The 53678-nt window shown below is 49.7% G+C and carries 49 protein-coding genes and 2 tRNA genes (1 of these 51 only partly in view); 46 read left to right on the top strand and 5 right to left on the bottom strand.

The genetic code is table 11. The features are described from left to right. The 23 genes from HMPREF3142_RS00570 to HMPREF3142_RS00460 form a co-directional block, all read left to right on the top strand. On the top strand, positions 1-947 hold a 947-nt coding region (locus HMPREF3142_RS00570), incomplete at its 5' end, for a terminase (RefSeq protein ID WP_070611366.1). Positions 948-979: 32 nt separating this feature from the next. Beyond that, positions 980-2554: a phage portal protein gene (locus tag HMPREF3142_RS00565; RefSeq protein WP_070611365.1), complete on the top strand. Its 1575-nt coding sequence runs from the start codon at positions 980-982 to the stop codon at positions 2552-2554. 22 nt (positions 2555-2576) lie between these two features. After that, positions 2577-3476, top strand: a complete 900-nt coding sequence (locus HMPREF3142_RS00560; protein ID WP_023279435.1) for a DUF6651 domain-containing protein — start codon at positions 2577-2579, stop codon at positions 3474-3476. 26 nt (positions 3477-3502) lie between these two features. Next, complete coding sequence (locus HMPREF3142_RS00555; RefSeq protein WP_004109857.1) at positions 3503-4381, top strand: major capsid protein; 879 nt, start codon at positions 3503-3505, stop codon at positions 4379-4381. 78 nt (positions 4382-4459) lie between these two features. Continuing rightward, a complete protein-coding gene (locus HMPREF3142_RS00550) occupies positions 4460-4888 on the top strand; it encodes an Ig-like domain-containing protein (RefSeq protein ID WP_070611363.1) in 429 nt (142 codons plus the stop codon). A 47-nt stretch (positions 4889-4935) separates the two neighbouring features. Beyond that, the gene (locus tag HMPREF3142_RS00545) at positions 4936-5370 is read left to right on the top strand and encodes a hypothetical protein (protein ID WP_021313129.1); all 435 of its coding nucleotides are present in this window, start codon (positions 4936-4938) and stop codon (positions 5368-5370) included. Beyond that, positions 5370-6203 (top strand): hypothetical protein, encoded by an 834-nt coding sequence (locus HMPREF3142_RS00540; protein ID WP_021313128.1) that lies wholly within the window; start codon positions 5370-5372, stop codon positions 6201-6203. Before HMPREF3142_RS00545 ends, HMPREF3142_RS00540 begins: the two co-directional genes overlap by 1 nt. 97 nt (positions 6204-6300) lie before the next feature. Continuing rightward, on the top strand, positions 6301-6645 hold the full coding sequence (locus HMPREF3142_RS00535) for a hypothetical protein (RefSeq protein WP_004109848.1): 345 nt from the start codon (positions 6301-6303) through the stop codon (positions 6643-6645). Further along, on the top strand, positions 6636-7109 hold the full coding sequence (locus HMPREF3142_RS00530) for a hypothetical protein (RefSeq protein WP_021313126.1): 474 nt from the start codon (positions 6636-6638) through the stop codon (positions 7107-7109). The genes HMPREF3142_RS00535 and HMPREF3142_RS00530 overlap by 10 nt, the downstream gene beginning before the upstream one ends. A 1-nt stretch (position 7110) precedes the next feature. Continuing rightward, a complete protein-coding gene (locus HMPREF3142_RS00525) occupies positions 7111-7503 on the top strand; it encodes a minor capsid protein (protein WP_047066294.1) in 393 nt (130 codons plus the stop codon). A 67-nt stretch (positions 7504-7570) separates the two neighbouring features. Further along, positions 7571-8317 (top strand): Ig-like domain-containing protein, encoded by a 747-nt coding sequence (locus tag HMPREF3142_RS00520; RefSeq protein WP_070611361.1) that lies wholly within the window; start codon positions 7571-7573, stop codon positions 8315-8317. A 61-nt stretch (positions 8318-8378) separates the two neighbouring features. Beyond that, the gene (locus HMPREF3142_RS00515) at positions 8379-8696 is read left to right on the top strand and encodes a hypothetical protein (RefSeq protein WP_004109835.1); all 318 of its coding nucleotides are present in this window, start codon (positions 8379-8381) and stop codon (positions 8694-8696) included. Positions 8697-8821: 125 nt separating this feature from the next. Continuing rightward, on the top strand, positions 8822-9046 hold the full coding sequence (locus HMPREF3142_RS00510; protein ID WP_014342129.1) for a hypothetical protein: 225 nt from the start codon (positions 8822-8824) through the stop codon (positions 9044-9046). A 7-nt stretch (positions 9047-9053) separates the two neighbouring features. Further along, a complete protein-coding gene (locus tag HMPREF3142_RS00505; RefSeq protein WP_070611359.1) occupies positions 9054-13583 on the top strand; it encodes a tape measure protein in 4530 nt (1509 codons plus the stop codon). A gap of 43 nt (positions 13584-13626) precedes the next feature. Then, positions 13627-13962: a phage tail protein gene (locus HMPREF3142_RS00500; RefSeq protein WP_040203230.1), complete on the top strand. Its 336-nt coding sequence runs from the start codon at positions 13627-13629 to the stop codon at positions 13960-13962. Between the two features lie 86 nt (positions 13963-14048). Continuing rightward, on the top strand, positions 14049-14747 hold the full coding sequence (locus HMPREF3142_RS00495; RefSeq protein WP_004109820.1) for a phage minor tail protein L: 699 nt from the start codon (positions 14049-14051) through the stop codon (positions 14745-14747). Next, positions 14740-15537, top strand: coding sequence for a C40 family peptidase (locus tag HMPREF3142_RS00490; protein ID WP_004109817.1), 798 nt, complete (start codon positions 14740-14742; stop codon positions 15535-15537). The genes HMPREF3142_RS00495 and HMPREF3142_RS00490 overlap by 8 nt, the downstream gene beginning before the upstream one ends. Then, entirely contained in the window at positions 15525-16136 is a 612-nt protein-coding gene (locus HMPREF3142_RS00485) for a tail assembly protein (RefSeq protein ID WP_019704527.1), read from the top strand. Before HMPREF3142_RS00490 ends, HMPREF3142_RS00485 begins: the two co-directional genes overlap by 13 nt. 16 nt (positions 16137-16152) lie before the next feature. Then, the gene (locus HMPREF3142_RS00480; protein WP_070611357.1) at positions 16153-28287 is read left to right on the top strand and encodes a phage tail tip fiber protein; all 12135 of its coding nucleotides are present in this window, start codon (positions 16153-16155) and stop codon (positions 28285-28287) included. Between the two features lie 122 nt (positions 28288-28409). After that, positions 28410-29855 (top strand): tail fiber domain-containing protein, encoded by a 1446-nt coding sequence (locus HMPREF3142_RS00475; protein ID WP_070611355.1) that lies wholly within the window; start codon positions 28410-28412, stop codon positions 29853-29855. A 90-nt stretch (positions 29856-29945) separates the two neighbouring features. Beyond that, a complete protein-coding gene (locus HMPREF3142_RS00470; protein WP_004109805.1) occupies positions 29946-30269 on the top strand; it encodes a hypothetical protein in 324 nt (107 codons plus the stop codon). Positions 30270-30282: 13 nt separating this feature from the next. Then, on the top strand, positions 30283-30975 hold the full coding sequence (locus tag HMPREF3142_RS00465) for a hypothetical protein (protein WP_070611350.1): 693 nt from the start codon (positions 30283-30285) through the stop codon (positions 30973-30975). A gap of 2 nt (positions 30976-30977) precedes the next feature. Then, positions 30978-31229, top strand: coding sequence for a hypothetical protein (locus tag HMPREF3142_RS00460; RefSeq protein ID WP_040203611.1), 252 nt, complete (start codon positions 30978-30980; stop codon positions 31227-31229). Positions 31230-31431: 202 nt separating this feature from the next. Here the strand turns inward: HMPREF3142_RS00460 and HMPREF3142_RS00455 are convergent, their stop codons facing one another. Continuing rightward, positions 31432-31953, bottom strand: coding sequence for a helix-hairpin-helix domain-containing protein (locus HMPREF3142_RS00455; protein ID WP_077270004.1), 522 nt, complete (start codon positions 31951-31953; stop codon positions 31432-31434). Positions 31954-32193: 240 nt separating this feature from the next. Between HMPREF3142_RS00455 and HMPREF3142_RS00450 the strand changes: the two genes are divergently transcribed. From HMPREF3142_RS00450 to HMPREF3142_RS00420, 7 genes are all read left to right on the top strand, one after another. Continuing rightward, the gene (locus tag HMPREF3142_RS00450; RefSeq protein ID WP_021313115.1) at positions 32194-32859 is read left to right on the top strand and encodes an AAA family ATPase; all 666 of its coding nucleotides are present in this window, start codon (positions 32194-32196) and stop codon (positions 32857-32859) included. Between the two features lie 5 nt (positions 32860-32864). Next, on the top strand, positions 32865-33221 hold the full coding sequence (locus HMPREF3142_RS00445) for a hypothetical protein (RefSeq protein ID WP_014342115.1): 357 nt from the start codon (positions 32865-32867) through the stop codon (positions 33219-33221). A gap of 1 nt (position 33222) precedes the next feature. Then, a complete protein-coding gene (locus tag HMPREF3142_RS00440; RefSeq protein ID WP_060527959.1) occupies positions 33223-33867 on the top strand; it encodes a hypothetical protein in 645 nt (214 codons plus the stop codon). Further along, positions 33857-34267: a hypothetical protein gene (locus tag HMPREF3142_RS00435; protein WP_070611348.1), complete on the top strand. Its 411-nt coding sequence runs from the start codon at positions 33857-33859 to the stop codon at positions 34265-34267. The genes HMPREF3142_RS00440 and HMPREF3142_RS00435 overlap by 11 nt, the downstream gene beginning before the upstream one ends. Positions 34268-34453: 186 nt before the next feature. After that, positions 34454-35179 carry a hypothetical protein gene (locus HMPREF3142_RS00430; protein ID WP_070611346.1) on the top strand — a complete coding sequence of 242 codons (726 nt, stop codon included), beginning with the start codon at positions 34454-34456 and terminating at the stop codon, positions 35177-35179. 64 nt (positions 35180-35243) lie between these two features. Then, positions 35244-36584, top strand: coding sequence for a DnaB-like helicase C-terminal domain-containing protein (locus HMPREF3142_RS00425; RefSeq protein WP_070611344.1), 1341 nt, complete (start codon positions 35244-35246; stop codon positions 36582-36584). Positions 36585-36730: 146 nt separating this feature from the next. Continuing rightward, a complete protein-coding gene (locus HMPREF3142_RS00420) occupies positions 36731-37855 on the top strand; it encodes a DNA primase (RefSeq protein ID WP_172579089.1) in 1125 nt (374 codons plus the stop codon). A gap of 42 nt (positions 37856-37897) precedes the next feature. On the opposite strand, the gene HMPREF3142_RS00415 is transcribed toward HMPREF3142_RS00420, so the two are convergent. Then, positions 37898-39064: a hypothetical protein gene (locus HMPREF3142_RS00415; protein WP_064164509.1), complete on the bottom strand. Its 1167-nt coding sequence runs from the start codon at positions 39062-39064 to the stop codon at positions 37898-37900. 288 nt (positions 39065-39352) lie between these two features. On the opposite strand from HMPREF3142_RS00415, the gene HMPREF3142_RS00410 reads away from it, so the two are divergent. From HMPREF3142_RS00410 to HMPREF3142_RS29220, 8 genes are all read left to right on the top strand, one after another. Beyond that, a complete protein-coding gene (locus tag HMPREF3142_RS00410; RefSeq protein ID WP_070611341.1) occupies positions 39353-40141 on the top strand; it encodes a hypothetical protein in 789 nt (262 codons plus the stop codon). A 75-nt stretch (positions 40142-40216) separates the two neighbouring features. Continuing rightward, positions 40217-40684, top strand: coding sequence for a hypothetical protein (locus HMPREF3142_RS27115; RefSeq protein ID WP_050484095.1), 468 nt, complete (start codon positions 40217-40219; stop codon positions 40682-40684). Further along, positions 40684-42006 (top strand): ATP-dependent DNA ligase, encoded by a 1323-nt coding sequence (locus tag HMPREF3142_RS00400; RefSeq protein ID WP_070611339.1) that lies wholly within the window; start codon positions 40684-40686, stop codon positions 42004-42006. Before HMPREF3142_RS27115 ends, HMPREF3142_RS00400 begins: the two co-directional genes overlap by 1 nt. An 11-nt stretch (positions 42007-42017) precedes the next feature. Beyond that, the gene (locus HMPREF3142_RS00395; RefSeq protein ID WP_165395558.1) at positions 42018-42182 is read left to right on the top strand and encodes a hypothetical protein; all 165 of its coding nucleotides are present in this window, start codon (positions 42018-42020) and stop codon (positions 42180-42182) included. After that, entirely contained in the window at positions 42166-42381 is a 216-nt protein-coding gene (locus HMPREF3142_RS00390) for a hypothetical protein (protein WP_023279477.1), read from the top strand. Before HMPREF3142_RS00395 ends, HMPREF3142_RS00390 begins: the two co-directional genes overlap by 17 nt. Positions 42382-42526: 145 nt before the next feature. Then, the gene (locus tag HMPREF3142_RS00385) at positions 42527-42826 is read left to right on the top strand and encodes a hypothetical protein (RefSeq protein WP_047066207.1); all 300 of its coding nucleotides are present in this window, start codon (positions 42527-42529) and stop codon (positions 42824-42826) included. A gap of 756 nt (positions 42827-43582) precedes the next feature. Beyond that, positions 43583-43657 (top strand) — tRNA-Asn (locus HMPREF3142_RS00380). Between the two features lie 147 nt (positions 43658-43804). Further along, positions 43805-43891, top strand: a tRNA-Ser gene (locus HMPREF3142_RS29220). Between the two features lie 200 nt (positions 43892-44091). Here the strand turns inward: HMPREF3142_RS29220 and HMPREF3142_RS00375 are convergent. After that, positions 44092-44904 (bottom strand): abortive infection system antitoxin AbiGi family protein, encoded by an 813-nt coding sequence (locus HMPREF3142_RS00375; RefSeq protein WP_064164506.1) that lies wholly within the window; start codon positions 44902-44904, stop codon positions 44092-44094. A 150-nt stretch (positions 44905-45054) separates the two neighbouring features. On the opposite strand from HMPREF3142_RS00375, the gene phoH reads away from it, so the two are divergent. The 5 genes from phoH (at position 45055) to HMPREF3142_RS00350 (ending at position 47601) form a co-directional block, all read left to right on the top strand. Further along, positions 45055-45831: a phosphate starvation-inducible protein PhoH gene (gene phoH, locus HMPREF3142_RS00370; protein ID WP_070611338.1), complete on the top strand. Its 777-nt coding sequence runs from the start codon at positions 45055-45057 to the stop codon at positions 45829-45831. A 9-nt stretch (positions 45832-45840) separates the two neighbouring features. Further along, positions 45841-46227, top strand: a complete 387-nt coding sequence (locus HMPREF3142_RS00365) for a Gp49 family protein (protein ID WP_070611336.1) — start codon at positions 45841-45843, stop codon at positions 46225-46227. Next, positions 46224-46469, top strand: coding sequence for a GrxA family glutaredoxin (locus HMPREF3142_RS00360; protein WP_032440523.1), 246 nt, complete (start codon positions 46224-46226; stop codon positions 46467-46469). Before HMPREF3142_RS00365 ends, HMPREF3142_RS00360 begins: the two co-directional genes overlap by 4 nt. Before the next feature lie 94 nt (positions 46470-46563). Continuing rightward, a complete protein-coding gene (locus HMPREF3142_RS00355) occupies positions 46564-47181 on the top strand; it encodes a hypothetical protein (RefSeq protein ID WP_070611331.1) in 618 nt (205 codons plus the stop codon). Positions 47182-47190: 9 nt separating this feature from the next. Then, complete coding sequence (locus HMPREF3142_RS00350; protein WP_070611330.1) at positions 47191-47601, top strand: type II toxin-antitoxin system YafO family toxin; 411 nt, start codon at positions 47191-47193, stop codon at positions 47599-47601. A 64-nt stretch (positions 47602-47665) separates the two neighbouring features. Here HMPREF3142_RS00350 and HMPREF3142_RS00345 read toward each other — a convergent pair whose 3' ends face one another. Next, on the bottom strand, positions 47666-48025 hold the full coding sequence (locus tag HMPREF3142_RS00345; RefSeq protein WP_021313793.1) for a colicin E1 family microcin immunity protein: 360 nt from the start codon (positions 48023-48025) through the stop codon (positions 47666-47668). Positions 48026-48373: 348 nt separating this feature from the next. Here HMPREF3142_RS00345 and HMPREF3142_RS00340 point away from each other — a divergent pair, with 348 nt between their 5' ends. Continuing rightward, complete coding sequence (locus tag HMPREF3142_RS00340; RefSeq protein WP_032439777.1) at positions 48374-49474, top strand: tyrosine-type recombinase/integrase; 1101 nt, start codon at positions 48374-48376, stop codon at positions 49472-49474. Here the strand turns inward: HMPREF3142_RS00340 and HMPREF3142_RS00335 are convergent. Next, positions 49469-49849 carry a transcriptional regulator gene (locus HMPREF3142_RS00335; RefSeq protein WP_014342091.1) on the bottom strand — a complete coding sequence of 127 codons (381 nt, stop codon included), beginning with the start codon at positions 49847-49849 and terminating at the stop codon, positions 49469-49471. The genes HMPREF3142_RS00340 and HMPREF3142_RS00335 overlap by 6 nt on opposite strands. Before the next feature lie 602 nt (positions 49850-50451). On the opposite strand from HMPREF3142_RS00335, the gene HMPREF3142_RS00330 reads away from it, so the two are divergent. Further along, positions 50452-52737 (top strand): cobaltochelatase CobT-related protein, encoded by a 2286-nt coding sequence (locus tag HMPREF3142_RS00330; RefSeq protein ID WP_014342089.1) that lies wholly within the window; start codon positions 50452-50454, stop codon positions 52735-52737. Between the two features lie 96 nt (positions 52738-52833). Further along, a protein-coding gene (locus tag HMPREF3142_RS00325) for an AAA family ATPase (RefSeq protein WP_049594364.1) crosses the window boundary here: on the top strand, positions 52834-53678 show its 5' portion. 388 nt of this gene lie beyond the right edge of the window; the window shows 845 of its 1233 coding nt (coding positions 1-845); the start codon lies at positions 52834-52836; its stop codon lies beyond the right edge, outside the window.

The following is a 53678-nucleotide window of genomic DNA, read 5'->3' as shown; positions in this document are numbered from 1 at the left end:
TTAAAGGCGCGGATAAACCGGATACGCTTCGTGGTGTTGCGCTGCATTTCGTTGTGCTCGACGAGTTTCAGGATATGAAGCCAGACACCTGGTACAAGGTTCTCCGTCCGACATTGTCATCCACCCGCGGCGGCGCGCTGATCATCGGTACACCGAAAGGGTTCTCCGAATTCCATAAACTATGGACTATCGGGCAGAACAAAGAGCTGCAGCGCAAAGGTCAGTGGAAAAGCTGGCAGTTTGTAACCGCTGATTCACCATTCGTTCCGACGGCAGAAATCGAGGCAGCCAAGAACGATATGGACCCTAAGTCGTTCGCTCAGGAGTACCTCGCCAGCTTCGAAAACATGTCAGGGCGCGTGTATTACCCGTTCGATCGTAGCGTTCACGTTAAGCCGCTGCAGTTCAATCCTAAATTACCGGTGTGGGTAGGCCAGGACTTCAACATTGACCCAATGTCGTCGGTCATCCTGCAGCCACAACCGAATGGGGAGCTGTGGGCTGTGGATGAGCTTGTCTTGTTTTCGTCGAATACGGCAGAAGTGTGCGATGAGCTGGAGCGTCGCTTCTGGCGGTGGAAATCGCAGGTCACAATTTTCCCAGACCCGGCCGGCGCCTATCGTCAGCACGCTCGTGGGGAATCGGACATCGACATCTTCAAGGAGAAGGGCTTTCTGCGTGTTGATTATCCGAAAAAGCACCCACAGATTGCTGATCGTGTGAACTCAGTGAACCGCATGTTGATGAGCGCCTCTGGCGAAACTCGTTTGTATATCGACCCTAAGTGCAAACATCTCATCGATTCACTGGAGAAAGTTATCTACAAACCAGGCTCTCGCGATATGGATAAGAGCGGGGGGATTGAGCACAGCGCGGATGCCTTGGGCTACCCGGTTCATCGTAGGTATCCCGTAAAAAATCGTGTTATTCTTGGTGGTTCAAGATAAGTAAGTACTTACCTATCATGGAAGAGAAGCAAATGGAATTGACTGATAAGCAAATTAAGGATCTTGTGGCAAGACGCCACCCCGAATACATAAAGAAAAAAGAGCACTGGGATTTCCTCGCCAGCACATACGCTGGCGGGCGTGCCTGGTTCGATGACAACATTTTCCGATACTTCAAAGAAGGTGATCAGGAGTTCAAGGAGCGTCTGGAACGCGCCTACCGCTTCAATCACACCAGGGAAGTGGTGAACCTGATTAATAAATATCTCTTCAAAGAGGACATCCATCGAAATGTAGAAGAAGCGCCTGAGCCAATTCAGAAATTCTGGAAACGCGCGACACGACAGAATGTTTCCATCGATGGCTTTATGTCCGCGCTTGACCTCCAGTCCTCCATCTATGGCCGTGTCTGGGTGGTGGTCGATAGCACGATGGATAGTGACGCAGAATCCGTCGCTGACGAGAAGAAGAAGGATGTTCGCGCCTATGCCTACTGGATTTCTCCGCAGCAGATGTTGGATATGGCGTGGGACGATGACGGCAATTTGATCTGGGCGCTGATTGTCGAAGTGGCGCGCGATGATCAAGATCCTTTTACCTCATCTGGCCAGGAATATCAGCGTTATCGTCTATGGACACGTAACGAGTGGTATCTATTCCGGGAAGAGGTTAAGAAAGGCGCCGGGAATGCCGGTCGTCGGACCGCAAAAGTTGTGCTTGAAGATAAAGGCGAACACAAACTTGGCGTTGTACCTGTGTTTCCTGTTGATTGCATAGGGGAGAGCGAATCGCCGTATTTTAGCCCGTCGCTTATTGATGATATCGCCTACCTTGACCGTGCAGTAGCCAACTATCTGTCGAACCTTGACGCCATTATTCAGGATCAGACGTTCAGCCAACTGGCCATTCCCGTTCAGTCGCTCCTGCCAGGCGATGAGAATCACGCAAAGGTAATGGAAATGGGGACAAAACGCGTCTTCACCTATGACTCGGAAAGTGGCAACCAGCCTTTTTATTTGTCGCCAGACCCTAAGCAAGCTCAGATGATCATCACCACTATCCAGACCGTGATTAATGAGATCTACCACTCCGTTGGGGTCGCTGGCGAGCGAACAAAGCAGGATAACGCTAAGGGGATCGATAATTCATCCGGGGCCGCCAAGTTATATGACTTTCAGCGGGTTAATAGTCTGCTTATTACTAAAGCCGAGCGTCTTGAGCGGGCTGAACGCCAGATGATGTTTTTGGCGGCGAAGTGGATGGGGGTCGATCTCGATGAGGAGCATTCGCTGATTGCCTATCCAGAGAGCTTTGATATCCGCGGTCTGACGGATGAATTTGCCGTTGCCGAGAAACTTGGGCTGCTGGAAGCACCGGATTCTGTGCGTCGATATCAGATGGAAATGCTCATTGAGAAAATCTTCCCGAATATTTCGGCCGCGATGCAGAAAGAATTTGAGAAAGATCTCTTGAATTTTCCGCCAAAAAATGCTCTTAACACCCTTGAAAATAAGTCAGTACTTACTTATCATTGTGATACAGTCCAAGAGAGCGGACAAGATCTATCCCAAGGGAATGGGAACTCATCAACTCAAGCAACCGAGTGATAAGTAATTAAAAGGAATTTTTATGAATCTGTGGCAAATGCTAATGGCCCGTCGTGGCCTCATGGATGTCGCCGAATCACATGAACGTGGTGGCGCAGGTGCTGGAGCTCCCGCTGGTGCAGAAGAGCAGGGCACCCAGGAATCTGGTAAGCAGAACGGCGAGCAGAAAGATCAGCCGAAAATCGAAGACGATGAATTCGGAGGGATGACTCAGGAAGAGTTGCTCGCTGAATTGCGTAAATCCAAGAAAGCCGGCGCTGACCTGCTGAAAGAGAACATGAAACGCAAGGAAAAAGAGCGTGCCATGGCCGATCAGCTGGCTCAGTACGGTGATATCGATCCGGCACGAGCACGCCAGCTTCTTGAAGCTGAGCAAGCCGCAGAAAACGCACGCCGTGAGGCGGAGCAAGCTGAACTGGAACGCCGCGGTGAATTCGATGCTGTGAAAAAGCAAATGATCGAAGCTCACCAGGCTGAGATAGCTCAACGTGATGAACGTTTTTCCGCTCTGGAGAGCGAAAACGCCGCACTTAAAGCCCAGCTGGTTGAAATGACCGTCGGTGCGTCCTTTTCTGGCTCCAATTTCCTGCGTGAAAAAGTTCTGATGACTCCGGCTAAGGCCCGCGTTATCTACGGCTCTCATTTCGAAGTGGGTGAAGACGGTAACGTCGTTGGCTATGACAAGCCGGCAGGTCAGAAAGAGCGTGCTGTTCTGGTTGACGGCGAAGGTAAGCCGTTACCGTTCGAATCCGCGATTGAGCGTATTTTACGTGCAGATCCGGAAGCTGACGCTTTATTGCGCAGCGAAGCTAAGCAGGGTGCTGGTTCAATTAGTAAACCGACCCACAAAGTAACCCAGCCGAAGAACAAGTCGACAATGGATAAGTTGACTGCCGGTTTAGGGAAAATCGGAATCAAGTAACATCTTAAATCATAGGGAAATGAAAGATGCCATTACTGCGTGAAGAAGCTGAAAAGCTGTCTAATAACGAGCTTGAACAGGGCGTGATCGAGACCATTATCGATCGTGACGACCTGTTTGCCGTCCTGCCTTTCATGAAGATCAATTCGAAGGCATATCTGTATAACCGCGAAAAAACCCTGAGCGAAGCTACTTTCATTGATGTGAACGACACCATCACCGAAGGTGCTGCAACCTTCGAAGAGAAAGTTGCGAAGCTGCGCATTCTGGCTGGCGACGTTGACGTCGACAAATTCCTGGCTACCACTATGGCTGATACTAACAACCAGCTGGCTATCCAGGTTCGTCAGAAAGTCAAAGGTCTGGCTCGTGCCTTCCGTCGCAATCTGATTGTTGGCGACTCCACCACTAACAACAAAGCCTTCGACGGTATTCCGAAGCTGATGCATGACGATCAGAAGATCGACATCTCCGGCGCCTCCATGACTTTCTCCATGTTCGACGAACTGGTCGACGCAGTTAAAGATCTGGGCGCAGACTGCATCATGATGCGTTCTGAGCATCTTCGCGCATATCGTGCGCTGCTGCGAACTGTAAACGTAGGCCCGTCCGAAATCATGATGGAAAACTTCGGTCGACCAATGCTGTGCCATAACGGCGTTCCGTTTATCGTAAACGACTTCATTCCGGTTGCGGACTCCACCAAAGCGGATATCTACTGTCTGCACCTTTCTGAAGAAAACGGTGTAACTGGTCTGTACGGCGGCGAAAACGCCGGTATCGTTGTGGAAAACATTGGCACCGTTCAGAACAAAGACGCAGTACGTACTCGTGTGAAGTGGTACTGCTCTCTGGCCAATAAGCACGACAAAGCTATCGCGGCGCTGACTAACGTCAAAATTTAATCCTAATAATAGGTAAGTACTTACCTATTATTTTTAAATGGGTGGGCTATACGCCCGCCCTTTTTATAGGAGCGATATATGTCAGAAAAAAAAGTGAAGATCACTGAAAAGGCCTTCACCGACTTTACGGGGGTTATGTTCCGTACTTCTTTCACTAAATCGGTGTCCGATCATCCAGTAAACGAGCGCATGCAGAACCGTATCACCGCAGCTATGCGAGCGGTTCCGATGGAGCCCACTGTCGCTGTTACTGGTGTGTCGGTAAGTCCTAAGTCGGCATCGGTGGAGGTGAAAAAAACGGTTCAACTCACGGCTACCGTGGCGCCTGCTGGTGCTACCAACAAGAAAGTTACCTGGGCGTCGAAAAATGCTGAATTTGCAACGGTTGACGCGGCTACTGGTCTCGTGACCGGCGTTGCAGAAGGGACTGCAACAATTGAAGTCACGACCGCAGACGGCAGCTATAAAGCAACCGCAACTGTTCAAGTTACAGCAGCTGCAGCCTGATTCAGCAACAAGGGGTGGCTCTGGCCACCCTGTTCAGAGGAAAACTCATGAAACCAGCAAAAATTCATCTTCTGGAACCTCAGTTCCTTGGATACACGGGCATCCTGTGCGGCGTTTACTTTAAAGACGGCATTTCTGTAGCAGAGCTGCCATTCCTCGATCAACAGCGGATCTGCGCCTCAATGCGTGCCGAAACGATTGATGGGCAAAATGTCTCTCCATCAGCTGCCTTCAGCAATCGTAACGAGCTGGTGGCCGATCAGATTGTGGAGCCTACGGCCCCTGATATTGTCCCTATGAAACGTGGCGTCGCGAATGAGGAGACAAAACATGTGCAGCGCTTCACCCGAGAAGAACTGGAGTCCATTGCTGACTGTGAAGGTATCGCCGGCCTGCGCCAGATCGGTAACACGCTTGGCGTGAAAGCGAAGGGCATTGTTGAAATGATTGAGGGCATCCTGAAAGCACAAGGCGGTGAGTGATGGCTCTGATCGACACGTTTCGTAGCGGAGACATCGTGTCTCTGACCTTCGCCTTTAACGTACTGGATATCGATTCCGCCTCTTACACCGTGCGAGATAGTGCAGGTACCACACTTGTGGATGAAGAGCCTCTCGATATTGCAGAAGGCCAAATGTCTATACCGGTTGTGATCTCAGCAGAGCATAACCAGCTGGTCGAAAAAGAGCGTGATCTGCGCTACGTCATCGTGAAGGCCACAGCGGGTGGGCTAACCCACGAAGAGCGGCAGATGTATGTGCTGCTTAATAGCTTTGAACTATCCGTCCCGGGTCAGTCGTTTGCCACCGTAGCCGATGCTCAAATGCAGGCCATTGATATGATCAATGGAGATACATTGCTGGCTGATGGAGAGGGGTTGATGCGCAAGCGGCTAATCGAAGCGACACGGCGAATCAAAACCTTACCTTTCTCTATCCGGAGGATCATGCGCATCGATTTCGACCGGTATGACCGTCCCCAAAACATGCTGAATGTCTATGACATTCCCTGGGGGGCTGACGGTGTGTATCGGCAGGATTTGGTGGACTGGGAGCGGATCACTTCGGAGCAGTTTGCGGATTTGCCAGACTACTTCAAAGAGGCGCTGCTTCTGGCCACCGTTAATGAGGCATGCGAGATCGCCAATGGCAACGATATTGCGAGTGCGCGTGAAGACGGCATTTTGTCTGAATCTATCGGTGAAACAACCAACATGTACCGCACAAGCAAAGTGGCGAATGTCCGTGTGGCCCGCAGCACCTGGCGATTGCTTATTAGTTACATCAACAATCGGATGATTGTTCGTCGTGCGTAACACACGTCGTGCTCTTTACTTCTGGTCGACAGGCCAAAGACGGGAAACCGCGCCTCCGCCTGGTAATGAGTGCGACGACTTCACACAAGGAGAGTGGATGAATATTTCGTGGCAAGCCGAATTGTCGATCTACCGGTTTGGTTCCAAAAACGTCTACGGTGAAGCGCAATTGCAGTTCGTCAGGAAGACGAAAGTAGGCGTCGTTAAATTTGAACAGAGCAATGAAAAATCGTCCGTCAGGGCAGATAGCTCTGGAAGCCGCGGAAAGGCAGCGCTGGAGTTGTTTGACGCAGTACTTATTGTTCCACTTGAAGCCGCTGTTCAACTCGATGACGTTCTTGTGCTGGAGGGACAGAAACTGAAGGTCTCAAGCGTACATCGGCGATGGGGACTACGTGGCCGCCCTGGGCATCTTGAGCTGGGGGCGAATATATGGGTTTGAAATATGACGCACACCAGTTTAAGCGTGCCGGCGCCAGACTTAATAACAGCCAGAAAGCGTTCAAGCGATACCTAATCAGGGACATGGAAAAGCTGGCGCGTCTGGTTGAACGACTGGCACGAGCCATGGCCCCGCTTGAAACCGGATCGCTGGAGAGCGCCATTTTTGCGCGGGTTGTAAAAGAAGGATACGCGGGACTTCGTATTGAGCTTTCCGTATCAGGCGCAAAGCAGCGCGAAGGGCATCCAGGCGTTGAGGTGGGGGACTATGCCAAATACATGGAGCTTGGTAAGTACCGTCTTGGTTATTTGTCTCGTATGAAGAATGTTACCAACCCTCCTGTCGCCGGCGTGAAGCCTAAAGTGGGCCCATATTTCCTTGAGCGAGCGACTCAGATCAGCGAAAAGCAATTTTCGCAGACGATCTTGGAAGCTGCCAGAAAAGCAGGATTTACGCGAGGTTGACGTGTTTGTAGAAGCATTCGCAAAATTGATACAAAAAAAGGGGCTTGGAAAAGTAGGGACGGACATTTTCTGTCACTATATGCCAGCAAAAGTTAAGTCTGGCATCTTGCTGATTAATCCCAATACAGGCATAGCCATCGACCCGGATTTGCAGGGTTTTTACTTCGACTCATTCACGATAGTAGTTCGCAATGCGAGTATTACAAAATCTGTTGAAATGGCCAACGAAATCATGGACATCCTTCCTGTTAGCAACGTTGAGTCTGACGGGGTATTCTTCAAAATGGTTAGGCCGATGGCGATGCCAATAACGTACCCCATAAATGACGGATCGCTTATTGAAACGGGGATTCCACTTGAATTTGCCGGGTACTTTATTGAACTGAATAAATAAGTAAGTATATACTTACTATTGTGTGTCGGAATGATACTGTTTTAACGGAAAAAGGAGTTTTCCAATAATGTCCAATACCCATGTTAAAAACATCAAGCTTGGCGCCTGCAAGGTGTCGTTTGGTGGCGTGGATCTGGGTTACACCAAAGGCGGTGTTCAGGTTGAAATCGCAACCGAAACGCTGAAAGTGACCGTAGACCAGCTGGGCCAGACCACGATCTCCGAGCTGATCCAAGGCCGCAACATCACCATTACTGCGCCGCTGGCTGAATCCGTGTTGAAAAACATGGTCGATCTGATGCCAGGTTCAACGCTGAGTTCTGGCGAAGATACCGTAACCATCACGTCTGCGCAGGGTGTGAACCTGATCGACGTTGCAAAAGAGTTGGTGCTGACCCCGCAGGATGCGACGGATTATGTTCTGACCATCCCTAAAGCAGCAACCGCGGGTAACTTCACCATGACCTACCAGTCTGACGATGTTCGCGTGTTCTCAGTTGAGTTTTCCGCTTACCCGGACGACGCTGGCGTGTTGGGGAAAATGAGCCTCCCAAAGCCGGTTGAGAGCGTCACGCTGACCCCGTCTTCACCGACCGTAAAAGTGGGCGCTAAAGTTCAGTTGAGCGCAACCTTTACCCCGGCCGATGCAACCAATAAGACTGGCTTGTGGAGCTCTGATGCGACTGATAAAGCAACCGTAGATCAGAACGGACTGGTAACTGGTAAAGCTGTCGGTTCAGCCAATATCACCTTCACAACTAATGACGGCGCCAAGAAGGCGACCAAAGCCGTCTCTGTAACTGCCGCAAGCTAAATTGTGATAACCCAAGAGGCCCATGGATGGGCCTCTGTATGAGTTTAAAAGGATTTAAACCATGACCAAATTACTCGATCTCGACTCCATTCTGCCGCCGAAAAAAAGCATCAAATTTGGTGGCAAAGAATATCCCATCGTTGAAATGACCGTCGGCCTCTTTGTTTCTATCAAGCAGATGGAAGACAAAGACCTCATGAATATGTCTCCCGTCGACCAGGTAACTGCCTACGCAGAACTGGTACGCAAGGTCATTCCGTCAGTACCTGACTCCGTTCTGGAAAAACTGACTGTCCAGCAACTCCAGCAGATCTTCACTTTCGCCATGGAAGTGATTGATGAAGAGAACGAAAAAGCGGCTGGCGAAGGGGCAAAGTAATATCCCGCGATGAATCCGGGGTAAAGACCGTTTCGATAGATCTCGGATTCTATTTCAGTCGTGTAGTTGCTCACTACGCCGTATCGCCAATAGAGCTACTGAGTGTCCCGTTGACCATGTTCTGGATGCTCAGCCGCAATATCGATCGTCTGCGAGCGGAAGAGGATGTCCGCAATCTGCAGGTCGCCCGCGTCGCCCAAGCGGATGGCGATGGCGTTAAGGCGTTCATGGAGGGTTTGCAACTCAGGATTGGAAGGCCAGTCGTTACTGATAAAGTCTACCGTCCGCATATGGATAAGGCAGACCCCGACGCCAAAGAGCAGCTGATGCAAATTTTTGGCAGAGGATGACAAGGGAATGTCACAAAACGTAGAGTTTATCCTGTCGCTGGAAGACAAACAGTTTACGGCGTCAATCGACCGGGCGGGTAAATTACTTACCAAATTTGGCGAGCGGGCTACCAAACCGGCTCAAAAAATTAAAAACCTCGAGCGCTCTCTGGGTTCGGTCTCCAGCATTCTTGGCGCTCTTGAAACCAGACTCAATTCTACGGCAGACAAACTACAGGACGTAGCTGCCGGTTTTGAGCTCGTTTCCAACACCTCTAGAAAGGCACAACGTGAACTGTCCGCTATCAGCACTGATTTGCGGACATTCACCGATCGCGTTGATTCAGCCACATCGTCTACGCACAAGTTCCTGGCCTCATTGCGGAAGGTTCAGTCGGAACTCAATGAGTTTTCTGATTGGGTTAAATACGCAGGAGACCATGCCGGTAAATTCAACACTGAGATCAAGGGTGCCACTACTTCTCTTGGTGGAATGAACACCAGACTAAATGCGACCAGCAAGCGTCTGAGTAATTGGGGAACAACGACAAGCCAGGCGGCCGAGGGGTTAAAAAAAGTCAAAGATCAGATGGATGGCGTTATTCGAAGCCAGCAGCTGATCAGCCGTCCGGTCAGGGTTAGAACAACCACAACGGGCGGGGGAGGCAGCGGAGGTGGCGCTGATCGATTTACCGCTGCGTCCCATCGCGGTGGTGGTCGTGAAAATGGCGTCTTCTCTGGATTACGCGGCAATATTTTCCTTCTGGGGGAAATTGGGGATGCGGCCAGAACGGTCACTGACATCCTGTTTGGTTGGCAGAAGCCGATCGTAGAGGCTGCGGCCGAGATGCAGCGTATGCGTGTCATGTTGCGTGGGTTGAACAAGGATAAGGTCAATCCTGGAGAAGCTGCCGCCCAAGACATGCAGTACATCGTGGACATGGCTAAAAATGCCCCATTTGCGATGCAGGCTTTAACCGACTCATTTGTGAAGTTCCGTTCTGCTGGGCTCGATCCTACAGATGGCTCGTTAAAGGCACTGGTGGACTCAGTCGCACGTTTTGGTGGCGATAGTGAGTTGCTTAAGCGAGCGGCGGTGGCCGTCCAACAGATGTCTGGTAAAGGCGTTGTGTCGATGGAAGAGCTCCGCCAGCAATTGGGTGAAGCGGTTCCAAATGCGATGAAGGCTATGGCAGATGCGGCTGGTATCACGATGGGGGAGCTAACCAAAGCCGTCTCCAGTGGGACCGTTGAAGCGAAACAGGCTCTTTCATTGATGTTTGTTGGTTTGCGTGCGGAAAACGAAAATGCCGCCAAAGATATGATGCAAACCTACACCGGTGCGTTGGCGCAGCTGCAAACCTCTTTCACTCTGTTTGCCGATCGAGTAGGGCAGGCTGGATATCTTGATTCTCTGACCAAGGGGATGAAAGAGCTGGTGGCCGTAATGAACAGCGCAGAAGGCATTTCGTTCGCTAATTCATTGGGAGAGGGGCTTACCACCGCGATTGATGGCCTGCGCGAGCTGGCGCAATGGTTGGCTAAGAATCAGGAGTTGGTTATTACGCTGGGCAAAATTGTCGCCGGAATGGTGGCATTTAAAATGCTCAGAGCGGGCATTTTAGGTGTTGTCGGCGCCGGCGGCCAGATGCTTTCCACCTTCATGAAGATGTCCACTGTAATCCAGACACCATTCACGCTGGGGGCGACGGCGGTCACTCGTTTCAATCGTGCTGCACGCATGGGGCTGGCACCAATCCCATCGCTCATTTTTGCCATTCGTGGCGCGATTACGGGGCTGAAAGGGGCATTTGCTGGGCTGACTGCGTTTATCGCAGCAAACCCGATTGGTGCTGCGTTTACTGTTGCAACAGTGGCTGTTGCCGGGCTGATCACCTACATGACCATGCTTCGCAACGAAACGTCCAAAGTTGTTGAGGAGATTCGCAAAATCCCCGAAGCGATGACGGCGGCCAAGCGCGCACAAATGGCGGATTACAAGGAACGTCTTGATCGCCAAATAGCTCAGAAGGAGCAGGAGCTAAATTCCGGTGAAAAAATGGTCTACGGACCAGGGATGGCCGGAACCACTATCAAAATTGACCGTAAGAAGGTCGAGTCCGAACTGAGCGACCTTCGCAAACAACGCGATAGAGTTAGTGGGACTATTGATCTGGGGGACACTGCCGTCTCCAAACGTCTCGCAAAAGAGGCGGCTGAATCTCAGATTGAAAAAATCCGCGATGAAAACAAAGATTTTTCGGCCAAGTTCGTGAAAGCGCGCCAGGAAGCTTTGGATAAAATTCAGAAGATCAATGACGACAAGTCTTTGTCCGATGATGAAAAGAACAAGCTGCTGGGGCCATTACGAGAAACGGTAAATAAATCTTATCTGGTACCAGCCCAAAAGTTGGTTGAGTCTTTATCATCGCGCAAGACCGCAACTGAAAAGCAGATCGCACACTTCAGCGATCTGCTGGAAAAGGCGAAAAAAGAAGGAAACACAGAACAGGTACAGAAGCTGCAGGGCAGTATTCGTGGCTATCAGGAACATCTTGAAACTGTTGCTCAGGAACTGACACAGGCTGAGTTTGAACGCGATAACGCGGCGAAAACCGGAAAGGGCGTGAAGACCAACCAGGGAACAGTGCTTGGGTTGGGCACCAGCGACAAAGGCGCTGATAAAGCGCTCGCGCAGTACATGCGCAACCAGATGGACTCTGCAGTTTACCAGCGCACGCTGCCTGATGGCACACCAATGATGGATTTTGAAGGAAAACCTATCATTGGGCCGAAGCAGCTTAAAACCCAGCTTAACCTGCAGAAAGCCTCCACTGCATCGTCTCTGGAAAAGATGAGCGAGAAGGAGCGTGCAGCCGCCATAGCCGCACTAACCAAAGCTCGTGAACAGGATGCTGCTGCCGCCGAGAGGGCGGGGAAGCGTACCGCGAATGCCTCTGAACGCGCCGCGAAGAGGGAGGAAAGTGCGCAACAGAAGCTGGCTGCCGGCTTCCAGAAGGCTCTGGATAAAGCTGATCAGCTCATGGGGCAAATGGGCGAAAGTTCAAAGGCCACCGTGTCGTTTGATCAGTCGCTGCGTGATGTCACTAAGTCACTAACCGATCTTGCAAACGCCACGCCTAACGAGTTTATCTCGCAGGAGATGGTTGACCAGGCTAAAAAACGTCTCGCGGATTTGAGGAACGCTACCCCCGAATACCGTGAAATGTTTAATCGCCGCAACGTCGAGCAAATGATCAGTGCTTGGGCTCCGGAATCGGATTCGATTATCAGCGCAGGCTTGATGCAAAGCCATGAGGAGAAGGCTGCCGAGTTTTCGGATACCTACAACCGCAATCTTAAGGCGCTGATCGAGCTGCGTGATAAGGCGACTGACCCGAAAATCATCTCGCTTTACAACAAGCAGCTTAATCAGCTGGTGGCCGCTGGCAATAATGCGCTGATTAAGCAAACAGGTACAGCGACCCAGCAGTTGGCTCTGGAGTATGAGAACCTGGCTGAGCAGATTGAGGGCACCTGGACAGATCTGTTTAGCGGCTTAACCGACACGCTTACTGACTTTGTTGTTAACGGGAAGATGAGCTTCTCCAGTCTGGCCACATCGATCCTTAAAGACATCACCAACATGGTCGTGAAGACCCAGATCACTCTGCCTCTCATGAATATGTTGGGAATGGGAACGACAAACGCCGGCAATGCACAAAGTGGAAATCTCATGAATGGCGTAGCGTCTGCGATCGCTAATCAAGGGGTTCAGCTCGGTAATTCTGGTGGGGCGGTGGCCAATGGGGATAAATCTGTCGGCGAGGCCACCAAGGAGACAGCCTCCGGCGTGAACTCTATGGGGCAAGCGTCTCAGAATGCGGCCAGTGGTTTAAGCCAGGCGGTGAATGGTGTCTGGGACTGGACGAAGTCATTGTTCACCGGTACTGACGCTACGAAAGATCAAACCAAAGCGGTTAACAGCAGCATCCTCAGTATGGGGAATCTGTCTACCGCGGCTGGGGCGCTGGCAGCTACATTCGCCATGGTAGGTGCTTCGTCGTCGAGTTCGTCCAGCCGTTGGCTGAATTTCGGTCTGTCACTGGCCAGTACCGCAGTGTCCGCTTGGGCTGGGTCTTCGACGCCATCAGGCTCAAAGCCAAATGTGAAGAAGCACGCCAATGGCGGCATCTTTGGCAGGGAAGGGGTTGTGCCTCTGAGAGCTTATCAGAAAGGCGGAATTGCCACCTCACCACAGTTGGCGATGTTTGGCGAGGGCTCAATGAACGAGGCTTACGTTCCGTTGCCAGATGGTCGAACCATTCCAGTCACACTTTCTGCAGAGTCGGCTGGAAAGAGCACGGGTAACGCGGTGTCCCCTGTCTCAATTCAGATCAATGTGACCAAGGATGGACGAACCAGCGAGAGCAGCAGTGGAAGCGAGAGCAATCTCTGGAACGGTGCAGCGCGGCAAATTAAGTCGATTGTGCTTGAGACGATTGCCGAAGAGAAACGTTCTGGTGGTTCACTTAATCCGCATACCACCAGAGGGTAGTAAAGCCGGCCGCCTCAGCGGGCGGCCATCACAAGGAAGTGATATGTCGAGGAAAGTATTTAATTGGTATCCAGATTATGAGTCTGAGAAAACCGTAAAGCCTAACGTGACCGTGCTGAACTACGGCGATGATTACGAGCAGCGCCAGTCGCAGGGGCTCAATCGGATTAAAGAAGAGTGGTCTCTCACGTTCACCCGCAGCCATGACGTGGTAAACGACGTTGATGACTTTTTGACTGCCCGCGCAGGGGTGGAGTCATTCATTTGGACTAACCCAAGAGGCAAAGCAATTATCGTGGTTTGTGATAGCCATACGGTAAAGCGTTACCAAGGCTATCAAGTGCTTACGGCAACATTTAGACAGGTTTTTGAGTCTTAATTTGCGACTATAGATAAGTAAGTACTTATCTATTATTATATATCAACGTCACAGGATGTGACGTTGAGTTTTTCAAGGATGAAGTGATGGGTATTAGAGCTGATATTCAGAGTTTATCGCCTTCTGCGCTCATTGAGTTGTTCGAGCTGGATATGTCGGTGACAACCTCCGGCGGCAAGTTGTATTTCCATGCCGGCACCAACGGGCTTAGCCAGCCAATTGTCTGGCAGGGGGTTTCCTATGAGCCGTGGCCAATTAAAGCGTCTGGCTTTGATAAAAGCGGTCAGGGAACACTTCCTCGTCCAAAGATTCAGGTTTCCAACTACGACGGTGTAATTTCTGCGGAGCTGCAGGCCAATGACGATCTGATTGGCTGCAAAATCATTCGCAAGATGACGCTGGCACGTTTTCTGGACGCGGTGAACTTTCCGGATGGAAACCCGACCGCAGACCCAAGTCAGCATTTTGCTGATGAAATGTGGTTCGTCGAACAGAAGACCCTGGAGACGCACCAGTATGTCGAATTCGAGCTGTCCAGCGTCTTAGATCTGATGGGCGTTCAACTGCCGTATCGTCAGATCATCAAAAACAGCTGCCCGTGGAAATATCGCGGAACAGAGTGTGGCTACACCGGCCCATATTTCGACAAAAACAACCAGCAAACCTCTTTGGCCGGCGCCGACTACTGCACCAAGCGTTACGACGCCTGTAATGCTCGTCGCAACTACTTCGCGAATGGCGTTATTCATTTTGGCGGATTTATTGGGGCGACACGATATGAGTAACCAGACGTTACCTGAGCTGGGCTCAGAAGTCATGCAGGATATCTATCGCTGCGCTATTCAACGTTACCCGAATGAAGCGTGTGGCTTTCTTGTGCGCACACAGGGTGAGAAATATCGCTTTATGGAAGCGATGAATGTCTCTGAAACGCCACGTGAGGATTTTGTCATGCGTGCCAGCGACATTATTGCGGCCGAAGATGCTGGGGAAGTGATCGCTATTTGGCACTCTCACGTGGAGCGCAGCGCAGAGGCGTCAGACCCGGATCGCTCCGGGTGCGAGGCGACGGAACTACCGTGGATGATTCTGGCAATTCGCAAAAATGTGGAAAGCGATATGCCATTCCACTTTAGCGAAATGAACGTCATTTATCCGTGTGGTTTTGAGATGCCCTACCTCGGGCGCCCATACGTATTCGGTGTGTTTGATTGCTGGATGCTGTGCCGCGATTACCTAAAGCGTGAATTTGACGTTGAGCTGAATGCAAACGCCCACCTGCATATTCCTTCCTGGTACACGGGGGACAACGACATCCTCGACCAGAACTACCGAAATGAAGGACTTGTCCGCATGGCGCCGGGGACGGAGCCCCAGCGCGGCGACATCTTCTTCATCCAGTACGGGAAAATGCCAGATCACTGCGCGGTATACATCGGCGACGGCATGATCATGCATCACCAGATCGACCGTCTCAGCTGTCGGGCTTATTACGGTGGGATGTATCAGAAGCACACGACGCATCACCTGCGTCACAGGGATTTACTCAAGGGAGACGAGACGTGTCTGAATTAGTTCATGTTCAGCTCGGCGGTGCGATGGCAAAGAACTTTGGCCGCCACTGGAAATTGAAGGTGCGCAACACCAAACAAGCCATCGATTTGATTGAGGCGAATCGCCCGGGCTTTAAAGCTTGGATTAAACGTAACCGTAACCACTTCGATAAGTACCACATCCAGGTCACAAATAAGCAGGGCCACAAGTGGTCAATGGACGACACCGAATACCAGATGATGGGCGAGTCGGAAAATATCGCAAAAATCCGCATTACTCCCGTACCACGTGGCAGCGGTGGTAAGGCGTTTGGGTGGTTCCAGACTTTCGTGGGCGCCGCGATGATCGCTGTCGGCGCTCTGGCCTCTGGGCTGACTTTTGGTGCGTCTTCCGCGCTGGTGATGGGAGGGATGTCATTGATGATGGGCGGTGTGTCCATGCTGATTTCGCCGCAGGCATCAAATGCGTCTGTCAGACAGGCGGATAACACGGATTCGTTTTATTTCGATGGGCCTCAAAACACCAGCAACCAGGGAAACCCGGTTCAGCTTAATTACGGCGAGGAAATTTTAGTTGGCTCACAGATTGTGAGTTCTTCAATCACCATAGACCAACTGTAAGGGAAGTTTTTTGAACATGGATCAGTTCAAGAAAAAGAGATTGCCCCTCCTGATTGCGGGAGCGGGCGGCAAAAAGAGCTCAGGCTCAAGCCGTACACCAGTTGAAGCGGATGATACCGTTAATTCGCGGGCCATGGCGTCTATCCTCGATCTGCTCGGGGAAGGTGTTGTTGGTGGGCTTATTAACGGTGCTAAATCTATCTTCATCGATGGCGTGGCGCTGGAGAACGAAGACGGATCATTCAACTATTCCGGTGTAACCTGGGATTTCCGGGATGGTTCGCAAGACCAGAGTCCGATGTCTGGTTTCGATTTTGTCGAAACGCCAAAGGCCGTTAACACACAGCTGAAAACCACAAACGCGGTTACGGTTGCCATCGATAACGACGACGCTGATCGTGTCCGAGTGATCATGAAGTTCCCGTCGCTGCGTAGCATTGACAAGAAAACAGGGGACACAAACGGTACTTCTGTCCAGTTTAAGTTCCAGCTGGCCAATGGCAATGGCTCTTTCTATGACGTGATTGCTACAGGTGAGAGCAGCTCTGACGTGACGCTGACTGCGAAAAAGACTGGTGTCTACTACCGCAGTTACGAAATCCAGCTTCCAAAGCCTGGGCGTGCCTATAAAGTGCGCGTGCTTCGTCTCTCCGCCGACAGCAACGATCAGTATCTCTTTAACGATACTTGGGTCGACTCTATCGGTGAGATCGTTGACACCCCAATGAACTACCCGAACTCCGTTCTGGTTGGCCTTAAGGTTAACTCTGAGCAGTTTGGTAGCTCTATGCCGTCACGTTCGTATCTTATCCGTGGCCTCAAAATCCGTGTGCCTTCGAATTATGATGAAAACACGAACACTTATAACGGCGTTTGGGATGGAACCTTTAAGCTTCTGTCGTCTTCCAACCCTGCCTGGATTCTGTTCGATCTGCTGACCAATGCTCGTTACGGCCTCGGCAAATTTGTTTCGGAGTCAATGATTGACCTTGGCCAGCTTTATCAGATCGGTCGCTACTGCGACGAAGAGGTTGATGATGGCTTTGGCGGCAAAGAAAAACGCTTTGCAATCAACACCCAGATCACCAGTCGTCAGGACGCTTATCGTCTGATTCAGGATATTGCCGGCGCTTTCCGTGGCATGGTTTTCTGGGCTGGTGGCATGGTGAATATCATGCAGGACAGCCCATCTGACCCTGTCATGCTGTTTACCAATGCGAACGTAAAAGATGGCCTGTTTACCTATAAAGGCTCAGCTCGAAAAGACCGGCCGTCCGTAGCGTTGATCACTTATAACAACAAACAAGACGGCTATAAGCAGAACGTTGAGTATGTTGAAGATCAGGAAGCGATGGCCCGATACGGGGAGCGCAAGACCGAGGCCGTTGCGTTCGGATGCACCAGCCGAGGTCAGGCTCATCGTGTAGGTTTGTGGCTGCTCTATACCGCGCGTATGGAGTCGGACATGATCACCTTTACCGCGGGCCTGGACGCCTCGTTCCTGATGCCGGGCGAAACCGTTCTGATTCAGAACAAATATCGTGCCGGCAAACGCAATTCCGGTCGCATTGTCTCTTTCACCAAAAACAGCATCACCCTCGATGCACCTGTCTCTCTGAAAAAGAGCGGTAGCTTCATCCGTATCATCAATCAGGAAGGCAAAATCGTTGAGCGAGACATCAACGAGACCGGCGACAACATCACTAAAGTTACCTTCAAGACGGCGTTGGCCACAGCCGATCAACCAGTAGCGAATGGCGTCTGGACGATCACCGAACCAGACCTGGTTCCAATGCGGGCGCGCGTTGTCGCTATCGCGCAAGGTGAAACCCCGGGGTCGTTTGATATCACGGTGGTGCAGAACAATGCATCTAAGTACCAGGCGATTGATAACGGGGCCGCGCTCGTTCCAGAAAATACGACGGTTCTTGATCCCACATATTCCAAACCGAGCAATCTGGTCATCTCAGAAGGCACCTATCTGTCCAGTCCTGGCAACTTGTCCGTGAAGCTGATGCTTGCCTGGGAAGGTAAATCACCAGAATACTGGGTCAGCTGGCGCCGCTCCGACGAGGGCAACGTCTCCAACTGGCAATCTGCCCGCGCCACGGAAGAACAATATGAAATCGTCAATGTTGCCGAAAATGGGCGATATGACTTCCAGCTGTATTCCGTTTCCTTCGGCGGCAAAAAATCCGAGATCATTACTGCTGTCTATCAGGTAAAAGGCACGATGACGCCGCCAGGGGCGCCCACATCACTGACCGCGGTGGGGGATTATCGTAACGTGGTATTGAATTGGGTTAACCCTGATTCAGTCGACCTCGCGCAGATCAACGTGTATGCGTCCAAAACAAATAAGCTGGACACCGCGACACTCATTGCTCAGGCCGCCACAACGACTTTCACTCACGCTGGGCTGGGTGACAACGAGACCTGGTATTACTGGATTCGTGCGGTAAACAAACGTGGGATGGTAGGCCAGCCGAACTCGAACCTCGGTACAGAGGCCACCACTCGCGACGTATTGTCTTTCCTGAAAGACAAGATCACATCTTCTGAACTCGGCAAAGAGCTGCTCGACGAAATCGACAGCAAAGCCACTCAGGAGGCGGTAGACAACGCCATTGGCGAGGTTCAGAACTCAGTCAACGAGTCTATTCAGCAAGTTGAAAACGACCTTGCGCAAACCTCCTCCGAAATTAAGGCGCAGGTTGACTCTGTCAATCAGTCGCTGAAAGAGGACATTGATACCGTCAATCAGACAATTGTCGACAATATCGATACGGTCAACCAGACGATCAATACCAACATCTCCAACGTAAACAGCCAAATTGAAGCTGCAAAACAGTCTATTAAAGACGGCGACGCTGCTCTGTCGCAGGAGATTAAGAATGCGCAGTCATCACTGACAACGTCGCTGTCCCAGACCAGCAAAGATCTGACTGCGGCCATTCAGAAAGAGACGAATGACCGTATTGCAGATGTTAATGATGCAGCCAAGCAAGCGGCCGACCAACTGCTGAGCGCGAAGAATGAGCTGAAAACCTCTATCGATAGCTTGTCTGAGGTTGTGACCTCCGGTGACGAAAACCTCGCGCGACAGATCTCGCAGATTGCCGCTGGCACAGGGGAACAGTTCGACTCTCTGAAAATCTGGTATTTCGACCAGGACGCTGAAGGCTGGACGGAAGATGATAATGGCTACACGCCAATGAGCGTCACCAGCGATGGCTGGCTGAAAGCGAACAATCCGACCTCAACCTGTCGTTCCCCTAACGGATTGACGATCGATGCCCATGCTTATCGTTTCATTAAGATGCGCATTAAAAAGGTTGGCAACCCAACCTGGAACGCCAAAATGTTCTGGATCGGCGCTGATGAAACCGGCTGGAATGCTGGTCGCTCCGTGGTTATCAGTGAACCGGAATACGATGACAAGGGTATTGCGATTCTGACCCTGCACGACATTGAGTGGCGGGATTCGACAACGATTCGTCGTTTCCGCTTCGATTTCACTTCAGGTCAGGATGCGGACAATTACCTGTTATTCGACTGGATCGCCGTTGGTCGACCGACGCCGGGCGCAGGCATGGCCGCGTTACAGGAAGAGCAGCAGGCTCGTGCGAATGCAGATACCGCCGAAGCGCAGGCGCGCAGCACATTGGCTGCACAAATCCGCGGTTCATCTGAAAGCGGAAATCTGGACGACATTCGTTCTGGCCTGATCTATCAGGAGAAAAATGCTCGTATCACTGCCGATGCTGCGGAAGCGAGTGCGCGTGAATCCCTGCAGACTGAATTCAACAGAAACAAAGCCTCTGTTGCAGAAGATCTGCATACGCTGTCCACTGAACAAGCTTCCCAGGCAAGCAAGATTACCGGGTTGCAAACAAGCCTTGGCCAGAAGGCCGATGCCAGTGCAGTACAGACAATTTCCCAGAAGGTTGAAGAGCAGGGCAACACCCTTAAATCACAAGGTGCGGCATTGTCTACGCTGGATAATCGCGTAGGAAGTGTTGAGTCTGGTGTGTCTGCGAATAGCAAGGCGATCACGGGTCTGCAGTCGACCGTAACCCAGCAGGATAAAACCCTTAGCAGCCAGAGTGAAAGCATCACCACCCTGAATAACTCGCTGAGCGATATCCAGAGCGATACCGATACTGCCAAAAGCAACCCGAGCAATTTGCTGGTTAACGCCTCCTTTGAGCGTGACCTGGCAGGGTGGTCTGCAGGGAACAGCGTATCCAGTGTTATCAAGGCGAGTGCGCCCCATTCTGGTAGCAAAATTCTTGTTTGCGCCGCCGGCACGGTGCAAATCACGCAATCTGTAAGCGTCGTCGAAGGGCGGACATACAAGCTGTCCTCTTTTGTGCGGTGCACCACTGATGCGGTGATCAGCAGCCCTGGCAACAACAAACTGCGTATTGGCGCGGCCACGTTGCTCAAAGAGATTCCGATCCGTCCGGAGAATCTGCCCAAAGATGAAACATGGAAGGAGGTCTCTGATACCTGGAAGGCGACGCTGACCGGTAAAGTTGACGTATCGATCATGTCTTCTCTCAAAACCGGTTCTCAGTACTTCGATGATGTTGGTTTTGTTGACGTCACTGATGCTCTGGCGATTGAGGCGAACGCCAGTGCCACCAATGCTTTGACCTCTCGGGTATCGTCTGTTGAGGGCACCATCACCAGCCAGGGGCAGCAGATCACTTCGATGCAGAACAGCATCAAGAACAAAGCTGACGCCTCAGCTGTGACTAATCTGACAAACCGCGTAACTGCTGCCGAAAATCAGATCTCCAGCCAGTCCCAGAGCATCACCAGCCTGTCAAACTCGCTGGATAACGCCAATGCTGATGCGGATGCCTCGAAAGCGATCGTCGGCAACATGCTCAAAAACAACTCTTTTGAACGTGGTTTCGAAGGTTGGGAGTATGTCGGCTGGACTCTGCTGGAGGCCCAGAACCCCAAATCGGGGAAATACATCATCCAGGCGGGCAAACTGGCCTCTGGCGGTGACTCAGGCTGCAATCAAACGGTCGAGCTGCAGGCTGGCAAGACTTATCGTATCGGCGCATGGGTTCGCAAATCCGCTGACTTCGCGATCAATAATGCCGGCAACAACAAGATTAGCCTTCGAAACGCAGATCTGACGCCGTTAAAGGATATCCCGATCACCGGCGCCGGGCTGTCGACTAACTGGGCACTTATTAGCGGCGAGTATACGCCAGCCAAAACCGCCAGCGTGGTTGTGTCTCTGCGCGCAAGTGTCGCTTCCGGCTATATGTATCTCGATGACGTCTTCTGCGTTGACGTGAGCAATGAGAAAGCGATTGATGCGACGTCCAATGCGTTATCAACCCTCAACAGCACCGTGACCCAGCAGGGAAAAGACATTACGTCGAACTCCAACAGCATCACTTCGCTGTCAAACCAGATGGTTAACGGCCGCCAGAACATGTGGGTGCGTAGCGTATACAACGTACAACTGGCGAACAATGCCACCGAGCCGACCTTTAGCGATATCAACGGTAAGGCGCCAATCTCGATCGATGAGGTTCCTGACGCGGCAAAACTGGACTTTGCGAGCGCCGGCAGTTACGTGATTGCGCATTACAAAGCCTTCGTGAAGGTTAATGCTGATACCACCATCACTATGGCACCAGGGTCCCGTGTTTTTGATGATACGGGCGCCGTATACGTGAACGGTGTTAGGGCTGCTTTTGGTAATTCGAGCTGGAATACGGTTAGCTTTGATCTGAAAGCTGGCTGGAACACGGTTGAGTTCCTGGTGAACCAATGGACTGGTCAGGCTTACATTAACCTAGGCTTTAAACTGTCCGAGAAGGTAGCCCAGCTGAATTCTGCTCTTGGGATGAACGCGCTTTCGAATGCCATTAGCGCCGTCACCTCAAACGTCAGCACCGTAGGTGATCGCGTCACGAGCACCTCACAGAGCGTTACTGACCTGCGAAATAGCCTCGAACAGACCAACGCTAATCTGGCGAGTAAGGCAGATGCACAGGCGCTGTCTACGCTGCAAAATACGGTCTCCAAGCAGGGGGATACGATTTCCAGCCAGGGTAACAGCATCACGAACCTGAATAATACCCTGACCGCTGCCAGAAACGCCGGTGACAACCTGATCCCGAACTACGATTTCCTGCAGGGTGCAACTGCGTGGGATACCCAGTATCCGGCGGGCGTCACTTTCGGCAACTTCGGTGATGGTAAGGCTGGGGTTAAGCTGAACCGGACGACCACTACCAGCCCAGGCATCTTCTCCAACAACAACAAGCCGCTGCCGCTTAATGGTCAGCGCAAATATCGTGTTGTGGTTAAAGCCAAGGGCGTGTCCGGGGCGATGAACATGTTGATCCGGCGCCAGAATAAAATCGGCCAGACCGACAGCAATTATGAAGATAAAAACGTCACACTAACCAGTGAGTGGCAGACCATTACCTGGGAGACTGGACTTACTGCCTCTAACGCGGATGGCCAGAACTTTAAGCTTTACGCGCACCCGGCTAATGCCGAAATCTGGGTTGATACCTTTAAGGTCTTTGATATCACGGATGAGGTGAAGATCAAGGCTAATAGCGATGCGCTGTCTACGTTGTCGAGCACGGTGACACAGCAGGGTGACAAAATCACCAGCCAGGGCAACAGCATCACTAAGTTGACCAATGACCTCGAGGCCGCTGACGCAAACATCGCGAAAAAGGCCGATCAGTCGGCAGTCACTACGCTGACAGGTCGGGTAGAAAAGACGGAGTCCGGTCTGACGGCGGCGAACAGCAAGATTACGTCGCTTAGCAGCTCTCTGAGCCAGCAATCCAAACGCGGCGCTAATCTGCTTCCTGATGGCACTTTTGAAAGCTACGCGGTTGGCCACAATCTATCAAATAATCGCGTTATCGTGACCACTGATGACTCGCACGGAGGAAATAAGTGCATCCGTGTGACGCGTCCGAACGACTACAACGCCAACGCAACAGATAACAGCGATAACCATATTTTTAGCGGATTTCAGGTTCGCGATAACGCAGTCTTCTATATGGAATGCTGGGTTAAGCTGGATGCCAAGAGTACTGCTATGGCCGAGAATGCACAGGTCTCCATTGGCTTATCGCTCCAGTATCAGGACAACTCTTGGCAGTGGCCGGCAGTTACCAAAGCGGCAAAGGATCTCTCTTCAACTCAATGGACGAAGGTTTCTGGTTACCTGAAATCAACGAAGAGCGGTATTAAGCAGGCAATGGTGAGGATTTCTATTCCTAACGTTAGCAGCGTTAAGGCGGGAAACTCATTCCTCATTGATGACCTGGTCATTACCGAAGTGACTGATGCCTACAATGCGCAAAGTACAGCAGACGCTAATGCCAATGCGATTTCGACACTGGACTCGACCGTCTCCCAACAGGGTGACCAGATCACCAGTCAGGGTAACAGCATCACCAAACTGACAAATGACCTGGCAACGACCAATAACAACGTCAGTAAAAAAGCGGATCAGAGCGCTTTAAGCGTGTTGTCCGGGCGCGTCGATCAAACAGAATCGGGCTTATCCTCTGCGAATAGCAGTATCACTGCGCTTAATTCATCTGTACGCGCAGGGAATGCGACAAGTGGCGATTTGATTAGCAACCCGACATTTGACCCAGAGTTTAGTCAGATGGGCTTCACTGTGGTTTCCAGCTCGTCTGAGGGCGTGCCAGCCAATTGCCCATACGCTTATGTTGCACGCATTGCGGCTCGCGACCATCACCCCAATTTTGCTGCTATTCCGGCGACATTGGGGGATGTCTATGAAATGTCTGCTCTCGTCGCGTGTGGTGCCGGCTCCGCTGATTTCAACCTGTATCTCGGAACCGCAACAAGGCCAAGCGGCAGCGTGGGCGCGCCTCTGTCATCCGGCGGCAACCGCAAGGCGTCGGCCACATGGCAGCGAGTAACCTGGCGATTCAAAATTACTCAGGGGATTGTCGATCGCGGCTTCTTCCGTCCATTCCTGCAAATTAACCAGTCCAGCCCATTCGGCACCGTCTGGTATGTGACTGACTGGCATCTGCGGAACGTAACCGACTCCTCCAAAGTCCAGGATTCCCTCGACGCCACGGCGAAAGCGGTTGATTCGCTGACCTCTACGGTAAATCAGCAGGGGGAGAACATCTCAAGTATTGGTACACGCACTACCAATCTTGAGAACAATTTGAGAACAACAAATGCAAACGTTGCTCAAAAAGCGGACGCCAATGCTCTGACGGCACTGACCAACCGTGTTACCCAGACCGAAAAAGACATTAACTCAACGAGTTCTTCTGTCACGAATCTGAACAACAAGGTTGATGCAATTTCTGTCGGCGGTACAAACCTGATCAAGAACTCCGGCGATATGACCGGCTGGTCGAGCGTTGTCAGCGATACGTATCGTGGTAACGCGGTAATCGGCGCAACTGTAAAAGCCGGCTCCGGTTACAGGGATTTGCGGGAAATCACGCTTGAGTCGCCGGTCGATGCAGGTGAGTACGTTTACAGCTTCTATGCGAAAGGCGGCGTTGCTGGCCAGACGATGACGGCGTTCTTCTACAATCCGAACACTACAACGTCTATCGAGACCAGCCAGGGTGCGAAGGGTAACAACAGTGATGGCCGTGCGCAGTTCACGCTGACCACTTCATGGGCCCGCTACTGGGTTAAGTGGAAACAGACACCTACCACGGGCACCAAGCGCCTGATTCTGTGCCGTATCGAGAGCAATACCTCCAAAGACCAGACGGTGTACATCAACAGTCCGAAGTTTGAGGTAGGTAACGTTGTTTCCGACTGGAACGAGTCTCCGTCTGATAGCGCCAGTGCGTCGGCTGTGGATTCGCTGACAACGAAAGTGAATCAGCAAGGCACTTCCATTAGCTCTATCGGAAATCGCACCACATCGCTGGAAAACGGGCTATCGACAGCTCAAAACAACATTGCCAAGAAGGCTGATGCTTCTGCATTGCAGGATCTCCGGAACACGGTGACATCTCAGGGTGACGATTTAACCGCGGCGAACAGCAGCATTACCAGCCTGCAGGCCTCGATGAACCGTCGCACTGTGTTTACTGTCACTGCACGGGGTAATGGCAACAGCGTTACCCATGGGGTGTTTGATGAAAGCGGCAAGAATCTGTTTACCCCTGGTCGCAGCTGGGCGCTGGTCACTTTTGCAAAACACAGCGACGGATCAACGGTGATTGCGACCTCCAAAACATACGATGTCTTTGGCAGCGCGAATAATGGCGCCACGATGTCGGCCGATATCGAGGCGCTGGCCAGCGGGACTTACGTTTGTGTCCTGACATTCGATGAGCCAACTGGCAACCGAGGTAAGGTATTGTCTGCCCTGGAATCTCTTGGTGGTACATCCGAAGTCGTCAACTCTCTGCCGTATCGTGGTGCCTATATCCTCCTTGGCCGCAAAGGCATGAAGCCGGGCGATGGTCTGGAACTGCGTGCGCCAACCGGTGGCGACGGCACCGCCCACATTTCGACCTCAGTCGAGTTTGTGAACGGGGTAATGATGGGGCTGGGCGCCGCTGGTGGTGTGATGATGAAGGCTGATGCGAACGCATCTGCAATTACCACGCTCCAGAATACAGTGAAGACCCAAGGGGATAATATTGACTCCCTGAGCTCCTCGACAACAGCGCTGGAAAACAGCCTTGCGTCCAGTAACGCCAGCGTGGATGCAGCAAGCCAGATCCCCGGTAACCTGATCGTAAACCCGTCTTTTGAGCGTGGTACGGAGGGCTACACTGGTTGGAGCGGTATTGCCACGGTGGCAACGCTGCAGGTTCCACATCTTGGCACCAAAGCCGCCAAACTAGCAGCGGGTGGTTCTGCAGGCGTAGGCCAGAAGATCTCCTTCAAGAAGGATCGGTCGTACAAAATTGGAATTTGGGCAAAGCAGGACCCTAATACCACCATTCAGTCGACCGACAATACAAAATTCCGTGTGGCGGACGGTAATGGCCTGATTGCAAGTAAGGCTTATGGTCCGTTCACCTCGAACTGGCAGGAGGTGTCATGGACATGGAAGGCGACAAAGGATGTCCTTGCTGACGTTCAGTTCACTGCTTTCTTGTCAGCCGGTGCGATGTACTTTGATGATTTTTATGTCGTCGATGTGACCGACTCTGTTGAAACTCAGGCGAACTCGAGCGCGATCACTAAGCTCGATAGTCGTGTGACCAAGACAGAGAATGACATCACCAGCCAGGGCAGCCAGGTTACGCAACTTAAGAATGACCTTGCGACCACAAACACAAATGTTTCGAAGAAAGCGGATGCAGCTGCGTTAACGGCATTAACGAACCGCGTCACGCAGAACGAGAAAGAAATTGAAACCCAGAGCAGCCAGACAACTTCGCTCAAAAACTCTTTGAGCACTGTTCAGGCGATGGGGAGCAACCCGTGGTTTGATGGTTCTCTGGAGACGTACTCCGAAAACCAGCAGATCAGCGGCTCGCGTGCGGTCGTCGTCAGCTCTCAGAAACGAAGCGGAACGAAGTCGTTGCGTGTTTCCCGCGGCGCCGGTGAGGGCGGAAACAGCGATAAAACCATCGGTAAGTGGATTGCTCTGCGTGAAAATGCGGTATTCCGCATTGAACTCTGGGCGATGATGCCGGCAGATCAGTCGCCATCCTCTGGGTGGTCAACGCTCGTTGGTTTGCAGACCCAAAACGCTGCCAACAACAATAACTGGCCGACGGCAATCACTATCAATGAAGCCGCATTGGGTGCAAGAGGCGCATGGAAGAAATTCACCGGTACGCTCCGTGTAGCCGCTGGCCACACTCGCGGCGCATTTTGGGTATCTACCCGCGGCACAACTGGCACTGGTACACCGGGGTATGATCTGTATATCGATGACGTTGTTGTCACCGATATCACCGACGCAAAAGAGGCTCAAGATTCGGCTAATGCGAACGCATCCGCGCTCACCAGCCTTACCTCACGTGTTACCAATGTAGAAGGGCAGGTGACATCCCAGGCGTCTCAGCTGTCCTCTTTGACGTCCCAGGTGAATGATGCGTCTTCGAAGGTTGATCAGATGGCGCAGACCATCACCAACAACGAGAAAACGCAGTCGTCGCTGAATACCAGCTTGCAGTCGCAAATTGATGCGCAGGCATCGGCAAACATCAAGAACCAGACGGAGTTGAATAACGCCACCACTTCGCTGGCGGCAATTAAGTCAACTCAGCAGACCCAGGCCACAACGATAAGCGCACTGTCTCAGCAGCAGACGAATTTGACAGCTCAGGTAGGAGGCCAGTCAGCCGAGCTTCAGGAGCTGAAGAAAACGGTTGTCGAAAACGGCAACGTTAACAGTACCTGGATGGTCAAAATGGAAACCAACAGCAATGGTAAAAAATATGCTGCTGGTATTGCTTTAGGTATCGATGGCAAAAATTTGCAGAGCCAGTTTCTGGTTCAGGCTGATCGCTTCGGCTTAATCAACACCTCTAACGGGAATACGACCACACCGTTTGTTGTTGAAAATGGCGTTGCGTACATGAATGCTGCGGTGATCAAGGATGGCTCGATCACCAATGCGAAAATTGGCAGTGAGATTAGGTCTGACAACTTCGTAGATGGGTCTCGAGGCTGGCGCGTCGGGAAGGATGGTTCTTCTCAGTTCCACAACGTCATTGTTCGAGGACATGTTGAAGCAGAAAGCGGTTCTTTCAAAGGCACCATTGACGCTACTGACGGGGTTTTCAGAGGAACCGTGCAGGCAAGCCGATTTGTTGGTGATATTTGCTCAGCTGGAGTATTCAAACAAGGCGTAAGGCCAGACATTACCCATTATGACTCTGGTTCAGTCGGCGGAACAAAAACATACGTTGTATCAGGCACAGTGGCATGCGATGTGAATTTCGTTGGAAAGATCATGGTCTGGATTAAGGGGGTTAAAGTTTCCGAGTTTAGCGTTGGCGCGGCCGCATCTAACGCGACTACACGTTATATCCCAGCTGTAGGTTCACTGTCCGGCGTAACTGACCAAAATGTCAGGTGCGAAATTACGGTGGAGGGGAGCGGAATTTATAACTATGTCGGCGGCTTTGCCCTCATGACCAGATCGAGCGGTTCCTGGGCGTAAATATTTGGAGGCGGCCTTTCACCGAGCGTAATAACGGAGTGATTGGAGGCGCATCATCAGATTAACATGGCGCCCCGAAAGGGGCGCCCTTTATACCGAATTAACTCAAGGAAGAGTAAATTATGGCAATGTATGAAGTCGGCACCATAACGGGTGCAGCAAATCAGGCAAAAGTAACAGGCACATCTACCAAATGGTCTGAAACTGCTCTTGGTATTCAAGAGGGTTCAATTTTAGTCATTTATCGCAATGGAAGTGCTGATCTGTATGCCATCAAATCAGTAAATAATGACACTCAACTGACCCTGACGAGAAACATAACAACTGCTTTTTCTGGTGCGAAATATGGAATTATTACGGCAGAAACTGCCAGCACATCGTCTTTTGCGAATCAGCTTGCCAGCGCATTTACTCTTTGGCGTAACGTTGTCCAAGGATGGTCTACAGCCCTGACCGGAAGCGGCGACATTACGATGACAGACCCTATAACAGGTACGTCTGTGACTGTTCCTGCTGTATCTGGGATGGCGAAAGCATCTGACCTCGCGGAACTCAGGAACTCACTGAAAGATTCAGCGAAGACGAGCGCAGCAAATACGTTCACACAGACGCAGATATTCAGTAAGGGGGTTACTTTCAGTGCCACTATAACGGCTGCAGGGCAAATTCTCAGGAAGAATAGCAATACACAGTTCACTGCCATCGACGCCGGCAACCTTGAAATTAGCAGCGACACTACGCCGTATATTGATTTTCACCACAAAGGTAGCTCTGCAGATTATACGCATCGAATTATCACCGAAGACGGGGCTTTAGCGGTTTATCCGGGGCTGCGAGTCCGTGGCGGTCTCGGGGTTTATGGCATTGCTACGCAGTACGGCGATCTGTACGGGCAAGCCTTCATTGCCAGATTAAACACTGACCCTGGAAACATAGCAAATGGCACCGTGTTACAAGCGCCACGTTTTACGTCAAGATTTAATACGCGCGGTAGTGATGGCAACGTTGATGGCGGACAGGCGGCTATGTGGTTCGAAGAGCAGGTAGGGACTAACCACAGACTAATTCTTTCTGTTGGTGGATTTTCGCAACCAATACAGTATTGGCAATTCCTGGCCGACGGCAATATCTACGGAAGCCAGCGCGGTAGCGTGCAGTTTCTGGGGACGTCTGACGCTCGCCTGAAGCACGATATCACGCCTACTGATGGGCAGCAGTCAGTAGACCGCATAAAGGCGCTGGAGCTGGTGACGTTCGTCTATAACGACGACGAACAGAACCGCGTCCGCCGGGGGATCATCGCGCAGCAGGCCGAGGAAGTAGACGAGCAATACGTGAAACATGTTAATATTTCGTACCTGGATGGTAATAAGCAGGTTAACAGTGAGCGCCTTCAGCTCGACAACAACGTGATAATGATGGACACGCTGGCGGCGGTGAAGGTACTGATTAAGCGAGTTGAAGCGCTGGAGAATAAAATTAACTCATCAGAAGGGAGCGACGCCATAAATACAAACCAGAATTCCTTCGATACAGGCGTGGCCATGAGTAGTGAGCAATTAAATTAATCCAATTTGTATGTAAGTACTTACCTACAATTGGTTTCTAATTTATGATATAAATCTGCCATCCGATTTGACTTATTCATGGAGGAAGACATGTCAAACGAGATGGCAGGCGTGACGCCAGAGCAGGTGGAGCGCATTGCCGCAATTGTTGCGCGAGAAGTCGTAGGAAAATTAAGTAAGGAGCTTCGCGATGATATTGGCCAGGAGGTCAACGATCAGCTGCGAACCTACTTTGGTGATATGACTCCGGCGCAACATAGCATTCAGCATTCCAATCTGGACAAACTTCTTAATCGGCTCGACACGATTTCAAGCGGGTTCTTTGGGGGCATTATTTCCAAGATTACCTCGTTCCTGATCACCGTGCTGCTTTTGGGTTTGGCCGCTTATGGAGTGAAAAATGGACTGCAATAACAGGAGAACAAGGATGAGTACTCCAAGAGGCATTCGTAACAATAACCCTGGTAACCTGGATAAGGGGTCGCCGTGGCAAGGGTTAGTAAACAATCCGGCGGAACCGCGGTTCTGCACTTTTAAAGACCCCGTATGGGGGATTCGAGCACTGACAGTAACGCTCATCACCTACCATGATAAGCGCCGCGCAAAAGACGGTTCCAGCATCGATACGATCCGCGAAGTCATCGAGCGTTGGGCGCCGCCGCATGAAAACAACACGGCCGCCTATATCAATGAGGTCTCTAAAGCCGTAGGCGTGGCGCCGGACATGATCATCGATCTGCATGACTACAATACTATGCGGCCGCTGGTGGAGGCGATTATTCGTCATGAGAACGGTCGTGGCCCTTTGAAAACACTCAACAGCTGGTATTCGGCCGAAGTTATTGACGAAGGTTTGCGTCGCGCCGGCGTCGTTAAACCGGTAACTGCAGTGAAAGCCGTACCTGTCACGAAAGAAACTGCAGGCGCAACGGTGACTGCAGGTATCGGTATTGCGCAGCTGGCGGACGTAATGCCGCAGATCTCCGTTGCGATGGATAAAGCCCAGGGGCATATCACCAGCGGGGACACCGTTCGCATTATCTTCGGTATTGCGACCATTGTTGTCGCTGGCTTTATTGCCTGGTCGCAGATTCGTAAGCATCAGGCAGGAGTGGTGTAACCATGAACGGCAGCCTGTTTTCAAAGGTCAAATCGGCCATCATGACTTTGGCTGCCGTCTTCTTTGTGCTCGTTGGGGCGTACACCTGGGGTGGACGCGCTGCCAGGCGGGCCATGGAAGAAAAGGCGCAGAGAGAAACCAACAAACGGCTTCAAGGCACAGTGGATGTGAAAAATGAGACGATTAATGAAGTCAGGACTAAGGATGCTTCTGCCGTTCATCGCGAGCTTCGCGATAAGTGGATGCGTGATTAAACCCCAGACCGTGGGCGTACAATTCTGTGATGGGGCAAACCCTATCTACATCAGCAAGGACGACGCCCTGACAGAAGAAACTGAGAGGGAAATCCTGATCCACAACACGCTGGGTGAGCGGCTGTGTCGTTGGGGGTACGCGAAGTAGCACATACGCCGCGCGGACATAATTAGCGCGGCCTTAGTCATGAACTACAAGATGTCAGATTTTCACGTTACTTATCTTTAACCCGGCTTTCTCCTGTAACTCAGTAAGTGCTAAGACATTGGCAGGGTGGCGAAAAAAATTGTATGCGTTCACGGCCACAGACTCGTTTAAAAAACCATGGCTTAGCAGAGAGTCCACGCTGGCATCGTATAGCGCCTCAAGAGAATTGAATTTCTCTGCCAGCAACCAAGCTTCTTCCTCTTCAACACCGTAGATACCGCAGGCGAAAAGAAGCGGGCCTAAGCGAACGTTTTTTGCTCGTTCTATACCCTCATAAATTTTCCTAGCCTGCTTCAAACCACCTCTGTCGATACCAATCAGCGCTCCATAACTTATAAAGAACATGTTTAGTGGCTTTTGTATTAGCCTTTTCTCTACGAGCTGCTTGAGAGTTTTTTCCCCTAATTGGTCTATATGTACTCCTCGTGGCTCGAAGAAGCGGCAGCAAGCAGAGTATGGGTTTCCTGAGTTCAGAAGGCCGTAAGTGTTTTGGGTACTGCTTAGCTCAATGCTCATAGTGAGTACTCGACGAAATGCTAGACGCTAATCGTGGTCTATGTTCGCACGATCAAGGGGGATGGGATATTAAAGCACTCACCACATCCGAAACTACGGTATTGGTCAAAGAAACTCGTGACCGTCGCCAAATGCCTTTCATTTCACCTTTACACCGCAGCCGTAGGCATTTAGGCTATATCGCATATAAGAAAACAAGTTGTTTCATACGACGATAAATCACACGTAGGGATATCACGAATGACTCAGATCATTGTGGTGGGCGGCACCAAGGGTGGCCCAGGCAAATCGACTGTTGCTCAGCAAATTGCAGCCTGTCTGAAAATCAAAAAGAAAAAGAAAGTACAGATCACTGATATCGACATCCAGCGCACCACGACAGGATGGTGTGAAGACCGCCGGCACAATGAAGAACTGGAGCTGATCCCGTTCGCCTATGTCCAGGATGACATCATCAAACACATCACTTCGCTTCGTGGCCGTTTCGATTACGTCGTCGTTGACGCTGGTGGTTTCGACTCCGAAATTCAGCGCCAGGCTATGCTGATGGCCAACGTGATCCTTATCCCGCTTCGCCCGAAACGCCGCGATCTGAAATCCTTACGTGACATCGACCCCATCGTCGACAGCGTTAGCAGCGTGAATGACCAAATCAAAATCCGTGCTGTAATGAACCAGTGCCCGTCTCTGCCTTCTCAGGCTGCGCGCATTATCGCTGCAAAAGAAATTGTCGAAACCTTTGGCATCGAGGCGGTACCTGTGAATCTTTACAACCGCAACGTGTATGACGATGCCGAAGAGGCGGGTCGTTCCATCTTTGAGATGACCGGAGCCGAACGCGACAAAAAGGCTGAGGCCGAGATTGAAGCATTAGTAGAATACGTAATGACCTTGGAGGGTGAATAATGTCCATGAAAATGGGTGATCTGGCAAAACGTCCGGCTGCGGAAGCTGCCGCGCCTAAAAGCAGCACCCCGATGCGCCAGCCTGTCCGTCCACAAGGCCGTCCAACACGTGGCAAAGAGAAAATCAAAAGCCGCACGATGTCTCTTGAAGACGAGTATTTCGAGTTACTGGAGATGATGAAGTTCATCCCTCGCTTTGAGAAGTTCACCCGTTCTGATGTGATACGTGCAGCTATTTTCCATCTGGCAGAGAAGTCCCCGCAGGAGATTGAGGACATCGTAAAGATGAACGAGGCGATCACTGCTGCCGATGTGACGATGCGTACTGACGAAATAAAGCGCGAGTTGATGAAGAAAGGTTGATATGATCAAATTTCTTTCAAAATATTTAGGCTGGCTAATTGGTTTAGTATTAGCCATATTGGCTGCCCTTACGTTTGGGAAAATTATTAGCTGGCTTGGGATATCGAATGATTGGATTATCTCTCTTGTCGGCACAACGATAGGTATGATATCCAGTTTTCTGTATCGGAATACAATTAAGTACATTAAATCCGAAGAGTACAGACAAGTGGTAAATGAATACAAGGAGAAACGTAATCATCTTGTTAAGAAAGAGAGAGAGGAGCTAAAGAGAAAGACAATTGTTGAACTCTATCTTTTGAATGAGAAGAAAACCTTTCTCAAGGTAAAGCTCCTCTCGATAATTATGATATTCTTAGGTGTAACATTGACTTACTTTTTTGAGTATAGCTACATCGTCACTGTCACCGGAACTATATCCTTCGCTTTACTGGAGTTGAAAGAGCGGGTCTTAGCGTATCGAATAGCAAAAGGTTTTTACGGCAATAATAGTACTGAGGCTATTCAGTTGCTCAAATTTATCGAGGCCAATATCGATAAAATTGATGATGGAAGTGGTGGTGGTAAACGTAAAATCTTAAATGATCCCGTTTTAGAAGAAACCCAAAATGAAAGTTTGGGAAAGGGGGCATTGGATGCTAGATAAAGATTTCAGTAGCAAAAGCATAAATCGTGCCCTCGATATCCTCCTGTTGGGATACCCACTTAGGACTGCATTTGGTCTAATGATAGGCACTTTATTAGGTGTCATTCTGCATATTTTTACACCTTTCTTGCAAGTCAAAGGCTTTGTTGTTGACGGTATTTATATCCTTGGTTGTTATATTGTTGGAATTCTAGTCATGCACATCAAGACAATCATTGAAGTGTATAACGGAGATGCGATTAGTGAGAGATTTGGCAACACTTTAAGAATTATTGATAAGCGTATGGATTTAACGGATGAACAAAAACGCTACTATCGAAATAAACTGCTCAGTCAGCACATATCCAGCCTTAGTGATAAACAGATGCAAGAAGTTGAACAAAGAGTAATCGAAAAGTAATTTTTGTCACCTAATGATGACCTGTTTCTGTATATAAATATAATAAGAACCATAATACATATAAAGAAGCAGGTCTTTAATACAAGAACACTCCAGTACATGCCCTTCTGATTCCTCTTTCCAAACTGCTTTCCAGTCGCTATGATCTGCCAAATAGTAAGTAAGTAGTTACCTATCGGTGAGGGCATGAGCCAGATCTTTTTTGACACCATAAACAACGGCCAGTACGACTTCATGACAGAGTGGGACACGGTCGCCATGGACAAGTGGGTTGCGGAAAACATCGGTCTTTCACGATGCCAGGGAGAGGCTGAGCTCTTTGATACAAAGTGGTTTGACTATCGCGACATGCACCCGCTGATGGCAACCTGCCTGTTCACGGAAGCCTATAAGCGTGCATACTCACAGATCATGCTGTCTCATGGCCGCGAGCATTTCGAGACGGCGCCATTTAGTACTGGCCTGAAACGCTTGCCTTACCAAGAGCTCTCGGCGGTGAACAAAACATCCCTTTGGAAAGCTCGCCAGTTTGCAGATAGATATTGCTGCTCTTATGACTATTTTATATCAACTGTTCTTTCTGCAGCTGCGCGCCGCCTCTGGGACAAATTACCTCGCCCTCAGCATCTTTGGCAGCCAGAACTGATTGAGATCTTCGAAAGCAAACTCGCCAATCGTGCGGGAACGCGTCTGGATGACTCTGTAGTGAGTTTTAAGCACTTAGGGGACATGCAGCACGACCCAATTCAGGAACGTTACTTTGAATGGGTTCTGGAGCGTTTGAAGCACATCACCCGAGATAAGCGTATCCGCATCATCTTCTCTGCTGTCTGGTTGATGGAGCTGGTGCCTGAGCGCGTTATCTATGCCCATTACCCGGAAGAACTGGAAGAAGCACGGCGACTGTGTTGATCGCCTGTTCCATATTTTTACGATTAGAAAACAACTTGTTTAAGCACCAAAGGATAACAAACACATGACCGAACTTTGCCACACGGGACGAGGGTTGTCTGAAGAGTTCGACGACGACTTCCAGAATCGTCTGGCGGCGTATTTTTGCCGCGATCATGAGTTTCTGACTTGTGCCGGCGATCTGGTTGCCCCCAACCAATTCTCCAATGCGGCGAACGCCATACTGGTGAACATGGTATCGGGCTATTTCAGAATGTATAAGAGCGCGCCTTCATCGGCGGCCATCCTCGATATGTTGAAGCGTGCTAAACGCGATAAGACGATCAGAGAAGAGATGTTCCCGGATGTTGTGGCGGCGTTTAAGCGAGTGCTCTCGGAAAAACTCTCTGATACGGCTTACATGGTCGACCAGGTCGCGACGTTCGCTAAAAGTGTAGCGTTCGACGATGCGTTGATTAAAGCGGCCGAGATGAAGGAGAAGGGCGACTTCCAGGGAGCGATGGCCATCATGGCCAAAGTGCAGCAGATCGGTTCTAACGAAGCGACGGGCATTTATGACTATTTCGCCTCTGCAGCGGAACGTTACAAGGCTCGTGAATATGAGGCCTCAGATGATTACGTGCCGAACAGCATCACCACTGGCCTGCCGCTGCTGGATCGTATGCTCTATCAAAAAGGGTGGGCGAAACGTGAGATGGTGCTCTTCATGGGTTTTGCGAAATCAGGTAAATCGACAGCGATGGGAGAGTTCTCCATTAACGCAACGCTGGCCGGCTACAACGTTTTGTATCTTTCTCTCGAAGTGCATACCTCGATTCTCTCCGATCGCTTCGATGCGCGGCTGTCTGAAACGGAGATGTCAAAGCTGGTAGAGCAGCGTGACGACGTTCACCGGAAACTCGCGGAGCTTGGCGCGACGAAAGGGGTGGGGAATCTCTGGGTGGTTGAGCGCCCGTCAGGAAGCATGTCGCCTGCAGATTTGGATCGTATGCTCAATAGTATGAAAGCGAATGGCATGATCCCGGATATGGTGGTGGTCGACTATGCGGATTTGATGCGTGCCAGTTACGACCTCCGTGACGACCGGGCGAACATCCGTTCTATCTACACCGATCTGCGTGCTCTCTACGATAAGCACAACGTTGCAGGAATCACGGCATCCCAGACCAACCGTGAAGGTGGCTCATCCGAAGTGGCCACCATGATGCACGCCGCGGACAATATTGAAAAAGTCCGTATTGCCGACTTAGTCATCACTATCAACAAGACTGAGGAGGAAGAAGCCAAAGGCGAAGCACGTCTCTATTTTGCTGGTTCTCGTAACCAGAAGGGCGGGGTGAGTATTCGCGTTAAGCAGAACCTCGAACAGATGCGCTTCATCGAGCGGATCATGGAAGTTCTTTAAAAAATAGGCGTGGGGCAAAGACGGATAACAGCCCCACGCCCTTCCAAATTACCTTTTGTTTAATCACAAAAGGAAAAACACATGAGCCTCTATGGTATTCAAAAACCGAGGCTTATCAAGATATTGCCTTTTAAAAACTGCGGTGAATGACAATGAGTGACCTCAAAGAGTTACTGTCCGAGCTGGATTTCGAACAATGGATGGATATGGAAGGCATCATCTATCGTCGCGGCGGTGTAAGCGCCCGCGGCCGCGAAGTGAATATCAAAGAATGTCCGGTATGTGGAAGCACAAACTGGAAGGTCTATTTCAACCTGACCAACAACGTCGGGAAATGCTTCGCTGGCGATCACCCAGAAGAAATTCAATTTAACAAGCTGGTTTTCCTCAAACACTACAGCGGTAAGTCTCGTCGTGCCTTCGAGGAATACGTACATAACGCACTCCTGTCTCAAGGTTGGGCGCCAAAAAAAGAAGAGGTTGTGCTGGCCAGTGCTGTGGAACTTGAAGGCCCGGTGGCTTTACCGCGGCATTATGAGCTACCAATTGACGGTCGGCTGCCGGACTATCTTGTTGAGCGGAACATTACCCCGGAGCTGGCCAAATATTTTGACCTGCGTTACTGCGTCGAGGGAAAACATGCTTATGTCGACCCATATACCGATCAGGTTAAAGGGCAGGCATTCGACATGCGCATCCTGATACCGATTTACGATCTGAATGGGGTGATGAAGACATTCCAGGGGCGTGACATCACCGGCGCAGCAGAACGCCGATATCTCTTTCCAATGCAGCTGCCGGCATCCGGGAGGTTTCTCTATAACGGACATAACGCAGTTGGAAAGCAAACAGTCGTCGTCTGTGAGGGGGCTTTCGATGTCATGGGGGTTAAGCGCGCCATATTCGACGAGGAAACACTCCGGGACTACGTAGAGCCCATTGGCACGTTCGGGATGCATCTGTCCGGAAACACGACTGTAGACGCAGAAGACCAGCTGGGCGCGTTTCTGTCGTTAAAGGCTGATGGTCTGCGAAACGTCATCATGATGTGGGATAGCGAGAAGCAAGCGATCCGAAACACAATGGCGGCAGCCAGACGATTAGCCAGTATAGGGTTAAATGTGAAAATAGCCTGTCTTGGAGAAGAAGGGCTAGATCCCGGAGAGGCCACCCAGGAACAAATTCTCAAAGCCTACTATCGTGCAAAACCCTACTCTAAGCAGCTGGAGCTGCAGAGCAAGGTTCTCGGTATAAGGGTGTTTAATTCGTGAGGTATATTGCTGGCTGCCTGCCGCCTGAGCAGCCAGCAATGATTATTTTGAATCTCTGGACAAGACTTTTCCAGCTAACTCGGCAATAGATGATGCGCCATCCAGTAAGGACGGTATGTTTTCAGAAGAAACCTGTATAGGGCTGAAAATTAGCTTTTCAAATAATGACCACGATTCCTTTTCAGAGCCTGATTTACTTTTTGTCTCCACATAATCATGTATAAACTCACATAGACTGAGCCTCTGTTCTATCTGTAAGAGTTGAGCCTTAATAGCTTTTCCTTCAATGTAATAAAGACGCATAAAATAAAACATTAGCAACTCTAGCGATAGTATCGGTAAGTAATAAGCAAGTGCGCTAAGGTTGAATTCAACCTTATACAGCTCGAAAATATGGTTTATCAAAGCCCCTGTGGGGATAAGAACCAATAAAACTGAAAAGAAAATAACGCTATGGTGATTTTTTTGGTACTCATCTTGTTTTGTATGTAGTAAATTTGAAAATGCTTTGCTCAACAAGACGAAGTTATACTCGCTTTTATATTCATTAAGCTTATCAACATACGTACTGATATCTTTTTGAGAATTTTCAGCTCTATTAATTAACGCCTTAAGGTTATCAGAAGCTTTTTCTATTTGTTCTTGAGCTTTCTGAGTTCCTAACTCTATCTGGTTGGTGAATTTTTCTTCATACCCACTGACATCGTTAGCCATCTTTCTCAATGTAACAAATTCTTCCGATGATAAAATACTCTTTATTAATGCGGCAGGCATTGAGCGCTCAATCCACAAGAATTGCGCATCTCTATCAGAGGGGGAGGCTAGTTGGTCTAATCTTTCAAGTGTCTCCCTTTCTACAAAAACAGGAGGATGTGCAGAATCTTGAGTCCAGAAATAGTGCTCGTACACATTTCTTATTAGAATATTTAAAAAATAAAAACGGTTTGACTCTAGTTTATCCAACCTTGGGAGAGCTCTTTCTTGTAAGTAGCGCTGATTGAATTGAGTATATTTATTGAGAGAATCCCTGTGGGAAACAAATAAGTTTCGAAAATAATCCCAACTAAGAAACAATACAGCTTCTATAAACTCATCATCACTAAGCTTGCTAAGATCGCCAGGAATAACATCATTATATCTGATGTTTTTATCAATCCAAAGGTCTATTGATTTTAATTCGCTCTGGTAGGAATCATTCCAAAAAGTCATACCTTCCTCTTCTATGCAAAACGCATTCTAATTTTATGGCGTTTGTTATCAATCAGGGTGGTCAATACTCTGACACATTGCTGTGCACTTTAAGATGTTAGCAGAGTACGAACAGCATTAGTAAGGTTAAGTCTTGATAGATAGCTTCGCTCCGAGCTAAACGCCCTTGTGGCCTATGCACTGCTGTGTTGGGCTGTTGCCATTATGTCCCTCTTCGCTGTTGTTTGATAAGTAGCTACTTACATATTTTCATGTAATAATTTTATTTCTGGTTGTGGAGGACATCACATGAAAGAAGATATCGAACAGGCAGTTTTAGAGATGATCAAGAAGTCAGGCGTAGAGCTTGGCGAGGGCGAACTGGAGAGCATCATCGATGCCTCATTCAACAAGGCATCAGAGCATATATCGAATGCGCTATCCTGCATTCCTCTCAAAGAAGGGGCGACACATACGTCGGTGTTAGTGTGGTACGCAAAGACGCCTGAAATGCCCGGTACTGTTCAAAAGCGTGTAGCTCTGGTTGCGTTCATCGTCCCGTCGCTTGAGACCGGCATTGGGCCAGTCGCGCGTTTTGGCGCCTGGTATGACGACAAAATCATCTTCTCAAACTGCTACCAGATGGAAAGCAGAGAAACGCTTGAGAAGAGCGTGGACGTGACTCTAAGAGCCGTAGAAAGCAAATGCGAGACAGTAGGAGAGGCTTTCGTCAGCGTCATGACTTCTCCCGATGTTGAAAAGCGCCATGTAGATCTGGTAGCACCACCAGGCTTATTGGAAATGATTGTCTCTGGAGATTACAACAAGGCTATAGCGCGTGTTCGTGAGCTGGACTATGGGCGTATCTGCGACCTGTGTCGTAGTGATCTGGACTTAATCAACGTGATCGTTGAGGCTGGCCGCGTCTGTGATGGGGTGTTGGCACAATACGCAAGTAAGATCAGTCGTTTGGCCAATGAAATGCCTATGCTGATTCAGGAAGCCAAATCCCACGCCGTTCATGCCGCAAACGACCTGCTAACCCCTTATCGATACGAAGCCGCAAGTGACAAGATGACCGGCTGGGCCACCTGGTAAGCCGTGACTATGTACTGTGTCCCCGTACAGAGTTATTTAAACTGATTAGTAAGTACAAGATTATCGTTTAGAGAAATGGCTACCAAAACTGACTTATCAAAAATCCCTTCGATCTCTGGACTCAACGGCTACTCGCTGCGTTGCCCGGAAGTGAAGCTTAACGGACATGACTCGTACTGCAGCTACACCGTCTGTCAGCACACGATCCTTGCCTTCAAAGAGAAGCGACTGCCGGCGTCATCGTTCACCTCCTGTGCGAACGCCATTTCGGCCGGAAAATGCCAGGCGCTGAAAATGATGGTGGAGGAAATCCGGCAAGGTGAGTCGCTGTATTTCGTCGATATGCCGGCGCTCATTGAAGAGGTGGAGGAACGAAACCGAACAGCGAGAACCCTGCAGCCGAAGAGAGGCAGTGCATCTATCTACAGTGGAATTAAAGGGAAGCGCCAATCTTCGACCGTGGCTGAAACTGGCAGACTGCCGGATGCCAGCGAGATTTATTCAGAACTTATCAAAGAAACCTTAAAGGAGAAGACCGACTAATGGAGAAGCTGATCGCGCTTAAACATAAGCTGGACGCCATTAAAACAATGGGAACGAACGCCAAGAAAGAGGCGCTGGCCAGTATGGATGACTTCGAACAAAGAATGGTGTCACTCATGCTGAACCCGTTTGTTCGTTTCGGGGTGAAGAAATACAACGTGGTCGATCCACTTAGCAAGTCCGTACACAGTGATGAGAAGGCGATAGAGCTGCTGGAGAAACTGGCTGCCCGGGAGCTTACGGGGAACGCAGCCATTACTGCGGTCGAGTCTTTGGTTGCTTCGATGTGTGCAGACGGTCAGGACGTATTTCGCCGGTTCCTGCTGAAAGACCCGAAAGCCGGCGTCGGCATAAGTCTCTGCAATAAGGTGTTCGCCAGCCCGATCCCGAAGTTTGAGGTGCAGCTGGCCACCGCCTATAAAGAAAAAGGCGACAAGTACCCCTTCAAGGCAAATCCAAAAGCCAGATGGCCAATGATAGGCAGCCTAAAACTGGATGGTCTTCGGGTTATTTGTGAAGTGATCGTGGACGAGGAAGAGGTTAACTTTCTGTCGCGTACCGGAAACCCGATTACATCTCTCGATCACCTGAAACCTGCCATGCTGGAGCTGGGCAAGCTCTCAGGCTACAAACACATCTTTTTCGATGGTGAAGGTACTGCAGGTTCTTTTAACAATTCAGTCTCAGCGCTACGCAAGAAGAACGTGAAGGCGGTTGGCGCAACCTATCATATCTTCGATTTCTTCCTACCAGAGTGGCGCGTACAGGCTAAAACAGTCGAATACCAGAAGAACGGTATGAAGCTGAAACAGCGTCTTTCACTGTTGGTGGCCTGGTTCAGAAATACACGCGGCCAGGATTACGCGGCTGATATTCATATGCACCCCTTCTACATCATCTACAGCCATGAAGACTTTGTAGAGCGGTTTATGAAGCGTCTGGACGATAACGAAGAAGGAGAGATGGGCAAAGACCCGGATTCTGTATACGAGTTCAAGCGCACCCGCAGCTGGTGGAAACTAAAAGATGAAAACGAAGCTGATGGGGAGATTATCGGCTTTCTACCTGGAGATCCGGATGCCGGCTTTGCTCATACCCTCGGCAAAATCGTTATTCGCCTCGAAGATGGAGTCGAGGTCCGCGCTTCTGGAATCAAGCATCGCTACCTCGATGAGATCTGGCATAACCAGGACAAGTACATGGGCCGTATTGTGAAGGTGAATTTTCACGAGTACACACCAGATGGCAGTCTGCGTCATCCGCGGCTTAAGTGGCCCAAATGCCTTCGCGATACCGAAGAACGTGTCGGAGATAAAGAATGATGCTCGGTTGGATGATTGTTTTTTTGGGTGTCGGTTTCGTCATCGGAACTTTGGTGACGCTCAGCAACATTAACGATTACGTGAAGCGCGGCCTGATGGAAAGACGTGGCCGCGTATACCGCATCATCGACATTACTAACACGCTAAAGGAGACTGGCGATGATCGTCCTGAGTAAGCGAGAGAAGGAAACCCTGCGTGAAATCAGCCAATGGTCATGTTTCTACGCTAACTGGAAACCCAAGACACGAGCCAAGCTCGAACAGATGAACCTGGTGGCCAATGTTGAACCGGAAGGAAAGGCAGAGAACTACCAGTTAACGAATAAAGGGCGAGAGCTGCTTGAGCAACTGATTGAAGCAGGAGAATACTCATGATTCCATACATCGTATTGTCTTTTTCTGGAGGCGTCGCCCTTGGCTTCATCATCTGTCATGACTTGATCAAGCAGGAACTGAAGACCAAAACACTACGTATCGGTAAGAGGGTATATCGCGTCGTTCACGAAACAGGGGTATCAAAATGAGCAATCTAACCTCCTTAGACTGGTGGGTAGGCTTGTACTTTGTGGCCTCTGGTGTCGCAGTAGCTTTCACGGTTGGCCAGTCTCTTGTAAAGCTACTGCTCTTAAGATTCGCCAGTCGCAAGCGTATCGATGACACGCTTTGGTGCCTTGGTTCTCTGCTTGAACAGCGGTACGGCGAGCTGAAGGAAGATGAAGTCCTTTGCATAAAGGCAAAAAGATTCACGGCCACAATCCAACGGACGCAGGATGATAAGCCAAAGCTGATCAAAAAAGGAGCAAACGAATGCATGAAATAATAGGTAAGTATTTACTTATTATTTTGATACAACTATGATTGACTTGTTTTCGTTGAGACGCGACTGTTTGAACGTTTAAAGATAACTGCAAACGACAATCAGTATCTGGCAGTAGCCTAAAAAGCCAAACACCAGCGAGGTCAGTTTCCAGCCTCGTCACCGAAATGGGACACACTAAGCGAGTGTGATTGCAAAACGCAGGTAGGGCATCTGGTTAACCAGTGCCCTTACCGATGAGGTAACAGAATGGGCGGTTGGGTATTATGTCCAACACATCCCGGCTCCCAAAGGCCCGACCGTCTATCCTGTTACGTCATTTCTGTTACTTATGTCGTTTAGTCTTGGGTTAAAAATGGCGACGTAACCCGGCTGGTTTGGTGAGCCAGCACGCAACGTTGAGACCACTGGTTTTTGCATCACAGAGGCAGAACCGGCAGACATGTAGGGCCAAGTACATTAATCCGTTCAGTGGTCTCAACGTTGTGGTCACGGATTCATTATCCTTCTGGTTATAGCCATTGTTGTCACTGCCCCGTGGCCACAACGATTAAATGATTCCATACATCCAATTAGATCTGAATGAAAACCCTCCTCAACCCTCGGAGAGTATTTAAAGATCTTGGCTTGTAAGCGTTTGGTGAAAACGTAAAGCACAAGTGGCAGAAAGCTGGTAGGACTGCTGCGAACGTCGCCGGTGAATCGGCGATACAGACCCACAAGCCCGTAAATCGACAGAGGCTGACGGTGTCAACTTTAGATGGTGTAGCTCAGTGGTAGAGCGGTTGACTGTTAATCAACTGGTCGGTGGTTCGAATCCACCCACCATCGCCACAACGGTAAGGGTATTTGGACGACAGCAAGGAAGGCGCGCTCTTTGGCTGTTCGCGACGGATCTGATTCCCTGAATGCCCTTACCGTTGTGATGAATTGCAGCTCGTTGAAGCAACCAGAAGATAAGCATCTGGCGTCACAACGAACGGAGGATAGAGGGCATGGCGCCCAAGCGGTCTTGAAAACCGTCCCATTGCGAAAGCGATGATGGTTCGATTCCATTATCCTCCGCCAACACAGCGTTGAGCGGTTTGGTTTTTTTTTCTTATCGAAAAGACTCCGCCTGTCACCATGGCCAGACCGCTCAACGCTGTGATAGACATTACGGCAGACGTTCTTTAACCATAGCTTCTAGCATCTTAGCAACACTTTTTTCAGCGCAAAATCCAAAGGGGCTTCGGCCCCTTTTATTTTAATAAGACACCTTATGACGGTTAGAAATCATTTCTCACCTTTTCCATAGTAATAATTTTGCTTATTATTGAAGGGTTGTAGTTATCCAGCTCGGATATATGTTCGATTAGCTTATTGATGTGCTTTTCAGTCGGGATGATAATATACTTGATGTCTTCGAAAGTAAATCTAACACCATAGTTGGCGAACTTCTCACTCATTAATCTTGCATCATTACGCTCTTTGACCTTTTCCAAGTTCAGACTTGGCCAAAAATCCCCAACGAAAGGTTCTGGCACGTAGCGCCATTCTTTCTCATCAGCAAACATGAAATTAGGAACATCTTTTTTATCTCTTCTTTTTAACGTCCCTTTGTAGTTTTTCATATAACGCAAAAGATTATAAAGATCTGCATATTCTGATTTTAAATTTTCAAAATCGTCCCGTTCCTTGCCAATCAGGCTGAACCTCTGAGACCATAGAGGAATTAATTTATCTTTAAGTAAGCGAATTCTTGCATTATATTTTGAAAAAAGTGTACTTGCCTGACTCATGTAAAGAACAGGGTGTAGAGCATTTTTTTCTGCCCATGATTTTGTTAACCCAAAACCAAATTCACCATATTTAATGCTATGGTAGAGTATTTGAGATAATTTTATGTCACAAAATGATACCATTGGGACTGAAAAATATCTTCTACCCTCAACTCCTGTTATTCTTTCTGTGGAAAGTGACGGCCTAAAATATTGTTGAGAAAGAATACTATAGAAGGCATCTTCTTTATCGGTAAAATGAAATATAGTAGTAGGATGGAGACTTTGAACTAGCTCATCCTTTTTCTTTTTCGTAACCACTTTTCCCTCTGCATTTGTTCTCGGTTTTAGAAATAGTACCACAGTACTTGATCATTATCTTTTACATAAAAAAAATAGGTAACTACTTACTTACATTTGCATTGTCTTTTAGGTATAGTTCTTCCGGTTACTCACTTGAAAGGACTCAATATGGGAAACAAACGTAAACAGGCGCGACGCGCAGCTCGCCAGGCACTTAAGTCAAAATCGCGTATCCTCGGCTACGAGATCGACACTATTATCGTAGACGAGCTGGCCTCCGCCGCCCCTGCTCTACCCCCAAAACCGAAGCGTGACACTTCCCCCATAGAGGCACGCAATGAGGCCCAGGCCCACTATCTTATCTCCCTTGATAGCAAAGCACTGACGTTCGCCACTGGCGAAGCCGGCTGCGGCAAAACCTTCCTGGCGACGGCCGTCGCCGCACAGCGATTACTCGATAAGGAAGTAGAGCGTATTATCGTTACGCGCCCCGTACTGCAGGCAGAGGAGGATTTGGGCTTCCTGCCTGGCGATATGGCCGAGAAGTTCGCTCCATTCTTTCGTCCCGTCTACGATGTACTCCAGAAGCGCCTTGGTGCTTCATTTCTCGAATACTGCCTAAAGCCAGAGGTGGCCAAAGTCGAGATCGCCCCCTTCGCATACATGCGCGGTCGCGCGTTCGAAAATGCTGTGGTCATCCTCGATGAGGCCCAGAACGTGACAGCGTCACAAATGAAGATGTTCCTGACCCGGATGGGTGAGAACGTAACGGTCATCGTTAACGGTGATGTAACCCAATGCGACCTGCCGGGAAATGTTAAATCTGGTCTTGAGGACGCCCTGCAGCGGTTCCAGCCATCTCGTCAGGTAGGGCTCATTGAGTTCACGGTCGAAGATTGCGTGCGCTCAGAGCTGTGTAAAGTGGCGCTTCAAGCCTACCTGTAAGGAAACAAAATGACTGACATGGAAATCGAAAAAGAAATCGTGGCCAAGGGAAAAACGGCCGCGCGAGTAACCCCAGAACGTATCCAAAGCGTTATCCACGCCGAACATTATTTTACGGCCTTTGATGGCAGATCTGGCGCCCTGGCAAGTGGGACCTATGCCGGCAAAGAGGTGCCAGTTGCTGGCGACGCTGATCTTGAGTCGCTTAAATTACTGACGTTTTGTGTACTGGTGTTGGAGAACGGATTCATCGTTACCGGTGAATCAGCTTGTGCAAGCCCGGAAAACTTTGATCCGGAGATCGGTCGTAAGATTGCGCGCCAGAACGCAGTCGCTAAAATCTGGCCACTTGAAGGATATCTCTTAAAACAAAGATTTAACGAGGCAAAACAATGAAGTGTGTGATTTATGGCCGAGATAATTGCTCCTTCTGTAAGCGGGCAGTTGAGCTGGCGAAGCAGCTGCAGGGGCATGGATATGGCGAATATCAGTACATCGATATTGTCGCTGCCGGGATCGATAAACAAAAGCTGAGTGACATGGTTGGGAAGCCGGTAGAAACCATTCCCCAGGTGTTTTTGGACGATGTTCCAATCGGCGGTTACACAGAATTTGCTGCTTTCGCAAGCACTCTGTAATACAATACGGCTCCGTTTGGGGCCTTTTTGATTTGTCGCTTTTGATAACAGAGCGTACACTTAGGTACGAGCCATTTAGCTGTAAAGAGGTTTTATGCATTTAGAAAATTGCCTGGAAGATATGAATGTCATTAGCAATGCTCTTGCTACCGTGACTTCTAACGCTTCACGCTTTTCGAATGCAAATAACACTCCGAAAGCATTCCCGAAGCGTGTACACACAAAATTTAAGATGCGTCCCCGTTTCGGCGGCATCACAAGGTCGACGAGGCCCGGTTTTGCAGATTCCCATGAGTTCAGACTGCCGCAAACGGAAGGCATTCCGGTTGCTGAGAGTGACACCGCAGCTCAACTTGCGGATATTGAACAAAGGCTCGCAGAGCTGACGGCGAAACACGTTCAGTTGACCCATAGCATTTCAGGTTACAGTGCGGAACAAATCCGCGAATCTTTCGGTGAAAGCCGTTACGAGGACTTGAAGAACGTTGACCTGTCCATACGTGGTTTAGAGGGCTTTGTTAACAAGTTCATCCGTGACGCCGAACTGCCACATCCGTACCTGAAACGCTTGAGTGATGCTATCACTGAGTACCGTCTGGCGGTTTCTGACCTCCTGATGATTTTAAATCAGTGCTTTAACGAAGTTGAGGTTATCGAATCGCAGACAGGTCTCATTGATGAGGACGTCTTCGCAAACTTCTCCTTCCATTAAGGCTGATCGATGAAAGTCACATGGAACAGTGATAGTTACGCCCAATTTTTGGAGCCGGTCTTCAGAGTAATGCCTGATCTGGAGACCTCCTTACTTACTGATTTTGTGAGTTTTAAGAACGGCTTTTATCCGGACGTTTTTGGCAAAGATGGCCCCTATACCGCACCAGGTTCTGTAGTATCCTCTCGTGTTTACCACGTCCATCTCTTATTCACCAAGCAAGAACGAAAAAGCCACCGAAACAGGTTCAACTGTACAAGCGATCGCGCCCTCGTTTACACCCAGCACGCCAAGTTACAGGACGTATATAGCCTGTTGGCCATCTTCCCAAATAATGCTCACAACACGGCAAATGACAATGGAATAATGAATGACATTGCCAAATACGCGGCAGCCTTCCAGAAATTAACAAACCCGTAGTTACCTGCAGCTCCATGCCTTTCTCATTCGTAGCGTGGTTCTATTGCGATAATTTTCATATTTTTTAGGCACTTAATCTAGTCTTTGCACGTATGCATAAATATACGAGAAATAACGGTACAGAAAGCGGCAGGCAAAATAACCACAAAATAATGAACATGCCATACACACCGCTATTCACGCCAATGTGACGATCCCAAAAGGGTTTGGTCATTATCTTAAGGGCTAGTTTCTCCGAAGTATAATATGAGAATGGGTACAGAATGGCGCTTAAAACAAGATATGTAACCACAAATGGCATATAAGGAGCATAGGCAGGAAAAATGAGTCCGTCATTCATATCGCGCACTATAAAATAGATCAGATAGCCATAACCACACCATCCCCATAAGCAGTGCCGTAAATAATATTTTAAGGTCATCATCTATGATTCCTTCATAGCTATACCATTAAAGCTATCATAACATGAATTGACGAATCCCCCTTCGAGACCAAGCGGCATCGAGACAGCCATAGACGCAAACATGACTAAACTGGCACCGGACAACGATGGGACATAACGCAAAGACAAGGGTGATGTCGCAAACAAACAAGCGGGAAATGGCACGGCCCTGATGACTAATTTTCAAAAAAAGGCCTTTCTATGATTCCATACTTGGTAGGTATGGAATCATTAGACAAAAGAGGGTATTTTAGGTTGATCTCAATAAAAACAATGCCTAATATACTGTATATAAACACAGTATAAAAAGCGTCATACAGTGGCCAGATTATGAAAAACACGTTTGACAGAGCACGCGCAGCGGAAAACACGTCACAGGAAGCGATCACCTATCTGGATCGAGCATCGCAGATGGATGCCAGGTCGGTCTCGATGCAGGGCGCCGATCTGACTTTCGCCGACGCATTCATGTTATTCACTCGCTTATCATTATTGATAACTCGCCGCCGGCCCGAGATAGCTGTCCATTGTGTTTTGATACATGTTCTCCCGCATATCGCTCAGGAAAAAGTAAGTAACCTGAATAGAATAATGGTGAATCAGCTGGTCAACCCGCTGATCCTTGAAGGGAAGATCGTGATGGGGCGCCGTGTTTTTTCCATCATGAAGCAGTTCCTGGGATGGTGTGCCTTCCAGGGGATTATCGAAACATCGCCCCTGAATGATATATCGCTGAACAAAGTTGCCGGCGGCGCGAAGACGGCCCCGCGGGAACGATGCCTGACGGACGCAGAGGTTTGGGTATTCTGGAATGTCTGGGACTATTTCGACGTATGTCCAGGCACGAAATGGGCGGCAAGACTTTGCCTCGTAGCTGCCAGACGTCCAGATGAAGTGCTGCGGGCCAGAGTAAGCGAGTTCGACCTTAAGCTAAATGTATGGAATCAAGGATCTCGCAACAAATCGGCCCGGTCGCACACCCTTCCGATGAGCTCACTGATGCGGAAGTGCGTAGAAGAATTGATTGCTTATGGCGCCGGCAGCCAGTGGCTCGTCCCGTCGAACAAAAAGAAAGCTGATACGCCAATGTCAAAGGTTGCAATAGCCCAGGCGTTGAGGCGGATTCTAGAGCGACCAGAGCTTGGGGAAGTGGAGTCGTTTACCCCACGTGATCTGCGTAGAACGGCACGCAGCTACTTTCCAGCCCTTAATATTTCACAGGAAGTATCACGTAAGATCATGAATCATAGTCTGGAAGGTATCGACCGTGTATACGACCGATATGACTACATGGATCAGATGCGAGAAGCCCTTGAGAGCTTCTCATCGTACATCTCGTCGATTGTTGAGCAACCAGATTTAGAAGAAATTGACCACAAAATGAAGGGAGATCGCCTATCCACCGAGCTGATCAGAGTAAACTTCTCATAGCTTTTTAATTGCTTCCACAACCTGCTCAACACCATCAGTTTGAGCCGGAAAGCGGTTGCGGAAAGCTGCGAGAACCTCACGTTCTTCCGGAGTCAGCGGCGCGATGCCCTGGTCTCGTAAAAAATCTGCCAGCTCAGGCTGACGGTCTTCAAGAACCATCATCATGAGACGTACTGGGTCTGCATTCAGTGCTTCTGCCAGTGGTAGCACTTTCTCTACCGGCAGCGGAATTCTTCCCTTTTTTATCAGGGACAAAATGTTGGGATTCTTGTAACCAATCTCACGGGAGATCGCCGACTGACTTTTCGGCGAAACAGTGATTAAAGAATCGATGTAGGCGACGTAACGAGCGGTCTTCTCATCGGCCATTGTCATTGTAGTTACTATCCTCGTGTGATCTTATTGTATGGTAAGTACTTACCGATATTACAGCAACGGTTGTTATTGTAAAGTCTTACATCCGGCTATTTGTAGGCAATTATCGCACATAAATCACGCGAAATAAGGGATAAATTAGTAAAATCCGGTACTTCTGTTGATTTTTTTGATTGTTTTTGTTTAAGACATTACGATACATTTTTATTAACTTTTATATCAATAGGTAGTACCATCACCTCCAAATGAAACCTGTTGATTAGGATGCTATTAATGGAAAAATTGTCATCTAATTTACTTGCTCTGAATGTAGGCAATGTTTTCGCGCTGACACACCTGGAGGCTGCAGAAGTACTATCTGAGTTACCAAATCACCAGGTAAACGTTAGAGCGCGCGACGCTACTGTTTTCCGGTTCTCCCTGGAAAATGGCTCTTTCACGCTGATCAATACTGGCGACCTCTCTTTCGCGGTTCGAATCAACTAAAATTTATAACCCGCCTATAACTCATTGATCCCCTGCGCGAATTGCTTCCTCCCCTGTTCGCGCAGTGTTATTTTCTTATATCTGAAAACAATTTGTTTACTCGATAAGGAAAGCACATGGCAACCAAACCCAGCAAAACTGTACTCAAAGAGGTACAGGACTTCCGCGATTCCGTAAAACGCGTCGTTGGTCTTCTTTCGGGCAAGAATATTCCTGTAGCTGAATGCGGAGACACAGCATACGTTCGCTACAATAAAAAGGGTGAGCCAGTCATGGTTAACATCCCATCCATACCAGATGACGCAAGCCCTGCGCTTATGAATGCCATACGTGGATTCCTTGATCACGAGGTTGGCCATCTCCTTTTCACAGACGAAAAAGTCGTCAAGAAAATGCGCAACACAAAGGCATTCGGACTCTGGAACGCCCTGGAAGACGTCTACATAGAACGTCGCATGAGTGAAGTGTTCACCGGCAGCCGGCGGAACCTATTGTCCACACGTAACCTAATGATTGACAAATATTTTAATCCCCATGTTAAAAAGGCGGTGGCGATGTGCCGCGGGGATCAACGCGAGTTGTTTCTAAAGTTCTTCCTCTGTCCGGTTCTACGGGCGTGGGATGGCCAACCAACTTTTGCTGATTTCATGGAGGAGCACTGGCACCTCATCGATAAACCTATTGCCGTTCTGAAAGAGTTTGGCGTCGATGAAGCTGTCCGTCGTATGGATAGCACTGAGGATTGCGTCAAGGTTGCAGCAGCAATGGCTAAGATCCTTCGTGAAATGACTGAGATGCCAGAAGGCCCGTTACCTGAACGTGAGTCCTCTTTAACCAAAAAGACCGAACCAGAAGAAGACAGTTCAGATGAGCCGGCTGCTGGAGACGATACTGAGGTTTGTGACGAAGAGGGGCTCGATAGCACTCCTGATGAGTTTAGCTCTGACGATGAAGATGATGAAAAATCAGACAAATCGATAAGTAAGTACATACCTAACAATGATAAAGTGATAAATGATACAGAAAGTAAACCTGAAGATGGCGATTTAGGCCATGAAAATGTTGACGACTTGCCTGACAGCGAAGAAACGACAGCTGATGATCCTGTTACATCTCTGGGCTCAGATGCAGGGGAAGAAGTGGATGATGAAGGGGATTACAGTCCGTCCACGAATGATAGCGCTAAGGACAGGCCCGGCAGCTCCTCTGATGATAGCGAAGCTGTCGAGGACGGTGAAGGTGAAGGCAAGGCTGACAAAGACGGTGGCGAGGAGAAGGATGAAGGGGATCGTGACACCTCGGATGAAAGCGATGCCGGCTTTGCCCCACACGCTGACGATATGTCTCTTGATGATGCTCTCAAGGCATTAGAAAACGTCGATGAAGAGATAGGTTCTTCAACCGAAGATGCGCTGGCGTCGGCGATCAAGTCGGAGCTAGCCAGCGCGTCACTATCTGATTACCGGCCATACAATCGCTCCTACGACTTCCTGGGGCCAATTGACGAGGCAGAAGAGCATATTAAGCGCGCCAGAAAAGCTTTTGGCGCAATCCCTATGTATTCGCCCGTAGATCGCTACCGCATTGTTCCAGAGGGCAGAAAACTGTTTGAGATGAAGGTGGAGAGACATCTGTCTTCCTCGGTGTCATCTACCTTGGCCAAAGACCTGGAGCGCGCGATCGCCAGTCGTAACCGTGTTCAGTTCATCCCTGGCCAGCGTCGTGGACGCGTACATGGGGCGAGTCTTTACCGACTGTCGATGAATGACGATCGGGTATTCCGGAGAAAAGAAGACCACAAGGCCGTGAACGCGTGCGTTCAACAGGTCATCGATTTGTCAGGTTCAATGGGCGGCCGAAAAATCGAGCTCGCGCTGGCATCCGCATACACACTGGCTGACGCCCTAGATCGTATCCACGTTCCGAACGTCATTACCGGCTTCACTACTTATGGCAATCCGGATGTAGCAACTATGTCGAAACGTGGGTTTAGCCGCTTTGAAGCGCTTATGCTGCCGATTATTAAAAACTGGCATGAGAAAGCGAACTCACCAGAGATACGTGCTCGTATGGGCTGTGTGGCGGAGACTTTCCCCCTGCTAAACAACGTGGATGGCGAGAGCATCGCACAGCTGGCTTCTCTGTTTGCAGGGCGTATGGAAGACAAGAAGATCATGATTGTGCAGAGCGACGGCGCCCCATGCGCTGCGGGGGATGGCTTTAGTAACCATCTGCGCTCTGTAACGAATGACATCGAAAACACAAGTGACATCAACCTGTTGGCCATTGGCATTCTTACGGACGCGCCGCGCCGGTATTACAAAAACTATGCACTGGTGAATAAGGTCGAAGAGTTGGGTACCTCAGTTGTCAGTGAGTTATCTCGTATCATTTTAGAGTAAATCTTGTGCCCTATAAAATAAGTAACTAGTTACTATAAAGCCTGATACATTCGTATAGAATAGAGCCCAGAAAAGACAACAAGTAAGGAAAAACACATGACCGCGACTGCGCTACCACAAGACGCCCACTCTGATGCCGTCACCTGCAAATGGTGCGGAAAATCCTTCCATCACCTCAAATCCCACATTTCGATGGGACGTTGTGAAGGCATTCCGGAAGAAGCCAAAGGGCTTGGTGTGGATGACGTAGTGAAAATGTACACCACAGCATTCCCCGGGGAACCAACGCTGTCTCCAAAGGCCATTGAAGCGTTAAAGAATAAACGCTCTGAGAAGGCTGGAGCAGACGGCAAAATCGCGGATATCAGTTCCCACCCCGGCTATGCAGGGACAGTCGAATACAAAACTGAGCTTGTCGCCGCTCACGAGCTGCTTGGCCTGACCATCAAGGAACTTGGCACGCCTCGAGGCAAACCCCTTCAGGTGACGGTCAACATCAACACGCCATATCCGGAGTTCGTGCCAGAAGTGAAAGCCGGCTATGTATACGGCGACTTCGATCTGATTAAAGACATCTTCATGATGCTGGAGATCGGCATTCCTGGTTATCTATGGGGTCATGCTGGTACGGGGAAAACCTCCCTGCCAACCCAGCTTTGCGCGCTCCTGAATCGCCCGGTTATCCGCTCACAGCATACGGCATCAACTGAGGAAGCCCATATTACGGGCCAGATTCTGGCGCGAGAAGGCACAACCTACTTTGAACCTGGGCTTCTGTCGCTGGCGATGAAGAACGGTTGGGTCTATCTGGCAGACGAATACGATTTTGCGTTCCCGCAGATTCTGGGGATCTACCAGCCAGTTCTTGAAGGCGAACCACTCGTAATCAAAGAAGCGACACCAGACTGGCGTCGCGTGGCGCCGCATAAGCGCTTCGCCTT

The organism is Klebsiella sp. HMSC16C06, from assembly GCF_001808325.1.
GTDB lineage: Bacteria > Pseudomonadota > Gammaproteobacteria > Enterobacterales > Enterobacteriaceae > Klebsiella > Klebsiella variicola.
The sequence above is the reverse complement of the archived record's forward strand: the minus strand, read 5'-3'. Positions and strand labels throughout refer to the sequence as shown.

Coding starts and splice junctions, on each gene's coding strand:
- HMPREF3142_RS00565 (WP_070611365.1), top strand. CDS start 980: ATGGAATTGACTGATAAGCAAATTAAGGATCTTGTGGCAAGACGCCAC.
- HMPREF3142_RS00560 (WP_023279435.1), top strand. CDS start 2,577: ATGAATCTGTGGCAAATGCTAATGGCCCGTCGTGGCCTCATGGATGTC.
- HMPREF3142_RS00555 (WP_004109857.1), top strand. CDS start 3,503: ATGCCATTACTGCGTGAAGAAGCTGAAAAGCTGTCTAATAACGAGCTT.
- HMPREF3142_RS00550 (WP_070611363.1), top strand. CDS start 4,460: ATGTCAGAAAAAAAAGTGAAGATCACTGAAAAGGCCTTCACCGACTTT.
- HMPREF3142_RS00545 (WP_021313129.1), top strand. CDS start 4,936: ATGAAACCAGCAAAAATTCATCTTCTGGAACCTCAGTTCCTTGGATAC.
- HMPREF3142_RS00540 (WP_021313128.1), top strand. CDS start 5,370: ATGGCTCTGATCGACACGTTTCGTAGCGGAGACATCGTGTCTCTGACC.
- HMPREF3142_RS00535 (WP_004109848.1), top strand. CDS start 6,301: ATGAATATTTCGTGGCAAGCCGAATTGTCGATCTACCGGTTTGGTTCC.
- HMPREF3142_RS00530 (WP_021313126.1), top strand. CDS start 6,636: ATGGGTTTGAAATATGACGCACACCAGTTTAAGCGTGCCGGCGCCAGA.
- HMPREF3142_RS00520 (WP_070611361.1), top strand. CDS start 7,571: ATGTCCAATACCCATGTTAAAAACATCAAGCTTGGCGCCTGCAAGGTG.
- HMPREF3142_RS00515 (WP_004109835.1), top strand. CDS start 8,379: ATGACCAAATTACTCGATCTCGACTCCATTCTGCCGCCGAAAAAAAGC.
- HMPREF3142_RS00510 (WP_014342129.1), top strand. CDS start 8,822: ATGCTCAGCCGCAATATCGATCGTCTGCGAGCGGAAGAGGATGTCCGC.
- HMPREF3142_RS00505 (WP_070611359.1), top strand. CDS start 9,054: ATGTCACAAAACGTAGAGTTTATCCTGTCGCTGGAAGACAAACAGTTT.
- HMPREF3142_RS00500 (WP_040203230.1), top strand. CDS start 13,627: ATGTCGAGGAAAGTATTTAATTGGTATCCAGATTATGAGTCTGAGAAA.
- HMPREF3142_RS00495 (WP_004109820.1), top strand. CDS start 14,049: ATGGGTATTAGAGCTGATATTCAGAGTTTATCGCCTTCTGCGCTCATT.
- HMPREF3142_RS00490 (WP_004109817.1), top strand. CDS start 14,740: ATGAGTAACCAGACGTTACCTGAGCTGGGCTCAGAAGTCATGCAGGAT.
- HMPREF3142_RS00480 (WP_070611357.1), top strand. CDS start 16,153: ATGGATCAGTTCAAGAAAAAGAGATTGCCCCTCCTGATTGCGGGAGCG.
- HMPREF3142_RS00475 (WP_070611355.1), top strand. CDS start 28,410: ATGGCAATGTATGAAGTCGGCACCATAACGGGTGCAGCAAATCAGGCA.
- HMPREF3142_RS00470 (WP_004109805.1), top strand. CDS start 29,946: ATGTCAAACGAGATGGCAGGCGTGACGCCAGAGCAGGTGGAGCGCATT.
- HMPREF3142_RS00465 (WP_070611350.1), top strand. CDS start 30,283: ATGAGTACTCCAAGAGGCATTCGTAACAATAACCCTGGTAACCTGGAT.
- HMPREF3142_RS00460 (WP_040203611.1), top strand. CDS start 30,978: ATGAACGGCAGCCTGTTTTCAAAGGTCAAATCGGCCATCATGACTTTG.
- HMPREF3142_RS00455 (WP_077270004.1), bottom strand. CDS start 31,953: ATGAGCATTGAGCTAAGCAGTACCCAAAACACTTACGGCCTTCTGAAC.
- HMPREF3142_RS00450 (WP_021313115.1), top strand. CDS start 32,194: ATGACTCAGATCATTGTGGTGGGCGGCACCAAGGGTGGCCCAGGCAAA.
- HMPREF3142_RS00445 (WP_014342115.1), top strand. CDS start 32,865: ATGAAAATGGGTGATCTGGCAAAACGTCCGGCTGCGGAAGCTGCCGCG.
- HMPREF3142_RS00440 (WP_060527959.1), top strand. CDS start 33,223: ATGATCAAATTTCTTTCAAAATATTTAGGCTGGCTAATTGGTTTAGTA.
- HMPREF3142_RS00435 (WP_070611348.1), top strand. CDS start 33,857: ATGCTAGATAAAGATTTCAGTAGCAAAAGCATAAATCGTGCCCTCGAT.
- HMPREF3142_RS00430 (WP_070611346.1), top strand. CDS start 34,454: ATGAGCCAGATCTTTTTTGACACCATAAACAACGGCCAGTACGACTTC.
- HMPREF3142_RS00425 (WP_070611344.1), top strand. CDS start 35,244: ATGACCGAACTTTGCCACACGGGACGAGGGTTGTCTGAAGAGTTCGAC.
- HMPREF3142_RS00420 (WP_172579089.1), top strand. CDS start 36,731: ATGACAATGAGTGACCTCAAAGAGTTACTGTCCGAGCTGGATTTCGAA.
- HMPREF3142_RS00415 (WP_064164509.1), bottom strand. CDS start 39,064: ATGACTTTTTGGAATGATTCCTACCAGAGCGAATTAAAATCAATAGAC.
- HMPREF3142_RS00410 (WP_070611341.1), top strand. CDS start 39,353: ATGAAAGAAGATATCGAACAGGCAGTTTTAGAGATGATCAAGAAGTCA.
- HMPREF3142_RS27115 (WP_050484095.1), top strand. CDS start 40,217: ATGGCTACCAAAACTGACTTATCAAAAATCCCTTCGATCTCTGGACTC.
- HMPREF3142_RS00400 (WP_070611339.1), top strand. CDS start 40,684: ATGGAGAAGCTGATCGCGCTTAAACATAAGCTGGACGCCATTAAAACA.
- HMPREF3142_RS00395 (WP_165395558.1), top strand. CDS start 42,018: ATGATTGTTTTTTTGGGTGTCGGTTTCGTCATCGGAACTTTGGTGACG.
- HMPREF3142_RS00390 (WP_023279477.1), top strand. CDS start 42,166: ATGATCGTCCTGAGTAAGCGAGAGAAGGAAACCCTGCGTGAAATCAGC.
- HMPREF3142_RS00385 (WP_047066207.1), top strand. CDS start 42,527: ATGAGCAATCTAACCTCCTTAGACTGGTGGGTAGGCTTGTACTTTGTG.
- phoH (WP_070611338.1), top strand. CDS start 45,055: ATGGGAAACAAACGTAAACAGGCGCGACGCGCAGCTCGCCAGGCACTT.
- HMPREF3142_RS00365 (WP_070611336.1), top strand. CDS start 45,841: ATGACTGACATGGAAATCGAAAAAGAAATCGTGGCCAAGGGAAAAACG.
- HMPREF3142_RS00360 (WP_032440523.1), top strand. CDS start 46,224: ATGAAGTGTGTGATTTATGGCCGAGATAATTGCTCCTTCTGTAAGCGG.
- HMPREF3142_RS00355 (WP_070611331.1), top strand. CDS start 46,564: ATGCATTTAGAAAATTGCCTGGAAGATATGAATGTCATTAGCAATGCT.
- HMPREF3142_RS00350 (WP_070611330.1), top strand. CDS start 47,191: ATGAAAGTCACATGGAACAGTGATAGTTACGCCCAATTTTTGGAGCCG.
- HMPREF3142_RS00345 (WP_021313793.1), bottom strand. CDS start 48,025: ATGATGACCTTAAAATATTATTTACGGCACTGCTTATGGGGATGGTGT.
- HMPREF3142_RS00340 (WP_032439777.1), top strand. CDS start 48,374: ATGAAAAACACGTTTGACAGAGCACGCGCAGCGGAAAACACGTCACAG.
- HMPREF3142_RS00335 (WP_014342091.1), bottom strand. CDS start 49,849: ATGACAATGGCCGATGAGAAGACCGCTCGTTACGTCGCCTACATCGAT.
- HMPREF3142_RS00330 (WP_014342089.1), top strand. CDS start 50,452: ATGGCAACCAAACCCAGCAAAACTGTACTCAAAGAGGTACAGGACTTC.